The sequence below is a fragment of the Lysinibacillus sp. NPDC056185 genome, from assembly GCF_047737915.1.
In the GTDB taxonomy this organism is placed as follows: domain Bacteria; phylum Bacillota; class Bacilli; order Bacillales_A; family Planococcaceae; genus Lysinibacillus.
The window spans coordinates 131,985-189,655 of the sequence record NZ_JBLLLQ010000002.1 but is presented as its reverse complement, the minus strand read 5'-3'; the positions used below and the strand labels follow the sequence as shown (position 1 = coordinate 189,655).

The following is a 57,671-nucleotide window of genomic DNA, read 5'->3' as shown; positions in this document are numbered from 1 at the left end:
CAATGAACTTTAAAGATGCTGAAAAAAACTTGATTAAAATACGAGGAATCGGTCCTTGGACAGCCAATTATGTTCTAATGCGCTGCCTCAGGTTCCAGACAGCTTTTCCTATCGATGATGTGGGTCTTATTAATTCGATAAAAATATTACGTAATATGAACCGAAAGCCTACAAAAGAAGAAATCTTAGAAATATCGTTGCCATGGAAAAACTGGGAATCATACGCTACCTTTTATTTATGGCGTGTCCTTTACTGAATAGTTACAACTTAAAGCGGAATGTACTCAATAAAAGGAGAATGAACTTTAAAACCAATCTTGTTGACCGACCTAATGAGGCATTAATCTTTCTCCTCATAGCTTTCCAATCCCAATTGTATTCCTCTAGTTGTGTTTCTAATTCATACAAAAATATACCCAGCAGGTAGACTTTTTTTGGTGTCTACTCTGCAGGGTACACTTTAAAATAACTCAAGGCATGATCTTTTTACATAATCACAGAGCAGGTTTCTTTATCCCCGTAGCAACTTGTAATACCCAATGAGAGAGATCATTACAGTAAGCAGCAACAGAGTAATAAAGACCGGTAAAGAGGCGCCGCCAGGCACGAGTGTGCTAACCAGCATGATGAAGCCGCCTGCTACATATACCCGACCCATGAAAAGTTGAGACTTACGAATTTCGATCCCAGTATTGGTATCGTATACGGAAGTAGCCAGGCTGGAGCCTATATTCCCTCTCATTCTCGGAATAAAATTACCAATCACAATGAACACAGCACCTGTAACTAGAGGAGCAATAATATCCACGTTAAAAGGATTACCCATGCCATAGGCCAATACCAGACCGTGAACTGGCAGAAGGATAAGAATAACGCCGTTCAGAATCGCATTAACCGGTTCAACAGAGCGCGGGCTTTTTTTATTCAATCCAAGCCTCTGTATCAATGCCATGCAGACAAACACAAGAATCATCATTACGGGAATCATGCTTACAATAAACTCTCTGGGAGTAGCGTTAGAATCACTTTGATACTTTGAAGCGGAAATAATATTTTCAGGAAGCTGTGGGTAGCTCCATATACTTGCTATCACAGCTATAATGAAAATTAACAACGAAAACAAATACTTTTTCATAAATTTTCCTCTCCCTTTCCCTTGCTTTTATTGAATTGCATAAACCACTTCATTACTTCCTGTAATACAGACGTATTGATGGAGTAAACAACATGCTGCCCTTGCCTTTCGTCCCATACCAATCCACCTTGCTTGAGCAAGCTAAGATGATGAGAGATTGCAGGCTTTGTCATCTGAAAATGATCGGCAATTTCCCCAGCCGTTAAATCCTTATCCATGAGTAGATCAAGAATTTTGCGTCGGGTTGGGTCGGAGAGTGCTTTGAATGTAAGATTTAACGTCATATTATCACCTCCCTTTCTAATTCAATTTAAACATTTAAATAATTATTTAATAATTAAATTAAACCATGCTTTAACTTTTTTTGTCAATATGTAAACAACCAGATATAATCAATAAATTGTTCAACCGTTCGAATATGAATTTGTTCAGGATATATTTCATACCTTCCGCAAACAGATAATTTATAGCCCTCTGCAACTGATACTGCTTGCAGTGATAGTCGCTCCCTCCGTGAATTTATAGTGGTTATTCTTTTTCTACCACTTCCCCAAATGTCCAAAGCATAGCAAGTTCTTAAGAAATTCTTCATAAATAACCTACCTAATTATTAATAATTTCCATTTACAATAACAAAGGTCGACAATATTACCTAAAATTAAGCCAAAGGAATTAATAGTAATGAAATATAAAATGGTCTCTTTTTCTTGTAGAACGCAAAATATCAAAATAAATAAGTTAGGAGAGTCTCATCTTGGGAATGACAGAAATTTTTAGTAATGTTCGGTATTTTATGTTGCCGGTATTAATGATTATTGGAATAGAGTTTATACTTATCGCACTATATTATTTCTTTTATTATAGAAAACAGCCGTCAAATCGAAAAAAACAGATTCATATAAAGAAGCTTGTTCTTGGTGCAATCTTTATCGGGTATATTATTTTTGTGTTTGAGTTAACTATTTTTGATCGTGGCACTTCCCATTACCTGCAGATGAACCTTCAGCCGTTTAGTGGTTATATTGATGCGTGGAAGAAATACTCTTTACGTGATCTTCAAAATTGTATTTTTAATATCTTAATGTTTGTTCCGCTAGGTGTTTTTTTACCTTTATTGAACTCTAAATTCAAAAAATTTAAGTGGCTTCTTCTTGTAGTTATAAGTGCTACATTATCTATAGAAACGTATCAGACACTTTCAGGAGCCGGGATTTTTGAGCTTGATGATTTAATGAACAACTCACTTGGTGGTATTATTGGATACCAGTTATACAGACTAGGGGCTTCCGTTGCGCATCACAAAAAAGTAAAAATAAAAAGTCTAATCGGAAACCTTGCCATACCTCTATTGATGAGTTTGATTTTTGTTGGGATGAATATTGTCTACGCCCAACAGGAGTTTGGTCATCTAGCGATAAACGCCTATACAAAATCGAATATGTCAGATGTGCATGTATCAACTTCACTGGAATTAAGCTCATTACCTACAGTTGCCCCAGTATATAGGAAAACCATTAAAAATGATGGAGTTGAAGCCCTATTGCAACAGAAATTAGGATTATCAAAGTTGAATGAACATGTCTATAGAGGTGATCGTGAGATTCTATTGGAAAACAAAGCAGGGTCCCAATACACGTTGTTTATAGGTTCAGAGGGAGACTGGTCATTAAAAGAGAATAATAATACGCCAGGGCAAACTTCTTTTTCAGGGAAAGAGTCAATGGTTGACAAGGCAAAGGCAATGATGGACGAATTTGCCATACTACCTCAAGATGCTGAAATGACGGTATTGGATACTGGAGAATTTGAATGGAATCTTCAGGATAGTACTTATTTAAATACTGATTATTGGACAGGAGATATAATGCTTGATCTTAAACAAGATGGCAGTGTTTCTTCATTAGCATATAATTTACATAAGAATCAATTTAAACGAGAAGTGAACATACTGTCTCCTGCGGAAGTGTATGAGCGAATAAAAAATGGGGAATTTCCCCAAATAAAATATAATGCACTGGTGAATGAGGAAGATCTTGTTATAAAACAAGGAGATCAACTTGAAATAGAATTAATCGAGCTTTCATATATGTACGATACGAAAGACTTCTATCAGCCAATATATAGAGTTTCCGGAAAGTATAATGGAAATGATTGGTTTACCTTAATTCAGGCAAGACGGTAGTAACGGTATCATAAATCAATACACACAAGCCCTTTTCTACCTTTTATCCTAGTCAATACAACTTTAAATAATTTAGAATTTATCTTTATTCACAAAAAAGCCTCACTTCATTGAAGAAAGTGAGGTTTTATGTAAGTTTCTTTTGATTAAGTTCTATTCTATATAGTAAGGATTTACATGAATAAGGACTTCCCCTACATCGGGGTATTTATTTAAGATTTCATTTTTTATATCACGAGCTATATCATGGCCTTGTTTAATTGTTAAATCATGATTAAGTGAAAGACGAACGTCTAGAATCTTATAGTGACCGTGTTCTCTTGCACGGATTTTGTCTATTCGTTTTACTTGATAAAATTCATGAATAGTGGCTTCATAACCGTCTAAAAGATACTGATCCACGCTTTTTTCCATTAAAATATCAACAGAAGGTTTAACTAATTCCATTGCGATTCTAAAAATAAAATAAGCTACTAAAGCACTTGCGATTGCGTCCGCGTATAACAAATATGTCCATCCAATTGCATTTCCTATAATCGCTAAAAGGACTCCTATAAATGCTGCAAGGGATGCAATAATATCACCTTTATGATCATAAGCAATCGCTATTATAGCCTTACTATTCCACTTTTTCCCCTGTTTTATGGAGTATCTATATAATATTTCTTTTGCTATGTAAGAAATTATAGCTACAATCAATGCACTGTACTGTGGTACACCGGGTTTATCAAAAAATGCTAAAATTGCTTCTACGAATATATATAGTGAAACTAATATTAAAATAATTCCAACGATCGCTTCACTAATCACCTCTGCCTTACCATGCCCAAAGGGATGATCCTTATCAGGTGGTTTATTAGAGATACCTACAACCGCTAGCACAGCAATCGAAGCTACAACATCTGCCCCAGAGTGAATTCCGTCTGCAAATACAGCCTCACTACTTCCAAAAAGGCCAAAGAAGATTTTACCTATCATTAGAATTAGGTTGGATACAAGTGCAATCCATGCAACTTTTTTGCTAATTTGTTCTCTTTCACTAACCATTTATTTCTCCTCCGATTAAGAGTTTTAAAACTAAAAAACTGAGGGAAGAAATTCTCCTCAAATACCCTTAACCTACTTCATTCAATTAATACTCAACTATGATATCAGACGAATATCGAGTGGGTCTACAACAACCTTTTTTACCAATACTAAATAAATTTAGAGCATAAAAATAAGTTGCCTTAGACCAAATTAACAACTCGTATTTACTGTTCTTTTCTCTTGCGGAATATCCTTCAAATGGATTCTTTATTAAAGTGTAATTGCAAAATTTCCAGGCAGTTTAGTTGAATAAGTGCGGGCGTTTTTGTGTTTTAATAAAAACTGCTATTAAGGCGAAGGTATAACTTATGAAATACATTAAGGCTTATATGTAACCCTTGTACTAATTATGTTTATTATTTTGGTTATCACAACAATATTTGATGATGAATATTCAGGGATTGCTTTGTTCGTTTGTTTAGGCATATTTATAATAGGAACAGCATTTTTTATAAACACCAAACAATTAAAAAATTAGGATGCATAAAGTGAGTTGCTAAACTATTGGGGGTTTACAGAGTAGATCCAATCTTTTTCTTCTCCAATAACAGCAGGACAGATAAGAAGGATGCAACTATTCTCAGGAGATTTAATGCGAGGAGATGATTTTTTGGTTAGTGTATTGGAAAATATAAACCAAGTATCAGGAATAATATTACTCCTATGTTCAGTCTATTACTATAGACACTTTAAGAAAATTAGGAGAGAAAGAAAATTAACTTTGCTTGAATTTTCGATCTACGTCATAACTCAAGTTGCACTTTATCTTTGCGCAGGCAGTTTTTTTCTTCTGTTTTTGGATAGGAATTTCGGATAGAAATTACTAGACTAACTGGGTACTTTACTTGAAGATTTTTGAGTATCTTTCATAGTTGCAATGATTCTTGCATAGGAGGAGATGAATATATGAGTTTACAGAAATGCGATAAATGCAATACTCAATTTAAATGGAGCAAAATCATAAAATCTCTTTTTTTAGCATACAGTCCTATTCAATGCAATCAATGTGGTACGGAGCATAGGATAATATTCTTTTCAAGAATTATATTGTCTTTGTTATCAGTTCTACCATTGTGGTTACTTGGCTTTATCATATTAACTCAATTATCGTCTTCCATTTCTTATACTTTTTCGATAATGATTTTATGTGGTGTTTTTTTGTTTTTGTTTTTGTTATTTCCTTTTTTTGCGAAGTACAAATCGGAATACTGAATATATTTATGGTGAAATAAGGTTTTACACTTGTTAAGCTAAGGAGTGCTGTAGTTAAAGATTATTAAGTTGTATAAGTAGCTCTTTTGCTTACTGGGGTAGCGTCAGGAAAATGCGGATTTACAACGATAAGGAAATTCCAAATTAAAAAGCCCAACTTCTCTACAAATCAAAATAGAGAAATTGAGCTTTTCAGTTACTTCATTCATTTATTTATTGAATTCATTAACTGGAAGAAGTATTCAGGTTTATGAGTCTTATTTAGGTTATACCATGAATGTAATGCATCTGGTGTAAATACATCTATTTTTTTTAGTACCTCCATTGCAAATTCCAGAGGAGCTATTCCTGATGCAGTAACTAAATTCGCATCAGATACCGCAGATCCCAACTCATAGAACTTTTCTCCTTTATAGTTAGGACATACCATTTTAGTATATTCTAAGTTATTACTTGTATGCTTTCTAGTATCTAAGTATCCCATATTCGCTAGGGCATCAGTTGCACCACAAATTGCAGCAACAATAGTGCCAATCTTTAAAGCTTGGCCAATTCTTTCCAAGATAGGTTGATGAATTTCTTCACTCCAAGTAGTCCCTCCTGGCAAAATTAAAAGATCTTTACTCTCAAGAGTACATTCATCAAGGGAAATATCTGGTTTTATGCTCAGTCCTCCCATAGTAGTAATCATTTCTTTATTAGCTCCTACTGTAATTACTTTTAAAGGTGCTAAATCTTTTTTGAAATATCTTCCTGAGTTTAGTTCAGCAATTAAATATCCATATTCCCAGTCCGACATTGTATTAAATACATATAGAAAAACTTTTTTTGTTTGCATCCAATAACACTCCAATCACAATTGATATAGCAATTATAATATAACTTCCCTGACAGTTAACGTCAGGGAAGTTATCATACTTGATGAAATTTTATTAATTCCGACAGAACTTCAATAAGTCTTTTCTTAAGACTTATTGGCTCAATAACTTTAATAGATTTATTGTACGGTAAAAGTAAATAAGGTACATATGTATGTATCATATCTTTTTCAAGAAGAAAAACTGCTTGATTTGAAGTCCGTTCTTGTAAATAATGTCCTAAAAACCAATGTTGGCAAATATCAGCCAATACACTTTTATCCCCATTAATAACCAAAGAAATAATCCCTTCCTTATCTTCTATAGTTGGAAGAAGATTTTTTATAAAAAAGTCACGTGCTGAAAAATTTTCTGGCCGGTTAAACTTATTTTCAGTTAGCATTAGACTTTCAATTCGATCTACTCTAAAACTACGGATATCATTCCTAAGATGACAAAATCCAATCACATACCACTTATTATTCCAATAGATAATTCTGTACGGATCGACCAATCTATAATTTAATTGCTTTTCGCCACTTTTATGGTAAAGAATTTTTACTGAGTACCCGTCAGCTACGGCCTGCTCCAACTCCTTCAAAAAAGGTTCCATAGAGAGTGAACTTAATCGACTTATTACTTCAAGACTAGTTACATGTTGGTTTATCTTTGTTTCCTGCTCTTGATTTGAGTATTTACTTAGTTTTGAAATGGCCCTATTTAGTGCTTCACCTCCATAATATCCGGCTTCTTCTGCAAAAACAGCAGCGTGAAATAGTGAAGTTTGCTCCTCAAAATCAAAAAAAAGAGGAGCCTCAATAAAATTGTTCAATAAAGTGTATCCACCGTTATGTCCTGGTTCTGAAATTATAGGTACGCCACTTGTTGAAATTGTATCAATATAACGATACACAGTCCTTATATTCATCTCTAACTTTTCTGAAATTTGTTTTGCAGTAATTTTTTCACCTGAACGAAGCATCCATAGAATTGCTAACATATTGTCAATTTTAGGCATATAATTCCACCTCTATATGAAATTTATTTTCTATTATATATTTTCCGATTTTTGGTATAACTCATCAACTGTTCCTTTCCGATAGCTTTTATATAGTGAGGCCCTAGACACATTTGTAATTTCACAAATTTGATTTACAGTCATATCTCCCTCTTTATAAAGCTTTACTGCATAATTCATTCCTGCATGATTTTTATGGTACATCTTTAACCGACCTTTAAACTTTCCTTCTTTCTTAGCCAGTTCAATCCCTTCACGCTGCCGCATACGGATAAGATCACGTTCTAATTGGTTTACACCTGCCATAACCGTAATTAAGAATTGGCTGTAGGGATTATCTTCTGATAAATCTAGCCATGTATCTTTTAAGGATTTTAAATTTGCCTTTTTACTCCGTATGTTATCGATTAATTCAAATAAATCTTGTGTACTACGAGTAATCCGAGTTAAGTCCGTAACATAAATGATGTCACCTTCTTGCATATCCTCTAACATTTTTTGAAGTTGCTCACGATCTTTTGTTGCTCCGGAAACTTTTTCTTCAAAAATAATATCCATTCCGATTTCGTTCTGTTGTTGAAATTGCCTTGAAGGATTCTGGAGTGAGATTATACTGTATGTAAATTGCGAGAGGTAGAGAATTGCTTACACCAGAACAGCGGCAGACCCTTATGCGAATTCCTGAAGATGAGTGGGTGCTAGGAACCTACTACACTTTTTCCAAACGAGATTTAGAAATTATAAATAAACGAAGGAGAGAAGAAAACCGTTTAGGGTTCGCCGTTCAATTAGCCGTTCTTCGGTATCCCGGTGGCCATGCACTCATATCAAAAGCATCCCGGATTCATTCATACATTATATTTTCTTATATATAGTGTATTTTTTACGTCTAGCATTAAGCTAGACGTAAATTAATCCTTCTATTTAACCGCTTGAATAATTGCTGAGACAATATAATTTTCTAAATCATAATTAGGTTCCCATTCACGGATAAATTCTTTTGAATCATCTTTTGGTTCAATTGAGATATTTGTAAAGCCAGCATCTTTTAAAAGTTCTTCATATTCATCAATCGAAATAGCACCAGATATACATCCAGAATACAAACTCATATCTGTTAAATAACTCTCTGGTAAAGCTGCCGTAAGAACTACATCTGAAATTGCTAAACGACCACCTGTTTTTAAAATACGGTAGGCTTCTTTAAATACCTGTTGTTTGTTTGGTGATAGATTGATCACACAATTTGAAATGATTATATCAGCTGTATGATCCGCAACAGGCATATGTTCAATTTCACCTAAACGAAATTCTACATTTTCAAAACCTGGTTTTTCTGCGTTACGGCGTGCCTTTGAAATCATTTCAGGTGTCATATCGATGCCAATTACTTGACCTTCTTTCCCTACCTTTGGTGCAGCTAAGAAGCAATCGAAACCTCCGCCAGAACCTAAATCAACAACAGTTTCTCCATGCTTCAAATCCGCGATAGCTTGCGGATTGCCACAGCTAAGTCCCATATTGGCTCCATCAGGAATAGAAACTAACTCTTCCTTTGTATAGCCCATTTTTTGCGAAATTTCATCGATGGAAATATTTTGATTTTCATCTGGATTACAGCAGCTAGAGGCTGGTGTACAGCATCCTTGTGTACTGTTTAATTTCAAGGCTACTTTCGCATAATTTTCACGTACATTTGTACGAATATCATCTTCTCTTGTCATTTAAAAACCCACCTTAGCAAGATTTTGGTGAATATCCTACCAACACTAAACCTAGTTCACCATTCTCTTCTTCTGCATGAATTGTAACTTCTGTTAATTGAGGTGCAATATCAGGATGAATGGCAACTTCGATCCCTTCAATCGTCTCTACAGCATCTTCATTTGTTGGTGCTTCTAAGCCCACACCTAAATTAACGCCACAGCAACCTGGAATGCCGAAGAAGCGCAGTGTTTTCACCTCTGAATCAGCTAATACTTGCTCTAAATAATTTTTACCTTCTGGACTCATTTTCATTTGATATACTCTCCTTTAAGTTCATGTAAACTTTTTGTTCCTACTGGTGGCGTTTTTACCCATGGTATTGCCACAAATTGATTGTTGCTGATGGATTTGATTTCTTCTAACCATTTTGTTTCAGCTTGTTGCTTTTGTATTAATGTTGGACTAGTTGTTTCAATAGATGAAAATGTCTGATTGATAACCCACCAATCAACGGATAATCCAGCACGCTGTAAATCTTCCTGTAAACGTGTTGCTTCAAAAACAGGTGTTGCTTCAGGAAGTGTTACGATTGCTACACTTGTATAACTTGCATCACGTAACCGTGGTAACAAGTTTGAAACAGATGGAGGGATGTCACCTTGCGAACGGCTAATTTCACGATGATAAGCCTCTGTCGCATCTAATAACAACAACGTATGGCCAGTTGGTGCTGTATCAATAATAATGACTTCATCTTGATGATTTTCTACAACATTAGCAAACGCTCGGAATACGGCAATTTCCTCTGTACAAGGAGAAGCTAAGTCTTCTTTGACAAATGCTAAGCCTTCTTCATTCATCATTTCACTGGCCTTTGCAAGCACTTCTGCTTCATAATTTGCAACTTCTACTTTCGGATCAATACGACTTACCGTTACATTTTTAACTTTGTCATCACCGAACGTCCAATTTAAATGCGCGGCTGGATCAGTCGTAGTTAAATGTACGTGCATGCCTTCTTCTGCTAAGCGTAGGGCGATATACGAAGCAACTGTTGTTTTGCCGACACCACCTTTACCCATTGTAAATATAAGCTTCGGCTTACGTTCTAAATAATCGGCAATCATGTCTTCTACTTCAGGGACCGTCATACCTTTGTCTGCTTCATTTTCATGTAAGATATCTTGATCTGTCATCCATGCTTGCATACGCTCAATACTTGATAATGAGTATGGGACAAACGGTAAGTAGTATTTTTCAAATTCCTTTAACTCTTTAGGAATCAACGCTAATGCTTCTGTTTGGCGTGCAATGAATGCTTTTTCCACTGCATCATTAGAATTTAGATTTTTCATATAACCATTCACTAGTAAAATCTGATTTTGAATACCGATTTCAAACAGTTCATGAGAAGCACGTGCTGCCTCTTTTAAAGGATTTCCGTCAGGACGTGTCACAAGCATTAGTGTCGTTTGATTCGCATTTTTTAAACGTTTAACAGCCGCTTTATAGATTTCTCGTTGCGGCTCTAGTCCTTTTAATGGACCTAAACACGAAGTACCAGTAGTGTTGTCATCTAAAAACGTAGACCATGCAGAAGGCAGCTGTAACAAACGTAACGTATGTCCTGTAGGTGCCGTATCAAACACAACGGTATCAAAATTTTCAATTACTGTAGTATCAGTCAACAGTGTTGCAAATTCATTAAAGGCAGCAATTTCAACTGTACAAGCACCCGAAAGTTGTTCCTCCATGTTCTGAAGGACTACATCAGGCAATTTACCTCTGTAAGGGCCAACCATTTGCTCTTTGTAATGTTGTGCTGCCTGTTCAGGGTCTAAATTTAATGCAAATAAATTATCGATACCATCTATTTTTGTCGGGTTATTAGAAAGCTTTTGACCGAAAATATCTTGTAAGTTGGATGCTGGGTCCGTACTAATTAGCAGCACCTTTTTCCCTTCATTAGCAATGGCTATTGACAGGCTACTAGCAACTGATGTTTTTCCAACGCCGCCTTTCCCAGTAAAAAATAGGAAAGGAGTGTCAGGGAAATGACTTCTTGAAAAGCGTTCCATATTACGCATCTCCTTTTAGAGATAAGCGTACTTTTGGTTTTTGTAATAGTTCTTCTTCGGAAAGTCCTGACCAATGTGAAAATTGTTCATTTGTCGGGTATTTCCCTTTACAAAGTAATTCTCCATCTACAAACGTTGCAGGCAGTGCATCCATTCCTTCTGACATTAGAAGCTGATTGATGGCTTCATTTTCTACAAAGGCATTTGGTTCATTTGTTAAATTAAATCGTTCAGCTTCTATATCTGTTTTCTTTAAATTATTCATTACAAATGACATACGTAATAACTCTGGGTCAATAGATGGTCCACATAAGCCCGTAGAACAGCACATTGCTGGTTCATAAATATGAATTTTTTTCATTTTATTTCGACTCCTCTGCTACAAATTGTTCAATACGTTTGCCAATAGCATCACGTACGTTTTGGAAAATCGTCCATTTCTCTTCTTCTGTACCGGATGCCTTTGCTGGATCTTCAAATCCCCAATGCTCACGACGAACGTGAGGTGGCGTCATCGGACATTTATCTGCGGCATCTCCGCAAAGAGTAACGACTAGTGTTGCATTGTTTAATGTCTCAAAATCAATTAGATCAGATGTATGATTCGAAATATCAACCCCTATCTCTGCCATAGCTTTGATCGCATTCGGATTTACTCCATGTGCTTCAATGCCAGCACTTTTGACTGTCCAATCTGTAGGCAATAATTTTCTTGCCCACCCCTCAGCCATTTGACTACGGCAAGAATTTCCTGTACATAAGAAATAAAGTGTGTTTGTCATAAAAAGTACTCCTATAATTTAATGGTTTTAAAATATTTTTTCTGCCAACGTAATGCAACCCATACAAGTCCAATGAGTACCGGTACTTCAACAAGTGGACCAATAACAGCGGCAAAAGCTACTCCACTATGAAGTCCGAAAACACCTACAGCTACAGCAATGGCTAATTCAAAGTTGTTACTAGCGGCTGTAAATGACAGGGCTGCTGTAACGGGATAAGATGCACCTGCTTTACGAGAAGAAAAGAATGAAACAGCAAACATCACAACAAAGTAAATGAATAATGGGATAGCGATTCGTACAACATCAAGTGGTAGTTCGACTAATTTTTCACCCTTCAATGCAAACATCATCACAATTGTGAACAGCAGTGCAATTAAAGTAAGTGGTGAAATCTTTGGTAAGAACCTTTCCTCGTACCATTGCTTTCCTTTTGTTTTGATACCGATCCATCGTGTTAGAATTCCGGCAGCAAATGGTATTCCTAAGTAAATAAGAACACTTTTCGTAATTTCCCACATTGAAATGGACACATTAAAATTCTCTAAACCAAACCAACCAGGTAATACATTTAAGAAAAAGTAAGCAAAAATCGAATACGTTAAGATCTGAAAAATGGAGTTAAATGCAACTAAACCAGCTACATATTCTCGATCTCCACGAGCTAGATCATTCCACACGATAACCATCGCAATACATCGAGCTAAACCAATCATAATGAGCCCAGCCATATACTCCGGATAGTCTCGTAAGAAGATAATGGCTAAAAAGAACATTAAAAACGGACCCAATAACCAGTTTTGGAAAAGTGATAGTAAAAGAACTTTCCAATCTTTAAACACACGCCACATTTCCTCATATTTTACTTTTGCCAGTGGTGGATACATCATTACTACTAGCCCAATAGCAATCGGTATCGATGTTGTACCAACCGACATGGATTCTAACGCTTCACCAATATTAGGCATTGTGATACTTAATAAAACGCCAATACCCATCGCTACAAAAATCCAAAGAGTAAGGTAGCGATCTAAAAATGAAAGCTGTTTCGTTAAGGATTCATTACTCATCTACATTTCCCCCTATTTAGCAACCACAGTCGGTGCCACAATCACATCCAGCTACAGGTTGAATTTGTTCTAAAATGCCCTTCATCAGTGGCGTTTGATCCTCCACTAAACGATAATGTTTCCAAGTCCCTACTTTTCTCTCAGTAATAATACCTGCCTCCTTTAATTTGCGAAGATGCTGACTAACTGCTGGTTGTGAGATGCCTAAAACATCCACAAAATCACATACACAAACCTCCCCGTTCTTCATACATGCAAGTAATTTAATGCGGTTCAAGTCAGCTGCTGCTTTTAATTGTTTTTCAATTAGTGTATTTTCCATATGTTTGATCTCCTTGTATAATCATTTGCTTATATATTACATAAAATAAAAACACCCAACAAATTACAGGTGATTAAATTATTATATAACTATAAACTTATATTATGCTTGTTAAATAATAATTGCAATAATTTTTTCCCATCATTCATAAAAATTTTCCAAGGTTCTTTCTTGGAAGAGATAAGAGCATGTTTTGAACAATATATTTTCAAAACATGCTCTTTAGATTTGTTCCAACAAGGAGGCTGTTCTTGTTTTTGCTTAATAGTATTGAAACATAATGAGAAAGAAGTTTATTAAAACTTAGGAATATTATTGTAACCTTCAATAATATCCCCAAAACCTTGGTCGATGAGAAGGTCAGCTACCGATTGAAGAATTTCTTGTTTACTTTCCACGAGGTATTGTGCTTTTGAACGAATGAGTTGATCAAACATTTCACTTCGTTTTTCCCCAACAGCTTCCCAAGATTGTTGTGATTTCAGTAGATCTCCTAACGTTAAGAGAGGATAATCTATTCCTTCAAAGGTGAAATCACTATTCACTTGATACCACACGTCCCCATTCTCTCGTAACCATTTTTCACCGATGTTTTCAACACCCTGTCTCATATTTCTGGCCACGTCTAAATAGGATTTTTCTTTTGTTTGTTGATAGGATTCTAGCAAGTAATTCATTTCTCCTAGAGCATGATTTAAGGATGTATGTGTCTTCTTTGTCTGCTGGGGAGAATAATAATCGGTCACAAGGTAACCACCTTTGGGAACTTCGATTATGTTTCCGTTTTTCGTCTGGTTGACCAAAAAGTCTGCATAGGTGATGGTCGAGTTTTTGAGTTCTTTAATGTCAAGCATGTTCCCTGTTTTTTTTAGGAATAACGCGACATTCTCGTTATGCCTAGTATCGGTATAGGGAGCTTGGATTCCGTAATCTTTTTTCAACCACGTACTCGTATACTCCGTTTCCCATAAACCTTTTTTATCTCCTTGAAAAATAAATAAGTTCGCAACAGAATTTAATAGCAAATCGTAGAAGTATCGCTCCTGTGTAGTTTCATAGTAATTTAATGCTTTTTTATCTTGGACCCTCACTAGGTTTCGCCCATATCCTAATTTTGTTTCAGGTTCGATCGACCATGGGAGTTTTGAATAAGGTCCTTCTGCTGTATACCATTTGTTCATTTCTTTGTATTGTTTGGTACTTTCATTTATCCATTCATTAAGCGCTTCTTCTTTTTTAAACAGAGGCTCTTGTGATATTAACACCCAGTTTTCAGATAAATCATTTCCCTCTGATTGAAGTGGAAGAGTTACAGTAAGGCCATTATCATCATTCATTAATTTCAAGTCCTTATTTTCACTCGTCAATTCGCGGACCACACTCTTATCACCGTTCTCATAGTTGGTTATGAGTTCTTTCGATACGTAGTTTCGGCTTATCATCATATTAGTCAATAAATCTTCGTGTTCCTTTACTTTTAACAGGCCGATAGGATAGGTGGTTGGATCTACACCGAATACATGATCATGCTCATGTTGAATTTCCTGGCGTTCGAAATCCGTTAAATCATACTTTATATTTCCGCTCATAGGGTACGATATTGAGGCACTATAACCTTTGCTGCTTTTGTTTTGTAATTGAGTGAAAATAAAGAAATCCCCATTATCGATTTCTCGAACAGTGACCTTGATGGAGCCCATGTTTTCCCCATCTTCAAATAAATTATAGACAGTTGTTTGATCCGTTGAACGAATATATGATTTATTTGAACTTTTGGTTTTTTGTAGTAGTAAACCATTGGCTTCCAAATGTAATTGTGCGGAGTTTGGTAATTCTAGTGAAACGCTCTCTCTAGGTTCAATTTCTTTTTGTTTATCTTCTTTTAATGACCATGCAGTCAAAATCATGGCGGCTAACACGAAACATAAAATGCTACTCCAGATTTTTCTTTTAAACAAACTGTCCCTCCAAAATGTAACGATTCTTCTAAATTAAAGCCACCCAAATTATACCAGTGTTAATTAAGAAAAACAATTTTTCGTACATAACTAATTCTAAGATTTCTTTGTAACATTGAAATAGAAGCTGTTGGCTCTTTAATAACTAGCTAAAAAAAATTCTCAGGGGATTTATACGGTTCTCTATATGAGTAATGATATAATATAAGAAATAATTTTAATAAAGAAGGTAAGTATATGGAGATACGACAGCTTGAATACTTTTTAGTACTGTGTAATGAGCTTCATTTTACAAAGGCTGCCGAAAAATTGAATATTTCTCAACCGACGCTTAGCCATCAAATTAAAGTATTGGAAAATGAACTAGGCATTCCACTATTCGATCGTCTAGGGAAAAAAATAGCGATTACAGATGCTGGTAAAATATTGCATGAACAATGTACCCATATATTTCGAGCAATAGATAATACAAGCAATCAGATAATTGAACTGAAAGAATTAAAAGCAGGGAAATTAGTGATCGGTACTTTACCTGGCGAATTAACAAATTTAGTGTCGGACTATTTGTTAGATTATCATCTTGAATATCCAGATCTACAAATCTGCATCAATAGTTCGGATGATTTATTAAAACAGTTTAAAGACAATAAAATCGATTTTGCGATTTCCTATAAACAAGAGTACTTCGATTATGAGGAAGAGCAGCTTCAAATAATTCCATTGTTTACTGAAGAACTGCTATTCGTTGCTCATAACGATCATCCGTTAATAGTCTCTAAAAAAATAGCCTTGCAAGATGTTTTGGAGCTTCCACTAATATTATTTCCAACTATCCATCAATGTAGGAAAGTAATTGATAGTGCAGCTCGTAAAGAAAAGCTTCATGTAAAACCTAAAATAGAGACAGCTAGTGTTCAAGCCATTTTTAATTTAGTTGAACAAAATGTCGGGGCAACAATTATTTCGAAAACTCTATACCATCTATATAGACCGAATACTATTTGCGAGCGAACGATCTACAATCCACCATTAACGCGAGAAATTGTACTTCTATATAGAAAAGATAAATTCATTAATTTTGCGGCAAAAGCTTTTATTCGTTTAATGGTTGAGGGGCTTGAAGAAGCGGGCTTTTCAATTTCTGAAAAGAGTCGACAATTGATTCAATCATTAATAAAACAATAAGAAATCCACTCATCACAGAAAGGTGATGAGTGGATTCTATTTTTCTAATGACTAAGCACTATGCCTAGTCATCATACTTCTTATTTTTTCATTGTCTTAGCGTTCGCTAGATGAACATGCCAAGACAGTGCCTCTTCTAATAAATGAGGTGTGTGATGATGACCAGTCTTCTCTACCGCAGCATTATAATATGCCCACAATTGAGGACGGTAATCAGGATGTGCACAATTATTAATTAATAAAGGCACGCGTTCTTTTGGTGCTAAACCGCGTAAATCAGCTACCCCGAATTCTGTAACAATGACGTCCACATCATGTTCTGTATGGTCCACATGAGATACCATAGGGACAATACTTGAGATATTACCACCCTTTGCATAGGATTTTGTGACGAATATTCCTAAACGTGCATTACGGGCGAAATCACCAGAACCTCCAATGCCATTCATCATTTTAGAGCCTGAAACATGTGTCGAATTTACATTTCCATAAATATCAACCTCAAGTGCTGTATTAACGGAAATTAATCCTAAACGGCGAATAATTTCAGGATGATTGGATATTTCTTGAGGTCGTAAAATTAAACAATTTCTATAGTTTTCTAGCTGACTATAAACTTGCTCACCATATTCCTGTGAAAGTGTAATGGACGTACCGGAAGCGGATTTCACTTTTCCTGCATCGATTAATTCAAATACGGCGTCCTGTAACACCTCTGAATATATTTCTAAATCCTCAAACTCTGATTCTAGAAAACCATTTAAAACCGCATTTGCTACCGATCCTACGCCTGATTGGATTGGTGCTAATGTTTTTGTTAAACGACCAGCTTTAACTTCATCACGTAAAAAATTGAGTAAATGCTCTGCCATTTTAGCGGTTTCCTCATCTGGCTGTACAATTGTTGATGGAGCATCTGTTTTTTCAGATAGCACTATACCACGTACCTTACTAATATCTAACGGGATACCAACTGTTCCAATTCGCTCCCCTGCACTATTTAAAGGAATAGGACTTCTCTTCCCTTGTACATCAGGAATATAAATATCATGAATTCCCTCTAGAGAGTCAGGATGCGAAACATTTAGTTCAATAATAATTTCATTTGCCATTTGCATAATAATTGGAGAGTTTCCAACAGAAGTTGTTGGTATCAACATGCCATCTTCGGTAATTGCAGTAGCTTCAATTATAGCAAAGTCAATAGGTCCTACGATTCCTTGACGAATTAACTCTGCATTATGTGAAACATGCGCATCCGTGTACAGTATTTCTCCATTGTTAATCATACGACGAATAGCTGGATCACCTTGATAGGGTGCTCGCTTACGAATAATACCAGCTTCAGCCATCTGTTGATCTACCTCTGGACCAAGTGAGGCTCCTGTATAAACATCAACTTGGAATTTTTCCTCTTTCGCTTTTTCTACAAGCGCTAGTGGTACTATTTTTGCATCGCCTGCCCTTGTAAAGCCACTCATTCCTAATAACATGCCATCTTTTATCCAAGAGGCCGCTTCTTGAGCTGATACAACACTATTTTGTAAGGCAACGTGACGAATTTTCTTATGTGCTAGTTTTAACATATTATATGAATCCCCTTATCTACTATCAATTTTTATTCAGACCAAGGTGAGTGCAAGACGCAATCACAAAAGTTTTTAGATTTATAATTTGGAATGAACAATGCACAAACATCAGATTTAATATTGCCAAATGTTGTTTCGGGTTTGTGCTTAAATCCTTCAAAAAATGCTGGCAAAATATTTTGTTTAAATTGATTACGTGGGAAAGCATTGATAATTTCATTTCGTTCTTCATTCGTCAAGTCATGATAACCGTCCCCCATTACATCAAGGCCAACTCCGGCATATAGCAATGCGACTTCATTTTCTTTATGCTCAGCAACACCGATCGTAGTATGTAGTGCAATGGCATCCCAAACAAGTTGTATTGAGTCATCATCAATATGATGGTGAGCTAGAAATTGACGTGCTGCATTTGCGCCATCTACCTCAAAGCGTTTATCTACGCTACTAAATTGTTTTGTTAAACCTAAATCATGAAACAGAGCACTTACATATAGCAGCTCTTCATCATATGTTCTCTGCGCTTTTTTACCTTGAAGTGCCCCAAACAAATAAACACGATTTGAGTGATTCCATAGCAATTCAGAACCATGTTCTTTTAAAATATCCTGAGCTTCTAGTGCCAAACGGCTGTCAGGAATTTTAATACCCGCAATATTTGTCATCAGTAGTACCTCCCTTATTTAAAGTAGCAACTATTGCTTATTAAGAATTATAAGAATCTAGCTTCTATATATCAATTCTATAATTTCTATGATAACCATAGATTTTTTCTATGATCTTTCGTTTAATAGATACTTACTTAAATCTTTCCGGCAAGTAAAACATGAGATATTAAGGTATATAACTTGTCTTAAATAATCTGATGTAAAAAGATCTATTATGAAAAAAGTTGCCGTTAACATACTTAACCGTTCTTTCCTTTTAAACCAACTCACCTAGTGAAATAGCCAGTTATCGTCACCTTCGATTTTATTTACGAAATTGGTTGAAAAAGGAATAAGAGATTTTTACGTATTCTAGACAGACAATTTTTTAAAGACATAACTACGAACAAGAAACCATCTACCTATAAAATAGTAGATGGTTTCCGTGTTTATTGATATTATATCTAATCGTTCTTACTTCGTTACTGTCTCATTATTATCTTGGAAGAATTTTTTCATCTCGTCATCTGTAAATTCAGCTAATGATTTATAAATATACTGTGGATTTCGATCTTTATCAATGACGACAGAGCGTACACCTTCAAAGAAATCGTTATGTTTTAAAAAGTTTTTAGCCAAGATTAAATCCGTCGCAAAGCATTCTTCTAATGTTTTATATCGCGCATCTATAAGCTGCTTTAACGTAATTTTTAACGATGATGGAGATTTCGACAGAAGTAACTGCTTTGTTTCATGTGAAAATTTACTTGGGTCATTGTCTAAGGACTCTACTATCTCTTCCACTGTGAATTTTGAGAAGTGTTGATCTATTTCATTTTGAATGCTGGCAAGTTTACTGTTTCCTAATGATTTACTTGAATATGTCTCAATTAATTGCTTTAAAGCAGTATTTGTTTCCTGTGCATGCCAGTCTGTCTGTTCAACGCGTCCAAGGAATTTTTGTAGATTATCGCTCGTCATATAGCTATCCGCTCCATTGGCAAAGAGAACGTCTGCAGCTTGGATGACAGATGCGGTTAAAGCTAAGTAGTATCCTACATAGCCTGGTGTTTTGTTTAGGAAATAGGCAGCTCCAACATCTGGAAAGAAGCCAATATTCATTTCCGGCATAGCCCATTTTGTCCGTTCTGTAACGATTCGGTGACTAGCCCCATAGGTTAAACCGACTCCACCTCCCATGACAATGCCATCAAGGCAGGCAATAATCGGTTTAGGATAGTGATAGATATCCATATCTACTTGATATTCTTCTTCGAAAAAGACTTCGGCATTTTTTGAAGCTACCTGACTGGAGCGAGCCTCATAGAGTGTTTTAATATCGCCGCCAGCACAAAATCCTTTCTCGCCAGCGCCTCTCAGGATGATTAGGTGAATTTGATCATTTGCTTGCCATTCCTTCAATTTCTCTCCGATGGGCTTTAGCATTTGAGTGGAAAGTGAGTTTAAAGCTTTTGGTCGATTCAGCGTAATGATGGCTGCTCCACCGTCACTGACTGAAAATATTACTTCGTTTTCCATATTGTATCCTCCCTTAAGAATGTTTAAAGTTTGGCTGTCTTTTTTCAATAAATGCCTGGACGCCTTCTTTAGCATCCTCTGTTAAAAATAGCTCAGCAAAACGTGTTCGTTCAAGTTCCAATCCTTTTTGAAGGTGATCTTTCCCTCCCTGAACTATACATTCAATTGTACGGGATACACTTGTCATACTTTTACCGTCAACAAAGGATTGAGCAACAGCTTTTGCAGTTGGTAGAAGTTCCTCAGGTTCCGTCACCATTTGAATAATACCTAGCTGTTGTGCTTCATCGGCACTTAATTGTTTGCTTGTTAAAATTAATTGTAGAGCCTTTGCTTGGCTCGTCATTCTGCTAAGTCGTTGTGTGCCACCAAATGTTGGAAGTAACCCGAGTTTTAATTCTGGTAAGCCAACAATGGCATTACTCGAAGCGATTCTGAAATGGCAGCCTAACGCTAGCTCTAGTCCCCCTCCAAGGGCTGGACCATTAATGGCTGCAATAACAGGCTTTTTCATTGCCTCAATCTCATCACATAGGGCTTGTCCTGCCTCGGCCATTTGCAATGCTCTTTCCTGTTGTCCAAAGGCAGAAACAAATTCCTTAATATCTGCACCAGCGGCAAAAAATCGGCCGGAGCCTGTAACAATGATAGTGTTCGTTTCTTTATCCTCTGCTAGCTCTTTGAAAATGAAACGAAGATTTTCAATTGATGCTGATGACAAAGTATTTGCTGGTGGATGATCTAAATGAACAATCGTGATGGAACCTTCTTTGCTTACATTGGCAAATGTATCGACCATTATCATTTCCTCCTATTTTTGAGAATTAACTAATAGATTTTGGGTTGTTGATGATACTTTTCGCAATCTCTCTTTTCTTCATAAAGAGATTCTGATGTAGCGGGATGTTTAAGTGTTGAATATCATTCAGCCATGTTTTTCGTATTTGCTCATTTGTTTCAGCAGCAAAAATAATGTCAATTGTACTTTTTTCTATTTTACGATAGCCTTCCTGGCACAATATTTCTGTCATCAAGTTTTTCGTTTTTTCATGTGTTGCCTTTTCCGATCTCAGCAAAGAGGATTCCATAATATAAACATCTTTTGCCATATCAGCCAATAGGCGCATGTATTCCTGTTCTTGTTCCAGATTAATCTGTGCATCTGCAATGACATCAATGGCTACTTGCATTAAGTACTTGGAAAGCTGGATGTATTGGTGATTACTTTCTGCGGGTTGATAAGATACTGAAATTTTATCTGTAGAAGCTGTTTGCGCTTGCTTTTTATATAACATTTTTGCGATTGTTAAACGATTGATTTCATTCGTTCCTTCAAAAATACGGCTAATTCTTGCGTCACGATATAAACGTTCTACCTCATAATCCTGCATATAGCCATATCCGCCATGTATTTGTACAGCTTCATCTACAATTTTTCCAAGTGCTTCTGAGCAATTGACTTTATTGATTGCGCATTCTATAGCGAAATCGGCTATTTTTTGAACTATTGACTCTTTACTAGCTAACTTAATGACATCATCCAATTCACCAGCTGTTCGGTATGCAGCACTTTCTGCACCGTAAATTAAGATCGCCATGTCAGCAAGTTTTTCCTGTATCATTGTAAAATCAACAATTGGTTTTTGAAATTGTTTCCGTTCTTTACCATAATTCACGGCTAATTGTAGTGCCTGTTTGGAAGTTCCAATGTTTGAAAAAGCTAGCTTTAGACGCGCCATATTCAATATATTCATGGCAACCTTATGGCCTTTTCCAACTTCGCCAAGAACATTATCACTTGGTACTGCAACGTCTTCCAAAATAAGGGTAGCCGTCGAAGATCCTTTAATGCCCATCTTCTCTTCTTCTTGCCCAACAGAAACCCCTGTAAAGGTACGTTCTACAATGAAAGCAGTCATTCCTTCGATTGTTTTCGCAAAAACGACAAAAATATCTGCTAGCTGAGCATTGGTAATCCATTGCTTTTCACCGTTTAATATCCATGATGTGCCACCCTCATTCAAAATCGCATTTGTTTTGGGACGTAATGCATCTGAACCCGCTTCTGGCTCCGTCAGTGCATAAGCTCCAATCCATTCACCTGTGGCCAGCTTTGGTAAGTACTTCAGCTTTTGTGACTCATCCCCAAAATAGACATAGGGCAATGTGCCAACTCCTGCATGAATATTGTAGGATACGCTAAAAGAGCTCCCATAGCCCATCCTTTCTGCAACTAGCCCAGAGATTGTTTTATTGAGTTCAAGACCCCCATAAGCTTCGGGTATTTCAATAGCAAGTAAACCAAGGTCACCTGCTTTTTGAAATAATTGACGAGTGACATCATATTGATGCTGCTCAATAGCTGAAATATAAGGTGAAACATCCTGTTTAATGAACAACTCCGCAGTTTTTGCTATGAGCTTTTCCTCATCCTGAAAGTCCTCAGGTGTAAAGATCGTCATTTTGTCTTCTAGTTTATCCATACTAGCCCTCCTTGAAAGAAAGAGGAGAAAAGCAAGTTACTTTATTTCCTCTTTAGGTAAAATGGTTTTCGCCAACTCACTATCTAAATCTTCGAATTTGTAATAAGAAATGGATTCATATAACTCACTTCTAGTTTGCATATCCTCGATAGCTTCTTTTTGAGTCCCTGTATTTTTTATTAATTCAAACACTCGTTCATATGCTTTGGCTGCTACTCTCATGGATGTAACGGGATAAATAACCATCGAATAGCCCATTTTTTCGAACTCCTTAGCCGTATAATACGGTGTTTGTCCAAATTCAGTCATATTGGCTAATAAAGGAGCATCTAACTCACTTGCAAATTGTTTAAACTCTTTTTCTGATTGTAGAGCCTCTGGAAAAATAGCATCCGCTCCAGCTGCTACATAGGCTTTGGCTCTAATGATAGTCTGTTCTAAACCTTCTACAGACCTTGCATCTGTTCGGGCAACAATAAGTAAAGTAGGTGCTATTTGTTTAATCATTTTTATTTTTTGTATCATTTCCTCTTGGGAGACGAGTGTTTTACCATTCAAATGACCACATTTTTTAGGAAGATTTTGATCCTCAAGCTGGACAGCAGCCACCCCTGCCTCTACCATTTCACGAGCTGTGCGGGCAACATTTAATACACCACCAAAGCCAGTATCGATATCCACTAGAATTGGTAAATTAGTAGCTCGGATAATATCGCTAGCACGCTGAGCAACTTCATTTGAATAAATCATTCCTAAATCAGGTAAGCCCCTGCTCGCTGTGTAAGCAGCTCCAGAAAGATATAATGCCTCAAAGCCAACTTTTTTAGCCATTAAGCCGGCCATTGCATCATGAGCTCCTGGTATTTGCAAAATAGCTGAACGAGTGATTAAAGCTCGAAATTGTTCTGCTAATTGTTTTTGTGAAACTGCTTCATTGACAATCCACGCCATCTATATAACCTCCTAAATAAATAAATCTACAAATTCATGAACATAGCTATTTTCGACAAGCTCTTTATCTGCACAAATCTGATTAATTTTATTTAATTGTTTTTGAGAATAATGTGTACTCATGTTTTGCTGGAATTTATCAATGATTTGAGGGAATGCTTCCTCACGACGGAAACGATGTCCTAAAGGATATTCACACTCAACTAGCTCTGATGAAGTGCCATCTTTGTAATAAACTTGAACAGCATTGGCAATCGAGCGTTTTTCAGGGTCTAAGTAATCGATTGTATATTGTGTTTTTTCAACGACCACCATTTTATTTCTCAAGTCATCGATACGTGGATCCGCAGCCACATCATCTTCATAGTGATCTGCTGTAATGTCACCATAGATGAGACCAATAGCTGTAATGTATTGAATACAATGATCACGATCAGCTGGGTTATTAAGAGGTCCCTCTTTATCGATAATACGAATGGCAGATTCATGTGTAGTAATTTCAATTCTTTCAATTTCATTTAATCGATTTTTCACATCATGATGTAAATGTACGGCGCATTCAGCAGCGGTTTGTGCATGGAATTCGGCTGGATAAGAAACTTTGAATAGAACATTTTCCATGACATAAGATGCAAGTGGTCTAGCAAGTGTTAATTTTTGTTTATTAAAGAGAACGTCTTGGAATCCCCAGCCAGGTGCTGATAAGGCAGTTGCATAACCCATTTCGCCCTTCAAAGCCATCATGGCTAATTGCACTGCCCTGCTTGTTGCATCTCCAGCAGCCCATGATTTTCTAGAACCAGTATTAGGTGCATGTCGATATGTTCGTAAGCTCGAATTATCAATCCAAGCATTTGACAATGCATTGATAATTTCTTGATGAGAGCCACCTAATGCCTTTGTCACAACGGCTGTTGTCGCAATTTTGACAAACAAAACATGATCTAAACCTACACGATTTAAGCTATTTTCTAGTGCTAGAATACCTTGTATTTCATGGGCTTGTATCATCATTTCTAAAACGTCTTTTATTTTAAGAGGCTCTTTACCCTCTGCAATACGTACGCGACTCAAATAATCTGCAACAGCTAATATGCCACCTAAATTATCTGATGGATGTCCCCATTCAGCCGCAAGCCAAGTATCGTTATAATCCAACCAACGAATCATACAACCGATATTGAAGGCGCCTCTAACTGGATCAAGAACATAGGGAGTCCCCGGAACACGTGTACCGTTTGGGACGACTGTACCTGGTACTACTGGACCAAGAAGTTTCGTACATTCAGGATACTGTAAGGCTAAAATGCCACAACCCAAAGTATCCAATAAAACATAACGTGCTGTTTCGTATGCCTCTTCACTTGTAATCGTTGTATTTAATACGTAATCAGCAATATCAGTTAGTAATTGATCTGTCTTAGAAATTTCATTTGTTTTAATCATCTATATCTTCCTTTCATTGCATAATTTTGCTATACTAGTATACTGATGGACATTGGTCAGAATGCCCATCAGCTCTATGGCGAGTTGTTAAAACTTGATTATACCGATAATTCTTCAAGGTTATGACGCTCGCCAATATAATTGACACGAGGTCTAAATAATCTATTATTGTCATGCTGCTCTATAACATGAGCACATAAGCCGATCGTTCGTGATCCAAAAAAGATTGGCGTATATATTTCAATCGGCAAACCAAGCATGTAATACACGGGTGCTGCATAATAGTCTAAATTTGGGTACAAACCTTTTTTCTGTACCATCACTTTTTCACCAGCTTCACACATGTGATATAAGCGGTCATCCCCTTGCTCCAAACATAATTTGTGCAAAGCCTCTTTCATAATTTGCGCTCTTGGATCCATCTTTTTCATATATACACGGTGACCAAAGCCCATAATCTTTTCTTTATTTTGTAGTTTGTTTTCTAGCAATGTTTTAAAGCCTTCAACTGTTTTCGCTTCTAGAAGCATATACATCACTGCCTCGTTTGCCCCGCCATGTAAATTACCTTTCAATGATGCGACAGCCCCAGTTAAAGCACCATACAAATCAGATTGTGTAGAGGCGATCACGCGAGCTGTAAACGTCGAATTTGGCATCTCATGTTCACTATATAAAACGAGTGACTGATCAAAGATTTCTTCTTCTAACGCAGTTGGTTTTCTGCCAGTAATCATGTAATAAAAATTAGCACTATAGGAAAGCTGGCTATCAGGCTCCACGACGTCTTGACCATTTAATACTCGATAGCTATTCGCTACGATGTTGGGCATGCCACCTAAAAGTCTATATGCTCGCATCAAATTCATTTCAGTAGAACGATTATTGATGTGCTGATCATAACCTGCTAAAGCAGAAATTCCTGTTCTAAGCCCATCCATAGCATGTGTACCATTAGGCAATAACTTGAAAATTTGAAAAATCTCTTGTGGAACCTGATAATTAGATTTCAACTTGTCCTGTAAATCAGTCCGTTGCTCGGTAGTTGGTATTTCTCCATGCAACAATAAATAGACAATGTCTAAATACGAATATCTCTGTGATAATTCAATCAAATCATAGCCTCGAATGACAATTTGACTTCCTACAGTGTCTAAAAAAGATAGCTTTGTTTCAGCGGCAATAATACCATCGAGACCGGGTGAATAATTTAACTCCATTCATTACAACCCCTTTGTTTAATTATTCTTGTAAGCGTTACCATTCAAACACAAAAGAACAACAAAAAAAACAACTTCTACCCCTTTGAGAAGTTGTTAATCTACAAAAACATGACAGAGCAAAAAAACAGTGAATTCATGTAAATTCACAAAGATCATGCAGTAGCTAACACCTCCCTATCCTCGTAGGTCAATTGATGCTTTTCTTAGTGGCAGGTCTCCTGACTTATGATCAACGCTACAATAACACCTTCCCATTTTGACAAACAAAACAGTGGACTTGTTATCGAACTCCTAAATACAGTTGCGGGACAGTGTTGGACTCTCACCAACTTCCCTTTTAATCAAATGGAATCAAATCCATTTGAACCACCAAAATTTAGCATATTCAATTTGTCTATTCACCTTAACATAGAGTTTTCGAAACAATCAATATAGTTGAAATTTAGAGAAGCTTGATCATAAAAAGCTATTTTTCATTTTTCAAGAACTATTCTACGTTTTTTAGCACTATTTTGTACAAAAAAGATTGTTAATCAATACCATTGAAACTATTTTTATAATTTGTAAGTAAAATAGAGGATTCATATTTTGAAAAAGCGAATATTTTTTAATGACAAGTATTAGGAGGGCGAATATGGGATATATTTCAGAATTAAGGAAACTTATCGGTAGTAGACCAATTATAAGCATCGGGGCGACAATTCTTGTGATAAACGATGATAAGAAAATACTCTTTCAACATCGTTCGGATACGTTGGATTGGGGATTACCTGGGGGCTCAATGGAACTAAACGAAACTTTAGAAGAAGTTGCTTGCCGTGAGCTCTATGAAGAAACAGGACTTGTGGCCAATGAATTTGACTTGATTGGTGTTTTTTCGGGACCAGATTATTATTTCCAATATCCAAATGGGGATGAAGTCTATACAGTCATTCATCTTTATGTTGCTAAAAATGTAAGTGGTGTATTGGAGAAAAAGGATGATGAGAGTTTGAATCTTACATATTTTGGTGAAAATGAGCTCCCAGATAATATGGAAAAGAGAACAAAAAATCTATTAGAAAATCTAGAAGATAAATTGTGGGATTTAGGTAGTTCTTTTGCAAATAATAATAGAAATTTTAGTAAATAAAAACATTTGCTACGGACCCTACGCCTGATTGGATCGTTGCTAATGATTTTGTTAAACGACCACCCTTAACTTCAATGCCTGAGCCTCTATTATCAAACGGCTGTCAGGTATTTTAATACCAGTAATATTTGTTATCAGTATTACTATTAAATAACTATAGCTTATAAAGAATTATAAAAATCGAATCTATATATATAAATTCTATAATTTCTATGATAACCATAGAATTTTTTCTATGATCTTTCGTTCAATTCTCAGATGGAATGATATGAAAAAACGAAAATAAAAAGATTCTATTAATGCACACTTTCGGAGTACCGAATGCCATCAAAAGAATCTTTTTATAACTCATTTGTCAATTACTCTAAAAACACAAGGTTATTTTAATAAAATTTCCCTATTCCCAAAATTCCATTAAAAGGGTATTTATCAACTACCAATTATTACTTTTTGGTTATGTCCATTACTTCCGATTAGATAAATAATGGCGCTATTACATCCGGTATGAGTATATGCAACACAAAGTCGGTAGAAAAGTGAGCAATCATAGCCGACTCCAGACCCTTTTTCCAGTAGAGCCAACCATAGATAACGCTAAGAGAGCCGTTAAGCAATACCGCCCGGAGGATTACGTCGCTAGTGATGGCGGTTATCGCGCCCGTTATTCCGAGATGACCGAGGCCGAAAATAACCCCTGTTATAATAATAGCCAACCACACGCCGATTTTAGTTGGTCCTCTATCTTTCGCCTTTTTGATTTTGGAAGCAATCCAAACCAAAAGCGTCATCAAAAAAAGCCGGAATAATATTTCTTCTGCCGTACCTCCATAGAAAATCGCAAGCGCTGATTTCCAAACCGGCACCACCATTTCCGCCTTCATTAGTTCAACAGACATATTCCAGAACGGGATGCACAGTAAAACGACAAGGACACCGCCCAAAATGCCCCAAAAGAAAGATGCACCGAGTATAGATTTCAAATAGTCCTTTCGCTTTTCACCGCCTGTAGTTCCCTCCAAAATCGGTGCGCCAAAATCAATCCGAAAAAGCTTGCCAGCACACCTAACACCAGTGTTTGTGCAATCTGCGCAGGTATGATGATCTACATAGGTGCGTTATCTGGCAGCGGTGCAAGCGCGTACGTAAACGGTATAACCATTACGCCCGTCACGACGCATACGGCAATAAGTATGAAGAATAGTTTCCAGTTTATTATCTTTTTCATGAAGCAGTTTTCTTCTAAGAAATTATTTCGTGCCTATAGTTAGAAAATAAAACTAGCTATTGTTATTTACCTCCTGATGACTATTCCGATACCGAATGAATCCAATCGGCAATATCATTGATCACTTGTTGATCGACATGTTGTGCAACTTTATACTCTTTTTTTGCTTTTCGTATCTCTCCATAAACAAAAGGCATAAAAGCATGATTTAGGTTTAGATAGAGTTTATACGTTACATTGGTTCTATCTCCCAATATTCTTTTGTAACCATTAAAATCCTTTTCAACAGATACATGGAAATCTTTTTCTCCTTGTAGAATAAATATGGGCCTATTTAATTCCTTGAGATAATTGGCAGATGGATGTTCGCCCATTTCTTTTAGGTAGTAGGCTCTAACATATTTTCCTAAAACTGAAGTTGATTTTGCTTCTTCATCACTTAGGTTATAGATGTTGTCAAACTTTGATGATAATGCTGCTACTTCCAGCGGTTGATTTAAGATTATATGACACAGGACTTCCAATGAATTTGCCTGCTTCGCGATCCAAATATCATCACTTTCCTTCTTAATCCGGACACATAAATCAATGGCTTCTTGTAACAGTTCTTCTTGTTTTCCCCTTTCCGTAGCAAGGACAAAATGATTGACATATAATTTAGCTATTTGCAGTAGCAGAGGAAAACAAGAGAAATATTTCTTTATAATTGCACGGCATTGATCAAGTACATCATCAAAAGGCTTGTTGCTAAAATCCTCAGCCAGCCGTTGGTATGTTTTCTTTATATCTTTTTTTGTCATTTGCGGGAGGTAGCCAATGAGTTCATCAATGCTTATATTAAAATAGGTTGCCAATTGTGGCAGCAGGGTGATATCCGGATAGCTTTGAGCCGTCTCCCATTTGGATACGGAAGCCTTTGATACACCGACATACTCAGCAAGTTTATCTTGTGTGATACCTTTTTCTTTTCTTTTTGCTGTAATAACTTTTGCAATACTTATTTCTCTCATCATTTTCACTCCCTATACTGTTATTAAAATGCATTTTACCGTCAATTCCAATGGAGTTATATTTTATTTTAGTAGAAAAAATCAACCGCAAGGCAACAAATCCAGTGATACACAAAATCCATTACGCTTTTGTAAACATTTTTTGTATATTGCCAGTAGGAAATATTTTTTAATGACATAGCCAATACAATAACACTATATTCCCTTAGCCTACGGTTCGAACAATACTTGAATGGAGTGTAATTTACGGTCTAACTATTTTGTTAATAGCAGTGGTTGATGGGGGTTTTTTGACCAAATCCTAAAATTGTAGACATGATATTGCTCTAATGTATGGTCAGTTCCACACAGGGTAACTCAACTTGGTTGTTACGACTTAATACAACTAGAGGTTGTTTGGTTCCACCGTCATTACATATAGATTACCCAGAAAAGTAAAAATACTTGACCTGACAAACCGTCACCCAGTATAAAACTGGGGTTTTTTTGTTTTTTCTAATCAAGGATAAGCTTTTCGGAACCTCCTCCTGTAATACAAAAAAGGATTCTTTTGATTCATACATCCGGAGTACCGTATGTCATCAAAAGAATCCTTTTATTTTATTTTGCATATCCAATTCAAATTATAATAAAGTAAATACAAGCTAATTTTCTCTTCAAAATACCAGTCAGTTGAACGGTGTATTGTAATTATAGTTTAACCTTAACTTCAGTACCGTCTTTAGCTTTGACATCGACTAGCACGATTCCCTTATAATTTTTCAGTTCCTTGACAATAGGCTTTAGCGTTTCTTTGTCAATTAGCGGAAAGGTAAAGTCCAGTTTTTTTCTTTCGAAGTGCTCTCTTGTCCATTTGTTTGCTTTTTGCTGAACAAATTTTGAAGACAAAATTGAAATAACAATGTTTAACATAGCATATGGAACTGGAATGGTGAACCGAACGTCTTTTGCTTTCACTTTTACATACATCATAAGCAAATCACTATTCAATAATGACCGAAACGGTATCCCCGTTAGCCGATTTAATATCAACAATTTGGCCATCTAATTCATTTTCGATTGCTTCGATAATAAGATTGATGTCTATATCTTTAACGTATTTTTCCGATTGAGGAATACTCGCTGCGATGCTGTGTCCAGCCATTAATACAACCTTGACAAGCTTTAAAGGTAAATTGACCGTAACGTTATCATTTTCAGCTGATACAACACGGATTTTTAAAGTTTTATCTAAGTATTTAGTCGGTTTTTCTAAAAGGTTCTCCTCTGTTTCTGCTTTCTCTTTTAATACTTGAATCAGTTCCGATGCCTTATCTGCATCAATCTTACCTTCTTGAACCATTGTTAACACTCTTGAGATTTCCTCTTTCATAGTTAATTCCTCCTTATTCTTCCTTTAAGAGTTTAATGGCTTCTTCTGCTGTGATTTCGCCATTTTCCAACATAGTGACAATTTTTTTCTCGTCTACTTCATTTTTCTTCTTCTGCACATATCCAAGGGATGAAATGATGTCTGTTAGCTTTCCTCGTACTGTTGGATACGAAATCCCTAGTTCCTTTTCAACTTCTTTGATATTCCCTCTACATGTTAAAAATACTTCCACAAAATGAAGCTGATCCTTTGATAAGGATGCCAGCTTAGATAATTCAAATTCATTTTCAATCGTCGTGTGACAATGAGAGCACTGTAACTTTGTAATTTTCAATGTTTTACTGCAGACAGGACAATTTGTGATTACTTTATAAGCCATAATTAAGTCCTTTCCTTTTAGTTGATTTGATTATATAACAAAAAATTAAAAATGTGAACAATAAAATTAATTTTTATAATACCTAAAATCAATAATATTAATTCGTTATTTAATATTATTGATTATCTGTTTCCTTTGAATAAAAAAACTCCATAGGTCTTTCGCGAGGCTGAGAGATGAAAATATAAGCAAGCTACATGTCTTTTTGAAGTGATTGATATCTTCTGCAAGATCACATCAAGACTAATGGTTTCATCTAATACGATCAAATATGGTTTTAAAGCAAGGGCCCTTGCGAGGTTGTCACGTCGTCACTCTGTTTTGCTAAAATGTTCGAAATTAAGGAAAGGTTCTTCTAATATCTCAAAAATCGTCGCTTCGGATTAACAGACAGCCTGCAAATGGTCGACAAGCTTGAATAGTAAGGCTTAAATCCAGCTAATAATCGAGAAGTCATTATAGAATTAACTGAAAAGGGCCAACAGGTTTATGAATATCAAAAAGAGCTAGGAATTGATGTAAAAATATTAAATCGACTAGATGAGTTTACAATAGATGGTTCGAAAAATTTATGAAGATCGCCTCCATCTTCAATGAAATAACGAGGGAATCACTCAAACTTCAATTGGATAAAACATCTAAATTAACACTTTAGCCCCTTTTCATCCAATTATTCTAACTTTTTTTAGTAAAATTGCCCATGATTGTTGCAGAAGTTTTACACAGTTAAAATTAAGGTTTCAATTTTGCTGTTTAAAGGTAATCGGTAATATTATTGAAAAATAACTCGTGCCTGTTTCATGCTATTCTTACTTTATTCAATTGCGAAAGCTTTTTGAAAGGAGTAGGTTTAATTGAAGAAAAGATGGTTATTACCCATTTTCGCATCGTTTATGTTCTTTACAGGTATGGGTGTTCATGATGCAAAAGCGGCAACAATAGCAGATTTAACAAGTACAGCAAAAGCATATATAGGTGTTCCTTATCAATATGGAGGAACAGATATTAAAACAGGTGTAGACTGTTCAGCATATACACAAATTGTTTTTTCTAAGTTAGGGATTTCACTACAACGTACATCTACAGCTCAATATCAGCAAGGTACGTCGATTGCTAAAGATCAGTTGAAGACTGGGGATCTTGTATTTTTTAATACTTCGGGAAGCGGGGTTTCCCATGTTGGCATATACATAGGTGACAGCAATTTTATTTCAGCTACTACAAGTTCTGGGGTTAAAATCGATAAAATTAATGATCCTTATTACTGGGGATCTCGTTACGTAGGGGCAAAACGCATTGCAAACTTCACTGAAAATGATTTGGGAGAAGTAAAAGGCACTGAAGTCGACTTTAGCGTTTATGCATCGCGTGGAGAGGTAGCCCTTAAACTGGCTAATCAATTACATTTAGATACTAGTAATACCAATTCAAGTTTTCCTGATGTAAGCCCATCGTCTAAATATGCAGGTGCTGCGGAAGCACTAAAAAAACTTGGCGTTTTCACGGGTGATGTCAACGGAAAATTCAATGCAGGTTCTCCTATCACACGTGGTCAATTATCGAAAGTTTTAGTGGAAGCATACCATTTAAAACAACAAGGAACAGCACTACAATTTGTTGATGTTCCAAGTTCGCATTGGGCTTACAATTATGTAGCCATTCTCTCTTCCAATAAAATTACGATTGGTAAAGGTAACAATATGTTCGGGGTGGAAGACAATGTCACACTAGTACAATTAGATACCTTCCTTCAACGATTAGCCCAATAACTTCAATAAAAGGTGTTTCATCTATGGATGAGATACCTTTTTTTCGTTCTTTTGCTTCTGGGGAATATCATTCAATGCGATCTCTACTGTTTTCCCAATGAGCATGTCTAATAAGCTTACGTCTTGAAGACGAAGCCGACGAAATTTTGTAAGCGAACTTGAATCAATGACTGGATCTTCTGGCGCCATATCCAAGAAATATTTGAATGACATATCGTACTTTGAACGCTCTACAAGGTCGACGTCTGATACATCATAAATCGCTTTTAATAATAAGTACTTAAACATACGAATTGGAGGAATGGCATTACGTCCATTGTCTAAACAATATTTTGTTTTTAACTCTTCTAAAATGAATGAAAAATCAACAAGTTCATTGATTTGGCGAAGTATATTATCTTTTGGCACAACAATATCGTAGATCGCCATGTATGGACTTAAATTGAGAGTTTCTTGATTTGAAATCATTGGGGGCACCACCTGCACATTAATTCTTTTATTATAAAGGAAAGCGTGACTAAAATAATAGTGTGATACATTGCGTTGTTTGGAGAAGCATCGCTCGCCCGCGGAAAGCGAGCGGAATGCTTCGGAAAACAACAGTAGAGTCACAGTGCCAAATGAAAAAAGCGAGGTATTCAACGATTTAATCGTTGAATACCTCGCAATGTGAGAAGTTATGGACTTTTTCAGTGCCCTCATCAAAATGGAGTTTCTTTTTTATAAAGCTTGATTTTCCTTAATTGAACTATAACACCCAGTCACAATGTACAAGTAAGAAAGCTCTTAACTAATTTAATGATCTAAAGCAAATCGACTAATCCGTCTGGAACTAATTTTAATTTATTATCTGTAAAATCGCTAATTGGCTTCCAAAGCAATTTAAAGATTGCGCCATTATCTTCTTGTCCGAAAAAAGAAGGTTTTTCATAAAAGGACTTTTCGACAAATTCAGCATCATATACAAAAACTACTTCGTGTCCAAGGTCGCCGTTATATGTAAATATGTTTTCAATTGTACCTAAATAGTTTAAGTTCTTTATATTTGCCTCGATTTCTTCAAGTACTTCTCTCTTTATTGCATGAGAACTTGTCTCCCCATATTCAATTCCTCCGCCAATTGGCCGATAGTAATGATCTCCCTTTACTTCATCGAAGCCTTCAGAGACAAGTATTGAATCGCCTTTCCTAAATACACAAATAGCAATTGCTCGAATTTGACCTTTCTTCATCCTATACCTCCATTATCTTCAGTGATTTTGCAAGATTTTTCCTTATTATAACAAATGGATAGATAAATGTTATATAACTCCTTGCTTATTTTTGTTGGAATAGCTAAGTAATTCTAACTCAAGATTATTAAAATCTTTTATTTTTTTATCGTTCTTTCTCGAGGATGCGATGGCAAAATAGCATTGTATAGTTCTAGAGATGCAGGGTGCTTGAATGCACCATCTTTCCCAATCTCCTCAACTAGCTGACCGTGCTGCATCACGACGATTCGGTCTGACATAAAACGTGTTGCTTGTAAGTCATGAGAAATGAAAATGTAAGCAAGTTGCATGTCTTTTTGAAGAGTTTGTAGTAATTGTATAATATGCTGCTGCAAAATCATATCAAGACTACTAATGGCTTCATCCAATACAATCAATTTTGGATTTAAGGCAAGAGCTCTTGCAATGTTGACACGTTGCTGTTGCCCACCACTAAGTTGCGCAGGATATTTTTGAGCGATTGTTCTATCTAACTCCACGCAGTCTAGTAATTCCATTACTTTATGTTGTCTCTCTATTTTGCTGAAACGTTCGAAATTAAGGAGAGGTTCTTCTACTATCTCAAAAATCGTCTGCTTCGGATTAAATGAATGATAGCTATTTTGAAAGACAGCCTGTAAATCTCTACGTATTATTTTTTTGTGCTTACTTGTTGTTTCATAAAGATTAATACCTTGAAATAGAACCTCACCTTTTGTTGGTCGTTCAATTCCTAAAATAATGCGGCCTAATGTACTTTTGCCTGAACCACTTTGACCGACGATTCCTAAACATTCACCCTCCTGAAGTGAAAATGTTACATTTTGTAACACAGGAGCTTCCTGTCCTCGTTTGAACAAGAACGGTTTTTGAGCATAATGCATCTCTATATTGTTCACTTCTAGCAGTGTCATATTTTTTCACCTCTAAAACATTATTCTTGATTGTAAAAGTTTCTTTGTATAGGAATGCTGAGGCGCATCAAAAAAATCAAAGACATTCGTGTGCTCAATCATTTCTCCTTGATACATCACGGCCACATCGTCAGCTAGTTCAGCAATAACACCTATATCATGCGTTACAAGAATAATAGCGGCTTCCGTTTCCGAGCGAATACGATCAAATAGTGTCAATATTTGTTTTTGATTGACTGTGTCAAGGGCTGTCGTTGGCTCATCTGCAATATATATTGAAGCTTGTATAGCCAATGACAAAGCAATCATCACTCGCTGTAGCATTCCGCCACTTAATTGGAAAGGATAATAGCGCAAAAGCTTTTCTGGATTGGGTAAATTGACTTTATACATAGCATCAATGGCAATCTGTCTCATTTCTTTTTTAGTCATTACAAAGTGAGCTTTTAATGATTCCCGAAAATGACTTTCGATTGTTTGAATACGATCAAAAGCTGTAGACGGATTTTGCATAATCATAGACAGATGCCTTCCACGATACGCTCTCAATTTAGCGGCTGATATATTCAATAAATTTTCTTGTTGGTAAATGATTTGGCCTTGTGTGATCTGCGCCGAAGCTGGTAATGATTGCATGATGGCGCGGCAAAGCATTGTCTTACCACTACCACTTTCCCCTATAATCCCTAAGACACGCCCTTTATAGGCTGTCAAATTGATAGAGGTTACTATATTTTTCTCACCGATTTTTACCGTTAAGTCTTGCACTTCTAAAACTTTTTCCATAATTACCCCTTTACTGGCCAAGCTTCTTGAAACTACTTGCCAAATGATTCAATAATAGCACAACAAGGACGATGGCAAGTCCAGGATAAAGCATTAATTCAGGATGTTGACGGATGTATTGTTTACCTTCATTCACCATCATTCCCCATTCAGGGATGGGGGCCTGCACGCCAAGTCCAATAAAGGAAAAGCCTGCAATTTCTAAAATAACCTTTCCTATATCTAATACGACAATTGTTACGATAGGTGGCAGTAAATTGGGGATATAATGGCGTTTGATTAATTTGATTCCAGAAGTGCCACTGATTCTTGCTGCTTGAATAAAATCTTTTTCGTTCAGCCCAATAAATAAACTTCTTATCAATCTTGAATAATAAATAAATTGCGTAAAAATAAGTGCGATTAACACATTTTTTAAGCTAGGACCTAATAAACCTAATAGTCCAAATGCAAGGACAAGTGTAGGAAAAGCTAATAAAATATCACATATTCGAATAAATAGGAAATCTATCAGGCCTCGTTTTAGCGCAACAAAAGCACCTAGTAAGATCGCTAAAAGAATGGCTACTATTTGAATGACGAGCGCTGATCCTATAGAATAGCGAATACCTAAAAGCAATCGTGAAAAAACACATCTTCCTAAATGATCTGTACCTAATGGATAGTCCCATGTTGGACCTAAAAATTTCTTTGATATATCGACTGCTAAAGGGTCATGAGGCATTAAAATTGGCGCAAACAGTCCTAACAAGCCAATGACTAGCAGTATCGTTAGACTAAATAATCTGAGTTCTTTATGTAATAGGCTCACTTCAATCTCTCCTGTCCTTCATCATCAGATGAGGATCCAATAGACGATGCAATACATCTGTGCATAAATTTGCAAGCACATAAATGACAGCAATAATCAATACATAGCATTGTACAACTGGGTAATCCCTGTTAATAATGGATTCTATTAAATACCTCCCAAGTCCTGGCCAACTAAAAACCTGCTCTACAATTACTGCACCACCTAGTAAATTACCAAGCGTCATACCTAACACAGTAGATAGCGGGATAATAGCATTTCTCAAAACATGGCGTACGAGGATCACAGAGTTTTTTAATCCTCTTAGCTGTGCATATTGAACATAATGCTGTTGTAATTCCTCAATGATGGTTGTACGGATAAACTGGACGAACAGTCCAATTGTTGGTAAAGCTAATGCGAGTGCAGGTAAAACTAGATGTACTAGTGTGCCCTTTCCATTTGTCGGGAAGATCCCTAATTTCAAGCTAAATATATATAATAGTAAAAAACCTAACCAAAATGTTGGAATCGATACACTCATGATAGTCAATAGTCTAATGATTTTATCGATGATGGAATGCTTATATAATGCACTTATGATCCCTAATGGTATACTTAATCCTAAAATTAACACAAATGCAGCAACTGCTAATTCAATGGTAGCGGGTAATTTCGCGAAAAGTTCATGTGCTACTGGTAATTTACTAACAAAAGATGTACCAAAATCTAAATGCAAAACGCCTTTTATCCACAGTAAATATTGAATAAGAAAAGGTTTGTCTGTTCCAAGTTCTTCACGTAATGCTTGAATGGCTTCTGCTGTTGGTGCAACTCTTGCCAATCTAAGAATGACCTCAGCAGGTTCTACTGGAACGAAACGAATAAATACAAAAGTCAGGATGGATACGCCCAATAGTACAAACGGTAAAGTCAAAATTCTTTTTAAACAAAACATCCATGTCGATTCATACATGCTGTCACTTCCTAATCAATCCTATGATAAAGAGAGAGCTGTCTTTGATAGACATACTCTCTCTTTTACAGTTATTTTTCTTTATCCATTTGTGCAAATGGAATATCATATTCAGATGCACGTGGAGCAAAATCCTTCATATATGGCTGATAAATCACGTTATTTGTTTCGTAAGATATAGGATAGAATAGTGCTTGGTCATGGAACATTGTTAAAATATCCGTATAAAGTTGCACTCGCTCTTTTTCATCTGTACCTACTAATAATTGATGAATGCTATTATCGATTTCTTTGGCATTTGGTAAGCCTAATTTTGCTTCATAGACACCATTAGCGTTTGGTGTAGCTGATTCATTAGCAAAGCTATGTGGATCTGTTGGTGGTCCATTTGTACGCCAGAAATTAATATCAACTTGATCATCCATTAATTTTTGCAGACCTACCATCACATCTGCGCCTTCTAAATTCAATTGTACCCCTATTTTCGCAAGTTCACCTTGCATTAGTTCTGCCATAGGTTTTTGAATCGCATCTGTCGCAATGTAGATTAAATCTAATGTTAGTGGCTGTCCGTTTTTAGAGCGAATTTTTTCACCCTTCTGAAGCGTCCATCCCGCTTCATCTAGCAATTGTTGCGCTTTTTTCGGATTATATAAAATTGGCGCTAAATCAATATTGGCATAAGGCACAGCATCCCAAAATAGTGTATTGGCCACTTTTTCAGTACCATGTGTAATACTGTCAACCATCTGTTCCTTATTGATTGCATATTGAATCGCTTGACGTACCTTTAATTCTGCTAACGGACCTGACTGTGTATTCAACAGTAGCGCACGCGTAGATAAAGGTTCAGACGTAGCGGTTTTATATTTCCCGCTATCTTTTAAAAACGTATAGTTATCTAAACTAATGATGCCACGACCATATATTAAATCTAATTCTTCGTTTTCAAATGCTAACGAGATAGATTCTGAATCAGGGATAATTTTTACTTTTATTTGTTCTACAAGAGGTTTTTCTCCCCAGTAGTTTTCGTTGCGACTAAATAAAGCATATTCATCCTTTTTGTAATCTGTTAATACCCATGGGCCTGTCCCAATTGGTGCTTTGATTGAATCTTGTGTCGCATCACCTTTAGGGAATCCATTATCACCTAAAAAACGGAAAGGTCTTACGAAGGCAAGTTCGTTTAAGACAGGATAATAGGGTTCATCCAATTGCAAACGAATTGTAAAGTCATCCACTTTCACAACCTCTTTAATATGATTAACCATGCCCATCCAAGAATGCATATCACGATTTGCTAAAACTGCATGAAAGTTACGAATCACATTGTCTGCATTAAAAGCCGTTCCGTCAGAATACTTGACATCTTTTCTTAAATGGAAAACATAAGAAGTTTTGTCCTTTGAGATGTCCCAACTTTCTGCTAGTTTCGGCGTAATTGTTCCGTCATCGTTATATTCAACCAATGATTCATAGACCATCGCTTGTGCTGTCATTTGATTTGGTAAATATGTATGGGGATTTAATGGACCTACATCTAATGGCCATCCAATCGTTATCATTTTTTCGTCAGTCTGTTGTTTCGTTGCTGTCTCTTCCTTTTCAGTGCTTGTACAGCCAGTAAGTAAACTGAACATCATAACAAGCATGAAAGGAAGTAAATACTTTGTCAATCTCATTTTCTGTCTCCTATCTTTGTTTGTGGTGCACTAAATGAAGAATCTACAGAGTGAAAAAAGGCATAAAAAAAACCTTATTCCAAAAGAATAAGGACAGAATAACTTACTGTGAGTAAGCCCCCATCCATCTCCCTATCTTTCGTAGATCATCAATGAATCTCCTTACAAGCAGGCATTCTGGCTCATGAATCATGATTTTGCTTCACCTTCCCAAGTATTCACTCAGTGGTAATCTAAACAAAACTCCTCATTTACAGCTGCGGGACAGCATGGGATTTACACCCATTTTCCTTTTAATTGAATGAAAGCTTATTTCACTCAAACTTGTAATGATTGCTATGAAATTTGTATTAAACATAACATGCTCAAATGTTCACGTCAATTTTATTTTCTGAATATAATAATAACCTTATAGTAATGACTAACATAATAAGACCAGGAATCTTAGTCCTGGCCTTGTTTTCTTCTTTTTATGTTTAGTCACAAAGATGTTGCGGATAAAGCCAGGCATCTTTTTTAATGATTCAATGCTCTTGGCTGATTTAAGACAGCTCAAATGATACGCCTGTTCATCAATACTTGCGTTGAAAAGGGGATGAGTAATATCTAGGATTGGCAATTGAATATCATGCTCGAAAACCGCATAAAGAATACGCTTATTTTGCTCTGCATTCTCCACTTTATCACCACTCTTTTTAACAATTTTTATTGGTGTTCAAGAAACAAATAGATAACCTTTATTTCGGAAATATTTTATCTTTTCCACAATCTTCTTATAATTAAAGCACTTGTTAGTTGAAGTGCAATAAACTCACCATCTTCTTACAAAGAACGTATTCGATTATTGCTCTAACAAATAAAATATCGGTAGTAAAATTAATCCTAGTAGAAAAAGCACTGGAATCGCGGAAACAATTAAAGCAAAAATTCTCAACTTGCCCTTTTGGCTAAAAAATGCAGCTAGAAATGAGGCTACTATTAAAGAAATGACCACAACGTCCCCAATTTCCGAGGTTCCGTTCACTTCAATTGGTGTAATATTTTTTTTGCAATCGCCACGTAGCTCAACATTTAGATACCCAGTTATGAATTTCATTAGCTACTTTTTTAGGGTTATCCCAATGAACCATATGATCAGTTGCTTCCATTGAAACAATGGTGACATTTTCTATATGCTGTTTTAATTTGTTGATTCCAGTTCTTCTAGCGTTTATTAACTCTTTGGGAAGAGTTGCGTGGATAAGAATCAATGGTGATTTTATGTATGGATAAGCTGTTGTAAAACTTTCTCTAAAAAATGCTTTAATAATAGATAATACAGTAAACTTTGAAGTAATAAGTTCATATTTTTCTCTTTTATTAAAAAGTGTTTGAACCATTTGTTCAATTTTTTCAATCCATCGGTCAGTATATTGTTGGTAATCCCCGATTACATCAGCCCAAGTGTCAAAAACCGAGGAATGCTCCATATAATCATTCCACCCATCATATACTTTAGAAAAGGTCATATCTACTTGGAAATCTGGAAACGTATAGCCACCATCAAGTAAGATAACCCCTTTAATTTTTTTAGGGTACATTTTAGCATAGTGTAAAGCTATATCAGCTCCCCAAGAATGGCCCAAAATATAAAAGGGTTCTTTTAAGACTCGTTCGAATACATCGTTATACCATTTTGCAAGACTTGAAAATAGATAACCATCTTCATTTACAAAAGGAGATGTGCCTCCGTGACCTGGATTATCAAAAGATAATATATGAAAATCATCTTCTAGGTATTCAGCTAACTCAGAAAAGACTGCCCCACTATTTCCAAGTCCGTGTAAACAGACTATTGTGGGTTTAGTGTTCTTTCCTAATTCGTAATAATGGACATCCAACTCTTTAACACATAAACTAATATCCTTCATAATACCTCCTGTTTAGAATTAATTATATTTGTTTATTTCTACACATTATTACAATGGCCCTTCTTCCACTAACCTCCCCCGTTAGCCATCTATGTAGCGCAAAAAATCAACATTTCACCACAGAAAATGAAAGATTATTACGTTCTTTCATGGGAGTTATATAGCAATATTTTTTTAGAATACAGCCTTTACAATTGACTAATTTTATCATCAAAAGTTTTATATCTTGTTCCACTAAACAGACCGTTAGTTGAATAGCAACTATCTTTTTGAATGATTAAACATAAAGTCTAATCATTCTTCTTGTACTAAAGCACCTATTTTTGTCATTCAGTCCCATACAGACCAAGCAGCCTCGATATGATTACCTGATGGGTCAGTAAAGACAAAATATTTAGCATTTTCTGCACGCATCATAATCTCGGTAACTTCTATACCGTTAGCCTTTAATGATTGATGTGTATATTCAAGATCTGGACAATTCAACGTAAAAGTTTGATACAGGCGACCATCGCGTAAAAAATCTGCTGTTGTATGATCCTTTGTTTCTACAAGGAGTAATACAACATATCCTTCTGGCGGTGTTAATACTGCCACATAACCAATATCATCCTGAAATTTTGGTGCTTTAAGCTTAAATCCTAGCTTATTCTGGTACCATTCAATTGTTTCATCGATATTATTAGCTGGTAAATAGAGATAGCCAATTCTACTGAATAATGACTTTTGCTCTTCAGTAACTTCCAATTCCCTCACTCCTGATTAAAAAATTTAGGTTGGTTAATAGTATTCTATAAAATCCAGTATATCCCTTTTTGCCATGGGAATTGTTCGACAAATGTTTTTTACTAACGACGCAGAATATTTGAATAAGTTTTGGAAACAATACACCTAAAAAGGGCTTGAGAAAATGAAAAGAATTGTTTTTGTTGTCTTACTTTTATTAGTTCCAATTGATGCTGTTGAGATAGTATCTGCTAGTTCTCTACAATTAACAAAAGATACATTTGAAGCCGATGAACAGCAAGAATTATCAATAAAACAAGCGATTGAATTAGCCTATCCACCTGCATTGAAATGGAATAAAAATGCTCAATTAAAAGATGCAATAAATATTGATTTAGATAAGCCTGGAAAGTCAATCGGAAGTAACGGCAAAAGAAAGCATTGGAATATTTTATTTGGAGTGCCAGAAACTAATAAGGCTTTTTTAGTAACCATTCATGACGGAAAAATAGATGATACAAATGATTTAACGAGTGATGGTACTTCTCCTTACCCTAAAAAAGAGTTTATACAAATGAAAGATATTAAGTATGATTCACCTGAATTGCTTCAAAAAGCCATAAAAATTGGCGGTATTTATCCAGGTAAAGATTGGGCTAAAGGCTATAATTTTATGCTTAGAAAAGATATAGAGAGAAATGTTACCCTTCTAATAGTGATAGGTTGGAATAGTGACCAAACAAAATTGGAAGCAGCGGGCTTTAATGCTTCCACAGGAGAATACATTAAACCTAATTAATTTCACTCTAAATTTTTTCGTTAACGCGGACACTAGCGAAATAAGAAGGATCGAAATCAATCTTTTTTTGTTCAAAGCGTGACTTTTTATATGTAAAAAAATAAGACGTTTAAATTGAAAAATTACTCAAAATACAACAAACAAAGCCAACTTCTTTGCGTACAGGAAATTGGCTTTCGTTTTGTTGAAATTCACAAAATGTGGGATATATATCATTTGGTTGGCGAGATCCCAAATGGTAACCCGCAATAATAAAATATGATTTGTTCACCTAATTGTTTATTTAAAATAATGATTGAATGTACATTCTCTGCTACCAGCACGTTCCATCGTTCACATCATGTTTTCACCATATTCAATAAGTCCACTGAAAGTCCACTTACCAATGGCGGTTGGTTTATTTTCTTTTATCATTAAGATTTCGTCATCTTTAAATATTGTTATACTCACTACTTAATTTGATAAATTCATCCACATCTTTAACGCATAATTCAATTCCTTTTTTCCAAAAAGCTTCCGAAGTGATATCTTCACCTAAATGTTTCATCACTAAATCTTCTGTGCACATACACCCTGAATCACGAAGTAAATCCAAATAACATCTTTCAAATTCTTTACCTTTTTCTTTTGCTTTTGCAAATATGCTCAATGCAAACAAATATCCGAATGAATATGGAAAATTATAAAAAGGAGATTGTGTAATATAATAATGTGGTGTCCAGATCCATGAATGCAGTGAAGGATTATCAAGAGAACTATCATATCCTTCATCTATTGCTTCTTGCATAATTTCGTTTAAGCGTGATGATGAAACAATTCCTTCTTTACGTTCTTCATAAAATTTCTTTTCAAATAAAAACCTAGAATGAATATTCATGAAATTCATAACACTACGCTTTAATTTCTCATCAAGTAAAAATAATTTTTCATTAGTAGATTTAGCTTTTTGCATTGCCGCATCTAATATAATCATCTCTGAAAACGTTGAAGCAGTTTCAGCAATGCTCATTGGATATTGTTTATTCACTCCATTAATAGATTTCATTGCATCGTTATGGAAGGCATGTCCTAATTCATGCGCAAGTGTTAATACATCTGTAATTGTACCGCCAAATGTCATGAAAACTCTTGATTCTTTCGAAAGTGGAAAACCTGAACAAAATGCAACAGCTGACTTATTTGCACGATCTTCAGCTTCTATCCATCCTTCACTAAATGCCTTTCTAGAGAAATTTTCTAATTCTGTTCCGAATTCACTGAAATGCTCCAAAATAAAATTAACAGCATCTTCGTATTCTATTTTTTGACTTTTTGTTGTAATAGGTGCCCAAAAGTTAAAGGATTGCATCTTTTTATAGCCATTTATTTTTGCTTTTTGATTTAGGTAGTCAGCGAAAGGTTTTTTATATTTATTAACTACAGACCACATCGCATGAAGCGTTTCCTCCTTCATACGATTTTTAATTAAAGATTCTTGTATTACATTATCCACGCCAGACTTCTTGTAAACTTGTAATCGAAAACCTGCAATATGATTTAATATTTTCGCAAATAGTTCTTCATTCTCTTTCCACGTATGTTCTAAAGCATTATGGGCTTCTTTACGAACATCTTCATTAGGATGTGAACGTAAGTTGATAGCTTGACCTACAGATAAATTTTTTTGTTCTCCATTTATTTGAACTTTTATCGTAACAGTACTCATAAAAGAATTATAAAATTGCCCCCAAGCATGATATCCATCTACCATGAGGTCCGATACTAAATTTTGTTCTCCATCTGAAAGGGTTGTCTCACCATCTTCACGCCATTCATTCAGTATAAACTTAAAGTTTGCTAAAACATCAGTATTCAGTAGATCTTTCCACAAATGGGTATCAATTTTTACCAGAGTGTTTTTCACTTTTTTCAATGCAGATTCAAAACGAGTATTTATTATCGTGATTTTCCCTTGCAGAATTATAGCATCCTGATCTTTTGGATTTTGGGCAAGAAGGCAGGTTATAAAAGAATTTGCTTGAGATATATTAGTTCGAATATCTCCTATGTATTCAACTAAAACCGCAACATTAATTGATTCATTTATTTTTTGTGGAACATTAAAGGAATTTGTTTTTTCTTCAAATTCAGAAATTTCTTTTTCTAAATATCTTATATGTTCATGTAATTGAGATGATTTACTTCCGCCCTGGAACAGACTATCTAAGTTCCAAACTTGGCTATACTTTGTTTCGCCCATTTATTTCTCCCCCTTAAATTTTAACTATTCAGTAATAAACAAACATACATTCCCATTTTACATTAGTGAGTGTTATTTAACAATCTTGCGCCATTGCTTAAGTAAATTGTTAATTTACTAATATAACTAAAATCAAATGGTTAATATATACGTTAATTCCCTCTTTTTTACATAGTTAAGGAATAAAGAAAGGAAGATTTGAAATTTAGATATGCGCCTGGTAATACGCAAGATCAGTCGTAATCACTTCAGCTTGATGCAATTGTCGAAAAACGAAGCGTTTAATTGAAATCAAGGAAGATTTTGAAGCAAAAGATATTCATTTTGTATCCCTGCAAGATTAAATTGACAGAACAACTGCTATGGGAAGATTTTTTAAAAATTTATATTCAATGAGTAGATAAATATCGCAGTTCCTTTTAACAACTATTCATATTATAGATTGTAGAAAGGAGGTAATAACTATGTCTGAATACTGCGGTAATGGCGGCGGCTACGGTACTGGTTCAGCATTTGCGCTAATCGTTGTACTATTCATTCTATTGATTATTGTCGGCACTAGCTTCATCGGATTCTATTAATACCCAATACCGCCATCTATCCCATAATTTTTAGGATAATATAAAGTTATCCTTTCCCTTCGAATATTTACAAAGGGTCACAATCCTCCGGTGACCCTTTTAATAGTTTCTTAAATCAAAGTTAAGTATTGAGTCGCATCTGAAGGGGCACTGAGTGTCGTTTTTGAGATAGTAAGAAAACCTCTTATCATACAGTCGGTTGAAGATATTGGTCGTGTTTTATTTAATTAGCGACGTTTTCAGCTGATGGTGGAATTGCATTTCTACTACTTATGTTCGTTAATGATATGGATGATAACGAAGAAACCTTATTGATACCCAACTACATATAGTTAGACCAACATTAAAACATTCTTTGCAAGCAAACAAAAAAATAACATGAGACCCCACCTCAAATAGATAGATGATGCCCCCATGTTATTCTCTGTTTTTTATTCCGCTATTTACAACTATACTCTTTTGCACGTATCTGTATGATTTAGTTAATGATCTAGTTCTAAAGGTAAAAACGCATATTCTCCATTTCTAATAATCTCACATTTACGAACTGGGACAGGTTGTTTGAAAATTGGCCCATCTAATACTGTAGTATGGAACTCTCCACCTTCTCCGCAAGGGTCAATACCACGAGATTCAAGCTCCTTTATGTATTCAAGGGTTAACGTCCGTCCTAAATCTTCCTCGCGCATGCCCAAAGATAAATTAACAGTTACAATGATTGTAACAAATCCTAGGTTTATGAACTCTTCAACAGCTTCACGATGACCCATCTCCCATAAAGGCATGCCTAGTTTTAATCCAGCATTCTTCGTAACCTTGTCATGCCAGCAGCCATGTTCAGGCATATCTAAGTCTCCTGTTACTAACACTTCTGCCCCTTGATTTTTAGCTTTTTCTAAAAGGTGCGTAAATACTTTTTCATATTCTGTCCAGCTTGCTGCTGCAGTATAAACAGGTAAACCTATCGATTTAGCTTGAGCACGTATAAGTTCCGGAGGCATTCCATGGGATCTTGAACGTTCGCCTTCTTCCTCCAACATGACGATTAATCCAAGCGCTTCTCCAACCTTCATTGCTTTATATAAAGCTAAGACACTATCCTTTCCCCCGCTAAAAGAAGCTATGAATTTATGCCCTCGAGCATTATTTTTCCAATCTATTAATTCTGCCATGCATATCTTTCCCCTTTAGTTTCTAATGACTTTTTATAAGCTCCTCCTAGAATAACATGAAAACTCATATGCAATTGCACATGAGTTTTCAAAGAGGCTTGATCTAATTGTTTTGCTCAAGGCATTGGTAAATTGCCATCATATCTCGTTTATTCAATTCACGAATACGGTTGAAAATTGGAATATCTGCAACAGCCTCCGTGATTAAACTTTCAGCGACAACGTCATTGACTTTGCCCGTTAGCCATGTTTGCACGTCTACACCATCGACAATTTCCTTCCGTCCTTCATCATTGATACCACTTGCAGAGCAACTAACACATGGTACGGATAATTTATAGACGCCATCATGGAGATTGTCTTCTGAAATGACTTTCTTCCCATTACAGAATGGACATTTATGACTTGCTTTAATTTTATTAATTTGTGTCACAATTTTTTTGTAGCCAAATGCTTCATAGACGTACGTTAGTTTTTTGTATTTTCCATTAGTGAAATATTGGTCAATGATAGTTTCTCTCGTTTCGTCAATATTGGCAAAATCACAAATTGTTAGGAGATTTTTGCTGCTTATTGCTTCGATATTGTCTTTAATTTTGTCCCAGAATGGTAAAACATTATTTAGTACTATTTCATAACCGGCAAAGCTTGCTAGATCTAATTCAAGCATTTTCAACGATACTTGCGTTTCTCTAGGAAGTAAAGAGACATCTTCCGTAAGAGTCATATCGCCGCCTACAATTGCTTTTAGTTTTTCAAGCTCTGGTAAGTTCCCTACAGTTTTTATGACTTGATCGATAGGTTGATGTATTATCTCGCGAATATCAGTGTCTTCAAACGTTAGTTTTTTCTTATGGTTTAGCACCGCACCTTGACAAATTGGACAGGCAATCATTTCTTTTGATTCTTTCATTTGCTCTTTAATAATTGATTTCGAAATAACGATATAACGTCCAAGGATAAAATTAAAACCTTCCCATTTTTTTGAGGACTTACTTGCTTTATCATAAAATGATTTTTCCCAATAACCATATAGGAAGGTATGTCTTTCTTCCGTTGTCATCTCATTGTAGCTTTTACTAATATCTTGACCCAGTTCATTCTTGATCTCATCAAAAAGGAATTGTAATTTCGGATATTGATAATATTTTAATACTTCCATCACGTCTGGATGTAATAAGCCATCCCAGAATGGCACTGTTTTGTCTTGTATGACGATATCGAAATCAAATTTTTCAATTTGAAGGCGACCAGAACAACTAGGGCAATGATTTTCCTGGCTGAAGAAATCGAAGCTTCTCGTATCTTTATTCGTCGGATGTGCAGCCACGATATGGTTAATCAGTCCACCGATTTCATATAAAAAACTATACTGACTATACAAGTGTCTTTCTAGATCAATGGCGACGACAGGTGCGATTGTTGCGGATTCATACTCACCATAAATTAAACGGGCCATTGATGACAAGCTTTTTAAAATACCACCTTTATAGATGTTTTCGGCATTTTTAAAATAGCTAATATGATTTTTTTCTAAATAATGCATGCCTTTTTTTGAAGATAGTGTTGACGGTATATGCAATGAAGCATCACTATTTATGCTGTTATGCTGACTGAAATAATCATCTTGACTGACAACATCAAGATGTCGAACAGGTTCCTGCTGTCTCTTCCCAAAATCAACGATAAAATCAGAGCTTTCTATCATATAAGCATTATGCTCAATCATCATAATAGAAACGGATTCATCTTGCAGAATGTCCCTGACACTATCAATGAATTGATTTAAAATATTTTGTGATAAACCTTTTGAAGGCTCGTCAAAAATAAATAGCGTATGGGGGTTTCTTGCGTTCGAAAACAGCTCTGAAACTAAATGAACACATTGAAATTCACCTGTCGATAAAGATTGTGTTTTTCTTTCCAACGTTAAATAACCGAGCCCAAGTTTGATTAGTAAACTTAAGCGTTTATGAGCGATATCTTCATTTGGAAGCTCCTCAATAATGTCTTCAATGGAACGTTGGAAAACATCATTTATGTCGTCACTGTATTTCGTCATTTTCTTTTTAATATCAAGAAACGTTGCAACAGTTGATCGACTAGTAATCGATTGGTTGCGGTCTTGTCCTACCATAACCAGTTTATCTTTTGGATATCGTTTTAAGAAATCCTTAGAGATACACTCATTGACAAGGGTCGATTTCCCACAGCCAGACTCACCTGTAACGGTTACTAGTCTATTTTTAGGAATCTGAATGTCAGCCATTTCAATATTACGACAGTAAAGTTCGTGAAATTGATAATAGTCTGTAGGTACTGCCTGATTTCGTTCACAATGAATTGGCTCTGGACGCGGTGATTCTTCGACGATTCTACCGCCGTATTTCCCACTACCTGGCCCGAAGAATAGTTGCTCATCCGCTGTATCGAGTACCGTATCAGAATGATCAATTAGCCAAATTTGGTTTTTATAGCCCAATTGTTTAATTTGTTGTAAAATTTTCAACAGCGTTTGGTGATCAAGACCAACAGAAATTTCATCAATAATAATTACGGTATTTTCACTAGCAGCCATAAATTCTGCCAAGTAAAGTCGTGTTAATTCCCCGCCAGATAGAGTGCCCATGATCCTATTTATTGTTAAGTAACCAATATTCATATTGATAATATTTTCAAGAATATGTTGTCTCTCTTCGCTAATATTTAATTCTTCTGAAAGGGAATAAATCGCTTCAATACTTAAATTGTTAATATCCGAAATACTATGTGGCTGATTCCATAATTCTAGCTTATATTGCTCAACTTCCGGACTGTAACGCTTACCCTCACACTTTTTGCATTCGACATTTTTAGTTGTTCCACGTCCTTTACATGCAGGACACCAGCCTAATGCATTATTAAAGGAAAAAACCTCTGGCGAAAGATCAAACTGATCTGCAAGCTTTTCGCGAACCTCTTTAAAAACGCCTGTATGGGTACCAACCGTTGAACGTGGATTAGTAGAAATTGATGATTTCCCAAGAAAAAGGACTAAAGGCATTTCTTCCATCTTAATGGCACTGAAATTCGTTTCCATAATATCGGGAAACAAATACTGATATTCAGCCTTTGGCAATAAAGAAACGAGACGCTTCTTAGATTCTTCACCAATTGTTTGACAAAATGTAGTTTTACCAGAGCCAGACAATCCAGCAATTCCTAATGATTGATCTTCCGACAAGTCGACATCTAAGCGGTTTATATTGTTAGCAATTAATTGATTTATTTTCATCGGATATTCTCTCCATTCCATCTAGTATTGTCATGTTAGCACAACTACTACTGGATTTGTTATGATTATGAATCGACATTAAAAATGACGCTTTTCGTGTCCTGAAAAGCGCCAAACGATTAATATGTGTTACTCTCCTTAATTTTTTGATAGCTGCCTTCCAAGATTGTTTTGAAAAGCAGCTATCATGGGAGAAGAAGAAATCATTTTTATGCTAACACTTTTTCGAGCTGATTACCCATGTTAACCCAAGCGTATTTAGCTCCTTCAATCGCTCCTTGACGAGCTTTCGTTGCTTCACTGAATCCGCTTTGATCAAGGTGTAAATGTGTAGTTCCGTCTGATCCTTCTGTCAACGTCCATGTTACAGTAGTTGTTTCTCCGGCGCTTGCCCAAGTGTAAGATAATGTATGAGGTTCTTCCACTTTAAGCACCTCGCAATTGACAATGCCATCCCACCATTCATTTGGCTCAGCTCGGAATTGGAATTTATGCCCTACCACTGGTTTAAAGTCATTTTTCCATATCCATTTTTCAAGAGTGTCTGAATCCGTTAGTGCGTTCCAAACTTTCTCGATTGAACTTGTAAATTGATAATCTAAAGATACATCTGCTTTCATTTTTCTTCCTCCAATAAAAGATTTAATATAGCCATTCTTTCTTTCCAGAATCCTTCGTAATATGATACCCAATCTTGAATTTCCTTCAACGGACTGGCATTCAAACGATACCTCGTTTCTCTACCAACCCTTCGAGCAATTACGAGATCAGCATCTTTAAGGATAGCCAAATGCTTAGAAACTGCTGTACGCCCCATTTGAAAATGAGACGTTAATTCGTGAAGAGGTAATTCTTCCGCATCTGCCAACAAGCGTATTAATTGGCGTCTTGTTGGATCAGCAATAGCAGCATAAATATCACGGTCTTGAGTCTTGTCGCTCAAAATCGCCCTCCCCCTTATGAATTGGACACTAAATGGTGTCTTAATTATATGACACCATTTAGTGTCCAGTCAATTTTTATTTTGCGATATTTGTATTCGTTTTATTCTTCTATCATTAATACAAATAAAATTTGCTGAGCTTGTCCTCCACCGCGTACTTGTATTCAGGATGCTTTTAAAAAAATCTAATGCATTAAATTCAAATCTTAAAAATAAGCTTGGACATATCAGTACTACTTTGGATTGCTTGCTTTTGTTTTATACCCCTGTCCAAACTACCTCTACTTGAAAAAGAAGTATCCACTTTGACGTCCGCGTTTATGGACATGAAAGTAGATACTTCTTTTCCTTTATTATAGCCTTTATTACGTTTTGTATTATTTTCCTTTTCTGCTTCTGGTATGCCTACTGCATTTCCGCAAGAATGCTACAAGAAGTATATTAAATCTCTTCTTTCACTCTTTTATAGATGGTACAACTTTATTTAAAATCTACATCATTTCTTTTTTTAATATTCTCTGTTTTAAATTTCTTCTTTTCAAATTAAGATCTAGCTTTCATGAGAAATATTATATACCTCAAAATTTTCGTCAAAGTATACAACCAAAAGCTGGTCGCTATAATTTTCATCCAGAGAAAAATCAAAAACACAGTCGAGCTGATGCTGTTGATTCGCACTAATCCGAATACATCTCGGTTGCAACACATCAATCAACGCTTCGTTTGTTATTTCCTCAACAGCTACCATACTAAGAGTCTCTAACAAATATTTTTGATAATCTTCATCTTCATCAATTACTTCCGTCACATATTGAATAAAATAAGTAATCACTGTATCAGTATGACAATTAGTTAAAAGTGTAGACTTTGCTTTTTGATACAGTTCAGGAATATGCTCAAGAAATTTCTGTACAATTGCTTGATTGTCATCATTTAAAAAGTCCTCAAAAATATCAAGGCTTGTTACAATCTCTTTACCAGCCAGTGTAATTGTAAAATCTTCAAAAAGCCCTTTATCAACAGGCACGTCTAATTCTCCAAATAATGTAGTGTGAAATTGATAATTTTTCAATGGAATCATCTTCTTTCATTATAAAAATAGAAAATTTGCAGCCATCCATTGCGAATCGAACAGCTCGGCATCTCGTTACTCTAAATACTGGTCAATCGTGCTATAATCCGTCTATTTCTTGTGACTTCAATTTAAAACGCAAGTAAATCATTATACATTATCTGCTGCGTTGCTGTTAATTGTCCATCAGAATACATGATAGCAAAACGCTTCAATGCTAAAAGTGCATTCTTCTTCAAAGCTGAATCTAGTTTCCCAGTAATTTTGATTTGACCAAAAGCTGTTGAATAGGTAATCATGTCACTTTGCATCATATCCATTTCATGCTCTTTTGCCATATCACGCACAGCTTTTTCATCCAATGTGTCAACTGATATATAATGCATTCCCCATATATTCTCTATTAAATGTTTCGGGAAAGTAGCAAAGTCATTGATGCGCTTCTTTCTTATGCCTTCTTCCATTTCATAAAGTGTATCAGACCCTTCATCACTACCAAAAGGTGCTTCTTCATCACCACAATCATAATAAAATTCTTCTGTGAAATGGGCGACAAAACGTGGGTGTGACGTTTTTGGATGTGGGCCATATTCCTCTATATCAAAGTAAAGACAATTATCAAAATCAAATGTAGGATTTTCTTGATAACCTTTTTTTATTTTACTAGCTATTAACTTTTGGGCTTCTTTTTCACAAATTTCTTGTGACTCAAATTCTTTCATATCATACTTCCCGATCGTTCCATTTTTTCCGTAATGCACACATATTGTCATCCCAAAATAATCAATTGTCCAAAATTTATTTGATTTTTCGTCTTGATATGTAAAAGCTTTTTTCATCTAACTGCACATCCTCTCCAGAGCCCTTTGGTCCTGTAAGATTTCCCCATATCGCACTCGTTAATTCAAGAAAAACGAATACCTCCCTCTAATTACCACTCACGCCAATCATCTGTTAACTCATAACGTTCAAGATTCTGACTTTTAGTAAGGTCATCAATATCAAATCCACAACGAATCAGCACTTGGTCAAAATAGTCGCAAAGCTCCTCTCGTTCTTCAGTTTCAATTAATCCGCCTCCACCTACCTCATTAATCTCATTTAGGGCAAGTACTACCGTTTCAATAGATTTCATAATTGCAGGATAGCTATCTGGCTGATTTGGCAGTTTCGCAATGGATGCTGCATACTGCTCTAGCACCATTTCCGTCTGATGAATAAAACTATCTGGAAACAATTCCGCGTAAATACAGTCATCTTTCTCAATCAATCCAGCAGTAAATTCTTCCTCTTCTTCTCTTTTAGCATTGCGCCAGCGTGACGTTGGTCGAATATCTTGCATAGGCCATTCCCCTTTATCTTGAGTTTCTAATTAGTAAAAAATCCCTCTTTAAAAGCCTTTATAATATAGAGTATTGGGTAGCATCGTAACAGTTATTTAAACATAACTCACTACCATTCACGTTCTCTTAATGCGTCTTCAATATCAAGCTTCACGTTGTATACATCCAATATATCAATAACAGTTAATGCAATACTATCTCGTGCAACAGTTTCAATTTCACTGTCATGTTCTAAGAATTCGTCTTCTAAATCATTTATCGCACATGTAATTTCATCAAATTTTACTTGTATATCTTCTAATGAATGGGGACCTTGCTCTAAATAGCGGACAATTTGCTCCAATATACCTTTAATTTTATCTACTAAAAATTTAGGATAATAACTATCTTGATACATACCCTTTAAATAATTGCTTTCTTTCATCTTAAACTCCTCCTTTAACTCTACTATCCTTCAATAATCTCCAAGTAAAACCAGTTCTTTTCCTCCTCTATTAATCCAATATCGCCCTGGAAAATAAATCATGTATCTTTTCATCATTTTCACAAGCTTTTTTAAATCCAACAGCGAATCGCAACAATGCGTCCTTTTCGCTGGCATACGCACAGAACATATCTGCTTCTGGGTCGAAACGTACAATGCCTTCTAGCTCTGGTAACTTCTCTTGCAAATACACATTCGCAAGCGAGCACCAATCGTAGCCGTTACCTTGAAATCCTTCGTCTGCCCGTGTTTCAAACAACTCCTGTTTATAAATGCCTGCTTCTAATAGGAACGAAATATTTCCACTATCATGTTCTAGCCAACTAAAAGGTTTTAGTTCTTCATTCATCATTTGTGCATGTAGACTAGCTAGCTTTTCCGCTGTAAAACTTAATTTCCCCTCTTGACTTACAATTTCCCCCTGCTCTATACGTTCATTTAACCAACTTGAAACAAAGTCTGGGGCATATCCTCCTGTACTGAAACCTTGTGCAAGTGCAATGATATTCTTGTAATCCGCTAAATATTGAGCTTGCGTCACCTTCGAATTAGCACAAGTGTACAACCAAAACTGGATATCATACATCAGCATGGATATCTCATCTGCATGTAAAGCAAAATAGCCTTTGTCCTCTACAATTTGCGTACAAATACCTCGAATAACTGCTTCTATCCGATTTCCCTCTTCAGCTTTCTCACAAAACGACTGTAACAAAGGAGAGAATGGTGCGTGTTTCACCATATACAAATCGTCAAGTTTATCTTGTTCTGATGTATCAAATACTTCCTCATTCACCAATCCGACAATAAAAGTCGCAAAGTTCGGCGCAAGGAAAGTAATATAGTAATCTGCCTCTTGGTCTACATGTACAACAGCAGGTTCACCATCTGCACCACATGCACGATAATCAAGCATAATGACATCATGACCTGCTGACGGGCAATCGGCTATGACAACGCCAATATTTGGGTAGCCCCATTCTTCCAACATAAAACTACTTCCCAAACTGCCACACAAGCTATTAGCCTTTTCGCGACCAATGCCCATAATTCCTGTAATCGCCACATGATTTTCTGCCCATGAAGTCGGCATAGCCGTTGGAAAACAAGTGTTAACTGGCATACCGCCGTTCTGTTGTTGCATAAACCAAATATAATCTGCTGGCAATTTATAGCCAAGTTCCTCTTCTATAGAAGCAATCATTTCAGTAGTGGGGGATACTTCTACATAATTTTTATCCGCATAATCGCTTTTTTCCCAAAATTGACTGAAATCACGCTCATGAAAAGGGACAAGCTTGATATCATCTAGCGCTTCCACTGACTTTTTCATAATATTCCGACAGGCTACTATATACTCTTCAGTTCTAGTATCAAACTGTAATTCCTTCGCTTTTTCAAATGCAGCCAGCGCTTCTTGCCATCTCTGGATATAGAAATAAGCATAGCCAACACGCCAATGCCAATCCGCATCTTGTTGCCCCTGTTTTTTAACTGTGCATAACTGGGACAACGCTTCATGATAACGCCCTAAATTATTAAGCGCACGACCATAATGACCTACTATTTCGTAATCTCGCTCTGACTTAGACAATTGTTCAATCGCTTCTACAATTTTGTCATGTTGATTTTCCTCATACCATTTTTCTAACATATTCAATAATTTTTTTGGCATAATCCCACTCCCTCTCAATCATCTTGTAATTCAGCTAAACAAGTATCTTGTAACTCTTGTGATGTTTGGTTAACAATAATGTCTTCCTCATGAATCACTATATCAATCAACTCTTTTGCTTCCTTTAAAGAACATCCTGATAAGTCTATCAATTCTTTCATAAAAGGCAGATAATAACGTTTTGCAAATTTTTCTCTATATTTATCAGAATCTATTGTTGTGTTGCCAATCGGATAAAACATACTTTCACTTCCTTAGATATTAGCTCTAAAGTGAACCGTTTGCTGTAAGTGCGTTTCATTGTCATAAATAGATGATATTAAGTATTCGTAGTAATCATCTTTGCTATCTTCAACAAGAGTTAGATCTACATTGTACAACCTAACTCTTGTTCCTACACAAATCTTTTCTTCATCTCAAATGTTAATTAAAGGAATCCATTTAGATGTTTCTATCGTGACACCTGTAGCCATTTATTGATTAATTCTACCAAAACTTAAAATTTAGACCAAACGCAAACTATTATAAGTATCTGTCATTTCAAATACATATGATGTTGATAAAAAGAACCTTATAGTTTCGTCGATTTTGCCTATAAAAACTACCAGTACAGTGGTTGTTGAGTATCCCAGAAGATCCAACGGTACGATTCACGTATTGAACTTGTGCCAATCTCATATGGACTTGGCTCTGTACTAGTCAAATCAAGTACATGGAGCGTTCCATTGTATGTACCGACAAGCAATATTGTCTCGTCAGAGTTTAATGCCATGCCACTGATTGTCCCAGATACGAAGTAACGCCAAAGTTCATTCCCCTCCAAATCAATCATTCGCAAATAACCATATGCGTCACCCATGATATTGCCCCCTTGCACTGCAACACCGGCATATACACGCATACTATCATCTATTGAAGGAGGTTCTTCATTATTGTACTGTTCAAGATTATGGAGTGAAATACCTAGCGTAGATCCATTGTAAAAATGACATGCATTGAACCAAACATGCTCATCATTGGCACTGAACAAGCTGTAATGCGGATAACTCGACATCGGTTCAAACGAGTGCATAACATACTTTTCTATATCTAGTAACAAATGCTCGCTGCCTTGACTTCCATAAGCCAGCCACCTGCCGCTTCGCGAAATAGCTCCATGTGGCATCTCTATACTTGCTGTCAAGTCATCATCTTCACTTGCCCACTCCCGTATAGTTCCCGCTGTCGGGTGTAACAAGAGGGCACCTTTTTCCTCAATCAAATAGATGCCGTCACGCGACACCACCAATAACTTCGTGCCATCAGCAAATGGAATGACATCTGCGTTTCGATAGCTTTCTGGCTGTAAGGTCTCTATGTCGGGGTAATTTTCGCGCAATTGGTCGATGATTGTCGCCCATGTGTATGTAGCCAGCAGAGAGCCGTTCAACTCTCGATCAGGCTCGCGTACGATACGAACTCCTTGCTCATCCATCAAAGCAATGTCGCGTCCATCCGCAGAACAACTTGCCGCATGTACATGCTCGATACGGTTTGCTTCCTGTTTATCCATCAAATAGACAGTGCGTGATAAATCTTCATTTTGCGCTGCAACAAGTAATGCACCATCACGTAAAAGCGCAATTGGATAAACAGCTCGCATCAGTTGGCTGTGCGTTTCCTGAAATGGCCAAGAAGCAGCTGGAAACT

The 57,671-nt window shown here is 36.0% G+C and carries 57 protein-coding genes, 2 pseudogenes and 2 riboswitches (2 of these 61 cut by a window edge); of the genes and pseudogenes, 9 read left to right on the top strand and 50 right to left on the bottom strand.

Annotated features, from left to right (window positions below; genetic code table 11):
• A protein-coding gene (locus ACMZ42_RS03365; RefSeq protein ID WP_415730565.1) for a DNA glycosylase crosses the window boundary here: on the top strand, positions 1 to 257 show its final stretch. The gene continues 655 nt to the left of window position 1, outside the view; only the last 257 of its 912 coding nucleotides appear in the window; its start codon lies off the left edge, out of view; its stop codon occupies positions 255 to 257.
• Between the two features lie 254 nt (positions 258 to 511).
• Here ACMZ42_RS03365 and ACMZ42_RS03360 read toward each other — a convergent pair whose 3' ends face one another.
• Complete coding sequence (locus ACMZ42_RS03360) at positions 512 to 1,135, bottom strand: hypothetical protein (protein ID WP_415730564.1); 624 nt, start codon at positions 1,133 to 1,135, stop codon at positions 512 to 514.
• A complete protein-coding gene (locus ACMZ42_RS03355; protein ID WP_370076355.1) occupies positions 1,132 to 1,419 on the bottom strand; it encodes an autorepressor SdpR family transcription factor in 288 nt (95 codons plus the stop codon). The genes ACMZ42_RS03360 and ACMZ42_RS03355 overlap by 4 nt, the downstream gene beginning before the upstream one ends.
• Before the next feature lie 476 nt (positions 1,420 to 1,895).
• On the opposite strand from ACMZ42_RS03355, the gene ACMZ42_RS03350 reads away from it, so the two are divergent.
• Positions 1,896 to 3,317, top strand: coding sequence for a VanZ family protein (locus tag ACMZ42_RS03350; protein WP_415730665.1), 1,422 nt, complete (start codon positions 1,896 to 1,898; stop codon positions 3,315 to 3,317).
• Between the two features lie 153 nt (positions 3,318 to 3,470).
• On the opposite strand, the gene ACMZ42_RS03345 is transcribed toward ACMZ42_RS03350, so the two are convergent.
• On the bottom strand, positions 3,471 to 4,364 hold the full coding sequence (locus ACMZ42_RS03345; RefSeq protein ID WP_415730563.1) for a cation diffusion facilitator family transporter: 894 nt from the start codon (positions 4,362 to 4,364) through the stop codon (positions 3,471 to 3,473).
• 948 nt (positions 4,365 to 5,312) lie between these two features.
• On the opposite strand from ACMZ42_RS03345, the gene ACMZ42_RS03340 reads away from it, so the two are divergent.
• Positions 5,313 to 5,618: a TIGR04104 family putative zinc finger protein gene (locus ACMZ42_RS03340; protein WP_415730562.1), complete on the top strand. Its 306-nt coding sequence runs from the start codon at positions 5,313 to 5,315 to the stop codon at positions 5,616 to 5,618.
• A 205-nt stretch (positions 5,619 to 5,823) separates the two neighbouring features.
• On the opposite strand, the gene ACMZ42_RS03335 is transcribed toward ACMZ42_RS03340, so the two are convergent.
• The 3 genes from ACMZ42_RS03335 to ACMZ42_RS03325 form a co-directional block, all read right to left on the bottom strand.
• Positions 5,824 to 6,456, bottom strand: a complete 633-nt coding sequence (locus tag ACMZ42_RS03335) for a type 1 glutamine amidotransferase family protein (RefSeq protein ID WP_415730561.1) — start codon at positions 6,454 to 6,456, stop codon at positions 5,824 to 5,826.
• 74 nt (positions 6,457 to 6,530) lie between these two features.
• On the bottom strand, positions 6,531 to 7,493 hold the full coding sequence (locus tag ACMZ42_RS03330; protein ID WP_370076345.1) for a helix-turn-helix transcriptional regulator: 963 nt from the start codon (positions 7,491 to 7,493) through the stop codon (positions 6,531 to 6,533).
• 33 nt (positions 7,494 to 7,526) lie between these two features.
• Positions 7,527 to 8,105, bottom strand: a complete 579-nt coding sequence (locus tag ACMZ42_RS03325) for a recombinase family protein (protein WP_415730664.1) — start codon at positions 8,103 to 8,105, stop codon at positions 7,527 to 7,529.
• 59 nt (positions 8,106 to 8,164) lie between these two features.
• On the opposite strand from ACMZ42_RS03325, the pseudogene ACMZ42_RS03320 reads away from it, so the two are divergent.
• Positions 8,165 to 8,305 (top strand): annotated as a pseudogene (locus ACMZ42_RS03320) (DUF4158 domain-containing protein); the annotation flags it as partial.
• A 108-nt stretch (positions 8,306 to 8,413) separates the two neighbouring features.
• Here ACMZ42_RS03320 and ACMZ42_RS03315 read toward each other — a convergent pair.
• From ACMZ42_RS03315 to ACMZ42_RS03280, 8 genes are all read right to left on the bottom strand, one after another.
• A complete protein-coding gene (locus tag ACMZ42_RS03315) occupies positions 8,414 to 9,217 on the bottom strand; it encodes an arsenite methyltransferase (protein WP_415730560.1) in 804 nt (267 codons plus the stop codon).
• Positions 9,218 to 9,230: 13 nt separating this feature from the next.
• Positions 9,231 to 9,512, bottom strand: a complete 282-nt coding sequence (locus ACMZ42_RS03310) for a Fe-S cluster assembly protein HesB (RefSeq protein WP_376070251.1) — start codon at positions 9,510 to 9,512, stop codon at positions 9,231 to 9,233.
• A complete protein-coding gene (arsA, locus tag ACMZ42_RS03305; protein WP_415730559.1) occupies positions 9,509 to 11,278 on the bottom strand; it encodes an arsenical pump-driving ATPase in 1,770 nt (589 codons plus the stop codon). Before arsA ends, ACMZ42_RS03310 begins: the two co-directional genes overlap by 4 nt.
• Before the next feature lies 1 nt (position 11,279).
• On the bottom strand, positions 11,280 to 11,639 hold the full coding sequence (arsD, locus tag ACMZ42_RS03300) for an arsenite efflux transporter metallochaperone ArsD (RefSeq protein WP_415730558.1): 360 nt from the start codon (positions 11,637 to 11,639) through the stop codon (positions 11,280 to 11,282).
• Between the two features lies 1 nt (position 11,640).
• Positions 11,641 to 12,060 (bottom strand): arsenate reductase (thioredoxin), encoded by a 420-nt coding sequence (arsC, locus tag ACMZ42_RS03295; protein WP_415730557.1) that lies wholly within the window; start codon positions 12,058 to 12,060, stop codon positions 11,641 to 11,643.
• An 11-nt stretch (positions 12,061 to 12,071) separates the two neighbouring features.
• Positions 12,072 to 13,130 (bottom strand): ACR3 family arsenite efflux transporter, encoded by a 1,059-nt coding sequence (arsB, locus tag ACMZ42_RS03290; RefSeq protein WP_415730556.1) that lies wholly within the window; start codon positions 13,128 to 13,130, stop codon positions 12,072 to 12,074.
• A gap of 16 nt (positions 13,131 to 13,146) precedes the next feature.
• Positions 13,147 to 13,452 (bottom strand): ArsR/SmtB family transcription factor, encoded by a 306-nt coding sequence (locus ACMZ42_RS03285; protein ID WP_370076333.1) that lies wholly within the window; start codon positions 13,450 to 13,452, stop codon positions 13,147 to 13,149.
• A 296-nt stretch (positions 13,453 to 13,748) separates the two neighbouring features.
• On the bottom strand, positions 13,749 to 15,410 hold the full coding sequence (locus tag ACMZ42_RS03280; protein WP_415730555.1) for a hypothetical protein: 1,662 nt from the start codon (positions 15,408 to 15,410) through the stop codon (positions 13,749 to 13,751).
• A 237-nt stretch (positions 15,411 to 15,647) separates the two neighbouring features.
• On the opposite strand from ACMZ42_RS03280, the gene ACMZ42_RS03275 reads away from it, so the two are divergent.
• Entirely contained in the window at positions 15,648 to 16,595 is a 948-nt protein-coding gene (locus ACMZ42_RS03275; RefSeq protein ID WP_415730554.1) for a LysR family transcriptional regulator, read from the top strand.
• An 80-nt stretch (positions 16,596 to 16,675) separates the two neighbouring features.
• Here the strand turns inward: ACMZ42_RS03275 and ACMZ42_RS03270 are convergent, their stop codons facing one another.
• From ACMZ42_RS03270 to mmgD, 8 genes are all read right to left on the bottom strand, one after another.
• On the bottom strand, positions 16,676 to 18,181 hold the full coding sequence (locus ACMZ42_RS03270) for a succinate CoA transferase (protein ID WP_415730553.1): 1,506 nt from the start codon (positions 18,179 to 18,181) through the stop codon (positions 16,676 to 16,678).
• Between the two features lie 32 nt (positions 18,182 to 18,213).
• Positions 18,214 to 18,849 carry an HD domain-containing protein gene (locus tag ACMZ42_RS03265; protein WP_415730552.1) on the bottom strand — a complete coding sequence of 212 codons (636 nt, stop codon included), beginning with the start codon at positions 18,847 to 18,849 and terminating at the stop codon, positions 18,214 to 18,216.
• Positions 18,850 to 19,305: 456 nt separating this feature from the next.
• Positions 19,306 to 20,370, bottom strand: a complete 1,065-nt coding sequence (locus tag ACMZ42_RS03260) for an enoyl-CoA hydratase/isomerase family protein (RefSeq protein WP_415730551.1) — start codon at positions 20,368 to 20,370, stop codon at positions 19,306 to 19,308.
• A gap of 13 nt (positions 20,371 to 20,383) precedes the next feature.
• The gene (locus tag ACMZ42_RS03255; protein WP_415730550.1) at positions 20,384 to 21,169 is read right to left on the bottom strand and encodes an enoyl-CoA hydratase-related protein; all 786 of its coding nucleotides are present in this window, start codon (positions 21,167 to 21,169) and stop codon (positions 20,384 to 20,386) included.
• Positions 21,170 to 21,194: 25 nt separating this feature from the next.
• A complete protein-coding gene (locus ACMZ42_RS03250) occupies positions 21,195 to 22,853 on the bottom strand; it encodes an acyl-CoA dehydrogenase family protein (protein ID WP_415730549.1) in 1,659 nt (552 codons plus the stop codon).
• A 36-nt stretch (positions 22,854 to 22,889) separates the two neighbouring features.
• Positions 22,890 to 23,804, bottom strand: a complete 915-nt coding sequence (prpB, locus tag ACMZ42_RS03245) for a methylisocitrate lyase (protein ID WP_415730548.1) — start codon at positions 23,802 to 23,804, stop codon at positions 22,890 to 22,892.
• Positions 23,805 to 23,816: 12 nt separating this feature from the next.
• Entirely contained in the window at positions 23,817 to 25,250 is a 1,434-nt protein-coding gene (gene prpD / locus ACMZ42_RS03240; protein WP_415730547.1) for a 2-methylcitrate dehydratase, read from the bottom strand.
• A gap of 98 nt (positions 25,251 to 25,348) precedes the next feature.
• Entirely contained in the window at positions 25,349 to 26,470 is a 1,122-nt protein-coding gene (mmgD, locus tag ACMZ42_RS03235) for a citrate synthase (protein WP_415730546.1), read from the bottom strand.
• Positions 26,471 to 26,663: 193 nt separating this feature from the next.
• A riboswitch (cobalamin riboswitch) is annotated at positions 26,664 to 26,859 on the bottom strand.
• Positions 26,860 to 27,107: 248 nt separating this feature from the next.
• Between mmgD and ACMZ42_RS03230 the strand changes: the two genes are divergently transcribed.
• The gene (locus tag ACMZ42_RS03230; protein WP_415730545.1) at positions 27,108 to 27,605 is read left to right on the top strand and encodes an NUDIX hydrolase; all 498 of its coding nucleotides are present in this window, start codon (positions 27,108 to 27,110) and stop codon (positions 27,603 to 27,605) included.
• A 473-nt stretch (positions 27,606 to 28,078) separates the two neighbouring features.
• On the opposite strand, the gene ACMZ42_RS03225 is transcribed toward ACMZ42_RS03230, so the two are convergent.
• From ACMZ42_RS03225 to ACMZ42_RS03200, 6 genes are all read right to left on the bottom strand, one after another.
• A complete protein-coding gene (locus ACMZ42_RS03225) occupies positions 28,079 to 28,624 on the bottom strand; it encodes a CPBP family intramembrane glutamic endopeptidase (RefSeq protein WP_415730544.1) in 546 nt (181 codons plus the stop codon).
• Between the two features lie 83 nt (positions 28,625 to 28,707).
• Positions 28,708 to 28,830 (bottom strand): hypothetical protein, encoded by a 123-nt coding sequence (locus ACMZ42_RS03220; protein WP_415730543.1) that lies wholly within the window; start codon positions 28,828 to 28,830, stop codon positions 28,708 to 28,710.
• An 80-nt stretch (positions 28,831 to 28,910) separates the two neighbouring features.
• Positions 28,911 to 29,840, bottom strand: a complete 930-nt coding sequence (locus ACMZ42_RS03215) for a helix-turn-helix domain-containing protein (protein WP_415730542.1) — start codon at positions 29,838 to 29,840, stop codon at positions 28,911 to 28,913.
• Positions 29,841 to 30,530: 690 nt separating this feature from the next.
• Positions 30,531 to 30,812, bottom strand: a complete 282-nt coding sequence (locus ACMZ42_RS03210; protein ID WP_415730541.1) for a hypothetical protein — start codon at positions 30,810 to 30,812, stop codon at positions 30,531 to 30,533.
• 10 nt (positions 30,813 to 30,822) lie between these two features.
• Positions 30,823 to 31,212, bottom strand: coding sequence for an SHOCT-like domain-containing protein (locus ACMZ42_RS03205; RefSeq protein WP_370076321.1), 390 nt, complete (start codon positions 31,210 to 31,212; stop codon positions 30,823 to 30,825).
• Between the two features lie 13 nt (positions 31,213 to 31,225).
• Positions 31,226 to 31,591, bottom strand: a complete 366-nt coding sequence (locus ACMZ42_RS03200; RefSeq protein ID WP_415730540.1) for a DUF2089 domain-containing protein — start codon at positions 31,589 to 31,591, stop codon at positions 31,226 to 31,228.
• Positions 31,592 to 32,445: 854 nt separating this feature from the next.
• Here ACMZ42_RS03200 and ACMZ42_RS03195 point away from each other — a divergent pair.
• Positions 32,446 to 33,360 (top strand): NlpC/P60 family protein, encoded by a 915-nt coding sequence (locus tag ACMZ42_RS03195; protein WP_415730539.1) that lies wholly within the window; start codon positions 32,446 to 32,448, stop codon positions 33,358 to 33,360.
• Positions 33,361 to 33,432: 72 nt separating this feature from the next.
• Here ACMZ42_RS03195 and ACMZ42_RS03190 read toward each other — a convergent pair.
• The 10 genes and pseudogenes from ACMZ42_RS03190 to ACMZ42_RS03145 form a co-directional block, all read right to left on the bottom strand.
• A pseudogene (locus ACMZ42_RS03190) lies at positions 33,433 to 33,828 on the bottom strand (transposase); the annotation flags it as partial.
• Positions 33,829 to 34,163: 335 nt separating this feature from the next.
• Positions 34,164 to 34,592, bottom strand: a complete 429-nt coding sequence (locus ACMZ42_RS03185) for an NUDIX hydrolase (protein ID WP_370076315.1) — start codon at positions 34,590 to 34,592, stop codon at positions 34,164 to 34,166.
• A 137-nt stretch (positions 34,593 to 34,729) separates the two neighbouring features.
• A complete protein-coding gene (locus ACMZ42_RS03180; protein WP_415730538.1) occupies positions 34,730 to 35,527 on the bottom strand; it encodes an ABC transporter ATP-binding protein in 798 nt (265 codons plus the stop codon).
• 12 nt (positions 35,528 to 35,539) lie between these two features.
• Positions 35,540 to 36,313, bottom strand: coding sequence for an ABC transporter ATP-binding protein (locus ACMZ42_RS03175; RefSeq protein ID WP_415730537.1), 774 nt, complete (start codon positions 36,311 to 36,313; stop codon positions 35,540 to 35,542).
• 10 nt (positions 36,314 to 36,323) lie between these two features.
• Positions 36,324 to 37,124 carry an ABC transporter permease subunit gene (locus ACMZ42_RS03170; protein ID WP_415730536.1) on the bottom strand — a complete coding sequence of 267 codons (801 nt, stop codon included), beginning with the start codon at positions 37,122 to 37,124 and terminating at the stop codon, positions 36,324 to 36,326.
• A gap of 1 nt (position 37,125) precedes the next feature.
• Entirely contained in the window at positions 37,126 to 38,079 is a 954-nt protein-coding gene (gene nikB / locus ACMZ42_RS03165; RefSeq protein WP_415730535.1) for a nickel ABC transporter permease, read from the bottom strand.
• 71 nt (positions 38,080 to 38,150) lie between these two features.
• A complete protein-coding gene (gene nikA / locus ACMZ42_RS03160) occupies positions 38,151 to 39,764 on the bottom strand; it encodes a nickel ABC transporter substrate-binding protein (RefSeq protein WP_415730534.1) in 1,614 nt (537 codons plus the stop codon).
• 149 nt (positions 39,765 to 39,913) lie between these two features.
• A riboswitch (cobalamin riboswitch) is annotated at positions 39,914 to 40,107 on the bottom strand.
• A gap of 78 nt (positions 40,108 to 40,185) precedes the next feature.
• Positions 40,186 to 40,443 carry a hypothetical protein gene (locus ACMZ42_RS03155; protein WP_415730533.1) on the bottom strand — a complete coding sequence of 86 codons (258 nt, stop codon included), beginning with the start codon at positions 40,441 to 40,443 and terminating at the stop codon, positions 40,186 to 40,188.
• 385 nt (positions 40,444 to 40,828) lie between these two features.
• A complete protein-coding gene (locus tag ACMZ42_RS03150; RefSeq protein ID WP_415730532.1) occupies positions 40,829 to 41,674 on the bottom strand; it encodes an alpha/beta fold hydrolase in 846 nt (281 codons plus the stop codon).
• Positions 41,675 to 42,004: 330 nt separating this feature from the next.
• Positions 42,005 to 42,421: a VOC family protein gene (locus ACMZ42_RS03145; protein ID WP_415730531.1), complete on the bottom strand. Its 417-nt coding sequence runs from the start codon at positions 42,419 to 42,421 to the stop codon at positions 42,005 to 42,007.
• Positions 42,422 to 42,584: 163 nt separating this feature from the next.
• Between ACMZ42_RS03145 and ACMZ42_RS03140 the strand changes: the two genes are divergently transcribed.
• On the top strand, positions 42,585 to 43,199 hold the full coding sequence (locus ACMZ42_RS03140; RefSeq protein ID WP_370076297.1) for a hypothetical protein: 615 nt from the start codon (positions 42,585 to 42,587) through the stop codon (positions 43,197 to 43,199).
• Positions 43,200 to 43,629: 430 nt separating this feature from the next.
• Here ACMZ42_RS03140 and ACMZ42_RS03135 read toward each other — a convergent pair whose 3' ends face one another.
• Positions 43,630 to 45,438, bottom strand: a complete 1,809-nt coding sequence (locus tag ACMZ42_RS03135) for a M3 family oligoendopeptidase (protein ID WP_415730530.1) — start codon at positions 45,436 to 45,438, stop codon at positions 43,630 to 43,632.
• 464 nt (positions 45,439 to 45,902) lie between these two features.
• Here ACMZ42_RS03135 and ACMZ42_RS03130 point away from each other — a divergent pair, with 464 nt between their 5' ends.
• On the top strand, positions 45,903 to 46,019 hold the full coding sequence (locus ACMZ42_RS03130) for a YjcZ family sporulation protein (RefSeq protein ID WP_370076291.1): 117 nt from the start codon (positions 45,903 to 45,905) through the stop codon (positions 46,017 to 46,019).
• Positions 46,020 to 46,501: 482 nt separating this feature from the next.
• On the opposite strand, the gene ACMZ42_RS03125 is transcribed toward ACMZ42_RS03130, so the two are convergent.
• From ACMZ42_RS03125 to ACMZ42_RS03075, 11 genes are all read right to left on the bottom strand, one after another.
• Entirely contained in the window at positions 46,502 to 47,191 is a 690-nt protein-coding gene (locus ACMZ42_RS03125) for a diphthine--ammonia ligase (RefSeq protein ID WP_415730529.1), read from the bottom strand.
• 103 nt (positions 47,192 to 47,294) lie between these two features.
• Positions 47,295 to 50,465: an ATP-binding cassette domain-containing protein gene (locus ACMZ42_RS03120; RefSeq protein WP_415730528.1), complete on the bottom strand. Its 3,171-nt coding sequence runs from the start codon at positions 50,463 to 50,465 to the stop codon at positions 47,295 to 47,297.
• 209 nt (positions 50,466 to 50,674) lie between these two features.
• Positions 50,675 to 51,085, bottom strand: coding sequence for an SRPBCC family protein (locus ACMZ42_RS03115; RefSeq protein ID WP_415730527.1), 411 nt, complete (start codon positions 51,083 to 51,085; stop codon positions 50,675 to 50,677).
• Positions 51,082 to 51,408 carry an ArsR/SmtB family transcription factor gene (locus ACMZ42_RS03110; protein WP_415730526.1) on the bottom strand — a complete coding sequence of 109 codons (327 nt, stop codon included), beginning with the start codon at positions 51,406 to 51,408 and terminating at the stop codon, positions 51,082 to 51,084. Before ACMZ42_RS03110 ends, ACMZ42_RS03115 begins: the two co-directional genes overlap by 4 nt.
• Positions 51,409 to 51,958: 550 nt before the next feature.
• Positions 51,959 to 52,480, bottom strand: coding sequence for a hypothetical protein (locus tag ACMZ42_RS03105; RefSeq protein ID WP_415730525.1), 522 nt, complete (start codon positions 52,478 to 52,480; stop codon positions 51,959 to 51,961).
• Between the two features lie 131 nt (positions 52,481 to 52,611).
• Positions 52,612 to 53,319 carry a WGR domain-containing protein gene (locus tag ACMZ42_RS03100; protein WP_415730524.1) on the bottom strand — a complete coding sequence of 236 codons (708 nt, stop codon included), beginning with the start codon at positions 53,317 to 53,319 and terminating at the stop codon, positions 52,612 to 52,614.
• Between the two features lie 92 nt (positions 53,320 to 53,411).
• Entirely contained in the window at positions 53,412 to 53,822 is a 411-nt protein-coding gene (locus tag ACMZ42_RS03095) for a hypothetical protein (protein ID WP_415730523.1), read from the bottom strand.
• A gap of 110 nt (positions 53,823 to 53,932) precedes the next feature.
• Positions 53,933 to 54,247, bottom strand: a complete 315-nt coding sequence (locus ACMZ42_RS03090; RefSeq protein WP_415730522.1) for a DUF5713 family protein — start codon at positions 54,245 to 54,247, stop codon at positions 53,933 to 53,935.
• 70 nt (positions 54,248 to 54,317) lie between these two features.
• Positions 54,318 to 55,982: an Imm51 family immunity protein gene (locus tag ACMZ42_RS03085; RefSeq protein ID WP_415730521.1), complete on the bottom strand. Its 1,665-nt coding sequence runs from the start codon at positions 55,980 to 55,982 to the stop codon at positions 54,318 to 54,320.
• A 14-nt stretch (positions 55,983 to 55,996) separates the two neighbouring features.
• Entirely contained in the window at positions 55,997 to 56,224 is a 228-nt protein-coding gene (locus tag ACMZ42_RS03080; protein WP_370083451.1) for a hypothetical protein, read from the bottom strand.
• Between the two features lie 359 nt (positions 56,225 to 56,583).
• A protein-coding gene (locus ACMZ42_RS03075) for a PQQ-binding-like beta-propeller repeat protein (RefSeq protein WP_415730520.1) crosses the window boundary here: on the bottom strand, positions 56,584 to 57,671 show its 3' portion. Its footprint extends 217 nt past the window's final position; only the last 1,088 of its 1,305 coding nucleotides appear in the window; its start codon lies beyond the right edge, outside the window; it ends in the stop codon at positions 56,584 to 56,586.

Excerpts from the sequence above, each read along its gene's own strand:
- ACMZ42_RS03360 (WP_415730564.1), bottom strand. The coding sequence starts at position 1,135 with ATGAAAAAGTATTTGTTTTCGTTGTTAATTTTCATTATAGCTGTGATA.
- ACMZ42_RS03355 (WP_370076355.1), bottom strand. The coding sequence starts at position 1,419 with ATGACGTTAAATCTTACATTCAAAGCACTCTCCGACCCAACCCGACGC.
- ACMZ42_RS03350 (WP_415730665.1), top strand. The coding sequence starts at position 1,896 with ATGACAGAAATTTTTAGTAATGTTCGGTATTTTATGTTGCCGGTATTA.
- ACMZ42_RS03345 (WP_415730563.1), bottom strand. The coding sequence starts at position 4,364 with ATGGTTAGTGAAAGAGAACAAATTAGCAAAAAAGTTGCATGGATTGCA.
- ACMZ42_RS03340 (WP_415730562.1), top strand. The coding sequence starts at position 5,313 with ATGAGTTTACAGAAATGCGATAAATGCAATACTCAATTTAAATGGAGC.
- ACMZ42_RS03335 (WP_415730561.1), bottom strand. The coding sequence starts at position 6,456 with ATGCAAACAAAAAAAGTTTTTCTATATGTATTTAATACAATGTCGGAC.
- ACMZ42_RS03330 (WP_370076345.1), bottom strand. The coding sequence starts at position 7,493 with ATGCCTAAAATTGACAATATGTTAGCAATTCTATGGATGCTTCGTTCA.
- ACMZ42_RS03315 (WP_415730560.1), bottom strand. The coding sequence starts at position 9,217 with ATGACAAGAGAAGATGATATTCGTACAAATGTACGTGAAAATTATGCG.
- ACMZ42_RS03310 (WP_376070251.1), bottom strand. The coding sequence starts at position 9,512 with ATGAAAATGAGTCCAGAAGGTAAAAATTATTTAGAGCAAGTATTAGCT.
- arsA (WP_415730559.1), bottom strand. The coding sequence starts at position 11,278 with ATGGAACGCTTTTCAAGAAGTCATTTCCCTGACACTCCTTTCCTATTT.
- arsD (WP_415730558.1), bottom strand. The coding sequence starts at position 11,639 with ATGAAAAAAATTCATATTTATGAACCAGCAATGTGCTGTTCTACGGGC.
- arsC (WP_415730557.1), bottom strand. The coding sequence starts at position 12,060 with ATGACAAACACACTTTATTTCTTATGTACAGGAAATTCTTGCCGTAGT.
- arsB (WP_415730556.1), bottom strand. The coding sequence starts at position 13,130 with ATGAGTAATGAATCCTTAACGAAACAGCTTTCATTTTTAGATCGCTAC.
- ACMZ42_RS03285 (WP_370076333.1), bottom strand. The coding sequence starts at position 13,452 with ATGGAAAATACACTAATTGAAAAACAATTAAAAGCAGCAGCTGACTTG.
- ACMZ42_RS03275 (WP_415730554.1), top strand. The coding sequence starts at position 15,648 with ATGGAGATACGACAGCTTGAATACTTTTTAGTACTGTGTAATGAGCTT.
- ACMZ42_RS03270 (WP_415730553.1), bottom strand. The coding sequence starts at position 18,181 with ATGTTAAAACTAGCACATAAGAAAATTCGTCACGTTGCCTTACAAAAT.
- ACMZ42_RS03265 (WP_415730552.1), bottom strand. The coding sequence starts at position 18,849 with ATGACAAATATTGCGGGTATTAAAATTCCTGACAGCCGTTTGGCACTA.
- ACMZ42_RS03260 (WP_415730551.1), bottom strand. The coding sequence starts at position 20,370 with ATGGAAAACGAAGTAATATTTTCAGTCAGTGACGGTGGAGCAGCCATC.
- ACMZ42_RS03255 (WP_415730550.1), bottom strand. The coding sequence starts at position 21,169 with ATGGTCGATACATTTGCCAATGTAAGCAAAGAAGGTTCCATCACGATT.
- ACMZ42_RS03250 (WP_415730549.1), bottom strand. The coding sequence starts at position 22,853 with ATGGATAAACTAGAAGACAAAATGACGATCTTTACACCTGAGGACTTT.
- prpB (WP_415730548.1), bottom strand. The coding sequence starts at position 23,804 with ATGGCGTGGATTGTCAATGAAGCAGTTTCACAAAAACAATTAGCAGAA.
- prpD (WP_415730547.1), bottom strand. The coding sequence starts at position 25,250 with ATGATTAAAACAAATGAAATTTCTAAGACAGATCAATTACTAACTGAT.
- mmgD (WP_415730546.1), bottom strand. The coding sequence starts at position 26,470 with ATGGAGTTAAATTATTCACCCGGTCTCGATGGTATTATTGCCGCTGAA.
- ACMZ42_RS03230 (WP_415730545.1), top strand. The coding sequence starts at position 27,108 with ATGGGATATATTTCAGAATTAAGGAAACTTATCGGTAGTAGACCAATT.
- ACMZ42_RS03220 (WP_415730543.1), bottom strand. The coding sequence starts at position 28,830 with ATGAAAAAGATAATAAACTGGAAACTATTCTTCATACTTATTGCCGTA.
- ACMZ42_RS03215 (WP_415730542.1), bottom strand. The coding sequence starts at position 29,840 with ATGAGAGAAATAAGTATTGCAAAAGTTATTACAGCAAAAAGAAAAGAA.
- ACMZ42_RS03210 (WP_415730541.1), bottom strand. The coding sequence starts at position 30,812 with ATGATGTATGTAAAAGTGAAAGCAAAAGACGTTCGGTTCACCATTCCA.
- ACMZ42_RS03205 (WP_370076321.1), bottom strand. The coding sequence starts at position 31,212 with ATGAAAGAGGAAATCTCAAGAGTGTTAACAATGGTTCAAGAAGGTAAG.
- ACMZ42_RS03200 (WP_415730540.1), bottom strand. The coding sequence starts at position 31,591 with ATGGCTTATAAAGTAATCACAAATTGTCCTGTCTGCAGTAAAACATTG.
- ACMZ42_RS03185 (WP_370076315.1), bottom strand. The coding sequence starts at position 34,592 with ATGAAGAAAGGTCAAATTCGAGCAATTGCTATTTGTGTATTTAGGAAA.
- ACMZ42_RS03180 (WP_415730538.1), bottom strand. The coding sequence starts at position 35,527 with ATGACACTGCTAGAAGTGAACAATATAGAGATGCATTATGCTCAAAAA.
- ACMZ42_RS03175 (WP_415730537.1), bottom strand. The coding sequence starts at position 36,313 with ATGGAAAAAGTTTTAGAAGTGCAAGACTTAACGGTAAAAATCGGTGAG.
- nikB (WP_415730535.1), bottom strand. The coding sequence starts at position 38,079 with ATGTATGAATCGACATGGATGTTTTGTTTAAAAAGAATTTTGACTTTA.
- nikA (WP_415730534.1), bottom strand. The coding sequence starts at position 39,764 with ATGAGATTGACAAAGTATTTACTTCCTTTCATGCTTGTTATGATGTTC.
- ACMZ42_RS03150 (WP_415730532.1), bottom strand. The coding sequence starts at position 41,674 with ATGAAGGATATTAGTTTATGTGTTAAAGAGTTGGATGTCCATTATTAC.
- ACMZ42_RS03140 (WP_370076297.1), top strand. The coding sequence starts at position 42,585 with ATGAAAAGAATTGTTTTTGTTGTCTTACTTTTATTAGTTCCAATTGAT.
- ACMZ42_RS03135 (WP_415730530.1), bottom strand. The coding sequence starts at position 45,438 with ATGGGCGAAACAAAGTATAGCCAAGTTTGGAACTTAGATAGTCTGTTC.
- ACMZ42_RS03130 (WP_370076291.1), top strand. The coding sequence starts at position 45,903 with ATGTCTGAATACTGCGGTAATGGCGGCGGCTACGGTACTGGTTCAGCA.
- ACMZ42_RS03125 (WP_415730529.1), bottom strand. The coding sequence starts at position 47,191 with ATGGCAGAATTAATAGATTGGAAAAATAATGCTCGAGGGCATAAATTC.
- ACMZ42_RS03120 (WP_415730528.1), bottom strand. The coding sequence starts at position 50,465 with ATGAAAATAAATCAATTAATTGCTAACAATATAAACCGCTTAGATGTC.
- ACMZ42_RS03115 (WP_415730527.1), bottom strand. The coding sequence starts at position 51,085 with ATGAAAGCAGATGTATCTTTAGATTATCAATTTACAAGTTCAATCGAG.
- ACMZ42_RS03100 (WP_415730524.1), bottom strand. The coding sequence starts at position 53,319 with ATGAAAAAAGCTTTTACATATCAAGACGAAAAATCAAATAAATTTTGG.
- ACMZ42_RS03095 (WP_415730523.1), bottom strand. The coding sequence starts at position 53,822 with ATGCAAGATATTCGACCAACGTCACGCTGGCGCAATGCTAAAAGAGAA.
- ACMZ42_RS03090 (WP_415730522.1), bottom strand. The coding sequence starts at position 54,247 with ATGAAAGAAAGCAATTATTTAAAGGGTATGTATCAAGATAGTTATTAT.
- ACMZ42_RS03085 (WP_415730521.1), bottom strand. The coding sequence starts at position 55,982 with ATGCCAAAAAAATTATTGAATATGTTAGAAAAATGGTATGAGGAAAAT.
- ACMZ42_RS03080 (WP_370083451.1), bottom strand. The coding sequence starts at position 56,224 with ATGTTTTATCCGATTGGCAACACAACAATAGATTCTGATAAATATAGA.